The 57,671-nt window shown below is 33.0% G+C and carries 53 protein-coding genes, 2 tRNA genes and 1 CRISPR repeat array (1 of these 56 running past the window's edge); of the genes, 37 read left to right on the forward strand and 18 right to left on the reverse strand.

What is annotated here, in order from left to right:
• Positions 1-141: 141 nt before the first annotated feature.
• The 4 genes from BKH45_RS06185 to tgt all read right to left on the reverse strand — a co-directional run bounded on the left by BKH45_RS06185 (position 142) and on the right by tgt (position 6,326).
• Complete coding sequence (locus BKH45_RS06185) at positions 142-1,551, reverse strand: type IV pili methyl-accepting chemotaxis transducer N-terminal domain-containing protein (RefSeq protein ID WP_180675681.1); 1,410 nt, start codon at positions 1,549-1,551, stop codon at positions 142-144.
• Between the two features lie 7 nt (positions 1,552-1,558).
• Positions 1,559-2,224: a Crp/Fnr family transcriptional regulator gene (locus BKH45_RS06190; protein WP_095274622.1), complete on the reverse strand. Its 666-nt coding sequence runs from the start codon at positions 2,222-2,224 to the stop codon at positions 1,559-1,561.
• Between the two features lie 212 nt (positions 2,225-2,436).
• Positions 2,437-4,998, reverse strand: coding sequence for a bifunctional aconitate hydratase 2/2-methylisocitrate dehydratase (gene acnB / locus BKH45_RS06195; protein ID WP_095274623.1), 2,562 nt, complete (start codon positions 4,996-4,998; stop codon positions 2,437-2,439).
• Positions 4,999-5,195: 197 nt separating this feature from the next.
• A complete protein-coding gene (tgt, locus tag BKH45_RS06200; protein ID WP_095274624.1) occupies positions 5,196-6,326 on the reverse strand; it encodes a tRNA guanosine(34) transglycosylase Tgt in 1,131 nt (376 codons plus the stop codon).
• Positions 6,327-6,409: 83 nt separating this feature from the next.
• Between tgt and BKH45_RS06205 the strand changes: the two genes are divergently transcribed.
• Genes BKH45_RS06205 through bioV form a run of 6 tightly spaced genes read left to right on the forward strand, consistent with a single transcriptional unit; the run spans position 6,410 to position 13,916 of the window.
• Positions 6,410-7,837, forward strand: a complete 1,428-nt coding sequence (locus tag BKH45_RS06205; RefSeq protein WP_095274625.1) for a TrkA C-terminal domain-containing protein — start codon at positions 6,410-6,412, stop codon at positions 7,835-7,837.
• Between the two features lie 23 nt (positions 7,838-7,860).
• Positions 7,861-8,904 carry a 3-dehydroquinate synthase gene (aroB, locus tag BKH45_RS06210; protein ID WP_095274626.1) on the forward strand — a complete coding sequence of 348 codons (1,044 nt, stop codon included), beginning with the start codon at positions 7,861-7,863 and terminating at the stop codon, positions 8,902-8,904.
• Positions 8,905-8,906: 2 nt separating this feature from the next.
• Positions 8,907-10,490 carry a mechanosensitive ion channel domain-containing protein gene (locus BKH45_RS06215; protein WP_257874510.1) on the forward strand — a complete coding sequence of 528 codons (1,584 nt, stop codon included), beginning with the start codon at positions 8,907-8,909 and terminating at the stop codon, positions 10,488-10,490.
• A 1-nt stretch (position 10,491) separates the two neighbouring features.
• Positions 10,492-11,748: a tRNA (N(6)-L-threonylcarbamoyladenosine(37)-C(2))-methylthiotransferase MtaB gene (gene mtaB / locus BKH45_RS06220; protein WP_095274628.1), complete on the forward strand. Its 1,257-nt coding sequence runs from the start codon at positions 10,492-10,494 to the stop codon at positions 11,746-11,748.
• Between the two features lie 7 nt (positions 11,749-11,755).
• Positions 11,756-13,411 (forward strand): AAA family ATPase, encoded by a 1,656-nt coding sequence (locus tag BKH45_RS06225; RefSeq protein WP_095274684.1) that lies wholly within the window; start codon positions 11,756-11,758, stop codon positions 13,409-13,411.
• A complete protein-coding gene (gene bioV / locus BKH45_RS06230; protein ID WP_095274629.1) occupies positions 13,401-13,916 on the forward strand; it encodes a pimelyl-ACP methyl ester esterase BioV in 516 nt (171 codons plus the stop codon). Before BKH45_RS06225 ends, bioV begins: the two co-directional genes overlap by 11 nt.
• 38 nt (positions 13,917-13,954) lie before the next feature.
• Here the strand turns inward: bioV and BKH45_RS06235 are convergent, their stop codons facing one another.
• Positions 13,955-16,174: a TonB-dependent receptor gene (locus tag BKH45_RS06235; RefSeq protein ID WP_095274630.1), complete on the reverse strand. Its 2,220-nt coding sequence runs from the start codon at positions 16,172-16,174 to the stop codon at positions 13,955-13,957.
• A gap of 243 nt (positions 16,175-16,417) precedes the next feature.
• Here BKH45_RS06235 and BKH45_RS06240 point away from each other — a divergent pair, with 243 nt between their 5' ends.
• Together BKH45_RS06240 and BKH45_RS06245 are read left to right on the forward strand one after the other, a co-directional pair.
• Entirely contained in the window at positions 16,418-17,167 is a 750-nt protein-coding gene (locus BKH45_RS06240; protein ID WP_095274631.1) for a DUF4198 domain-containing protein, read from the forward strand.
• 97 nt (positions 17,168-17,264) lie between these two features.
• Positions 17,265-17,801 (forward strand): PepSY-associated TM helix domain-containing protein, encoded by a 537-nt coding sequence (locus BKH45_RS06245; RefSeq protein ID WP_095274632.1) that lies wholly within the window; start codon positions 17,265-17,267, stop codon positions 17,799-17,801.
• 325 nt (positions 17,802-18,126) lie between these two features.
• On the opposite strand, the gene BKH45_RS06250 is transcribed toward BKH45_RS06245, so the two are convergent.
• Complete coding sequence (locus BKH45_RS06250; protein WP_095274633.1) at positions 18,127-20,694, reverse strand: AAA family ATPase; 2,568 nt, start codon at positions 20,692-20,694, stop codon at positions 18,127-18,129.
• A 205-nt stretch (positions 20,695-20,899) separates the two neighbouring features.
• On the opposite strand from BKH45_RS06250, the gene BKH45_RS06255 reads away from it, so the two are divergent.
• The 7 genes from BKH45_RS06255 to BKH45_RS06285 all read left to right on the forward strand — a co-directional run bounded on the left by BKH45_RS06255 (position 20,900) and on the right by BKH45_RS06285 (position 25,865).
• Positions 20,900-22,255: a S41 family peptidase gene (locus BKH45_RS06255; RefSeq protein WP_095274634.1), complete on the forward strand. Its 1,356-nt coding sequence runs from the start codon at positions 20,900-20,902 to the stop codon at positions 22,253-22,255.
• Between the two features lie 9 nt (positions 22,256-22,264).
• Positions 22,265-22,975 carry a phosphoribosylaminoimidazolesuccinocarboxamide synthase gene (gene purC, locus BKH45_RS06260; protein ID WP_095274635.1) on the forward strand — a complete coding sequence of 237 codons (711 nt, stop codon included), beginning with the start codon at positions 22,265-22,267 and terminating at the stop codon, positions 22,973-22,975.
• 15 nt (positions 22,976-22,990) lie between these two features.
• Positions 22,991-23,236 carry a phosphoribosylformylglycinamidine synthase subunit PurS gene (gene purS, locus BKH45_RS06265; protein ID WP_095274636.1) on the forward strand — a complete coding sequence of 82 codons (246 nt, stop codon included), beginning with the start codon at positions 22,991-22,993 and terminating at the stop codon, positions 23,234-23,236.
• 1 nt (position 23,237) lies between these two features.
• Positions 23,238-23,897, forward strand: coding sequence for a phosphoribosylformylglycinamidine synthase subunit PurQ (gene purQ, locus BKH45_RS06270; RefSeq protein ID WP_095274637.1), 660 nt, complete (start codon positions 23,238-23,240; stop codon positions 23,895-23,897).
• Positions 23,897-25,000: an SH3 domain-containing protein gene (locus BKH45_RS06275; RefSeq protein ID WP_095274638.1), complete on the forward strand. Its 1,104-nt coding sequence runs from the start codon at positions 23,897-23,899 to the stop codon at positions 24,998-25,000. The genes purQ and BKH45_RS06275 overlap by 1 nt, the downstream gene beginning before the upstream one ends.
• Complete coding sequence (locus tag BKH45_RS06280) at positions 24,990-25,685, forward strand: lysophospholipid acyltransferase family protein (protein WP_095274639.1); 696 nt, start codon at positions 24,990-24,992, stop codon at positions 25,683-25,685. Before BKH45_RS06275 ends, BKH45_RS06280 begins: the two co-directional genes overlap by 11 nt.
• A gap of 104 nt (positions 25,686-25,789) precedes the next feature.
• Positions 25,790-25,865, forward strand: a tRNA-Ala gene (locus BKH45_RS06285).
• A 418-nt stretch (positions 25,866-26,283) separates the two neighbouring features.
• Here BKH45_RS06285 and BKH45_RS06290 read toward each other — a convergent pair.
• The 3 genes from BKH45_RS06290 to BKH45_RS08995 all read right to left on the reverse strand — a co-directional run bounded on the left by BKH45_RS06290 (position 26,284) and on the right by BKH45_RS08995 (position 27,340).
• Entirely contained in the window at positions 26,284-26,592 is a 309-nt protein-coding gene (locus BKH45_RS06290) for a hypothetical protein (protein WP_095274640.1), read from the reverse strand.
• Positions 26,593-26,727: 135 nt separating this feature from the next.
• Positions 26,728-26,958 (reverse strand): DNA methyltransferase, encoded by a 231-nt coding sequence (locus tag BKH45_RS08990; protein ID WP_219349994.1) that lies wholly within the window; start codon positions 26,956-26,958, stop codon positions 26,728-26,730.
• Between the two features lie 91 nt (positions 26,959-27,049).
• The gene (locus tag BKH45_RS08995; protein ID WP_219349992.1) at positions 27,050-27,340 is read right to left on the reverse strand and encodes a DNA methyltransferase; all 291 of its coding nucleotides are present in this window, start codon (positions 27,338-27,340) and stop codon (positions 27,050-27,052) included.
• A gap of 423 nt (positions 27,341-27,763) precedes the next feature.
• Here BKH45_RS08995 and BKH45_RS06300 point away from each other — a divergent pair, with 423 nt between their 5' ends.
• The gene (locus BKH45_RS06300; protein WP_095274641.1) at positions 27,764-29,413 is read left to right on the forward strand and encodes a phosphoethanolamine transferase; all 1,650 of its coding nucleotides are present in this window, start codon (positions 27,764-27,766) and stop codon (positions 29,411-29,413) included.
• 148 nt (positions 29,414-29,561) lie between these two features.
• Here BKH45_RS06300 and BKH45_RS06305 read toward each other — a convergent pair whose 3' ends face one another.
• The gene (locus BKH45_RS06305; protein ID WP_095274685.1) at positions 29,562-30,353 is read right to left on the reverse strand and encodes an ATP-binding protein; all 792 of its coding nucleotides are present in this window, start codon (positions 30,351-30,353) and stop codon (positions 29,562-29,564) included.
• 10 nt (positions 30,354-30,363) lie between these two features.
• Positions 30,364-31,710, reverse strand: coding sequence for an MFS transporter (locus BKH45_RS06310; RefSeq protein ID WP_095274642.1), 1,347 nt, complete (start codon positions 31,708-31,710; stop codon positions 30,364-30,366).
• Between the two features lie 99 nt (positions 31,711-31,809).
• Between BKH45_RS06310 and rdgB the strand changes: the two genes are divergently transcribed.
• Positions 31,810-32,451, forward strand: a complete 642-nt coding sequence (rdgB, locus tag BKH45_RS06315; RefSeq protein WP_095274643.1) for an RdgB/HAM1 family non-canonical purine NTP pyrophosphatase — start codon at positions 31,810-31,812, stop codon at positions 32,449-32,451.
• Between the two features lie 97 nt (positions 32,452-32,548).
• Here the strand turns inward: rdgB and BKH45_RS06320 are convergent, their stop codons facing one another.
• Together BKH45_RS06320 and BKH45_RS06325 are read right to left on the reverse strand one after the other, a co-directional pair.
• Entirely contained in the window at positions 32,549-33,940 is a 1,392-nt protein-coding gene (locus BKH45_RS06320; protein WP_095274644.1) for a methyl-accepting chemotaxis protein, read from the reverse strand.
• Complete coding sequence (locus tag BKH45_RS06325; RefSeq protein WP_095274645.1) at positions 33,940-34,437, reverse strand: PAS domain-containing protein; 498 nt, start codon at positions 34,435-34,437, stop codon at positions 33,940-33,942. The genes BKH45_RS06320 and BKH45_RS06325 overlap by 1 nt, the downstream gene beginning before the upstream one ends.
• 111 nt (positions 34,438-34,548) lie before the next feature.
• Between BKH45_RS06325 and truB the strand changes: the two genes are divergently transcribed.
• The 13 genes from truB to BKH45_RS06390 all read left to right on the forward strand — a co-directional run bounded on the left by truB (position 34,549) and on the right by BKH45_RS06390 (position 43,477).
• Entirely contained in the window at positions 34,549-35,397 is an 849-nt protein-coding gene (truB, locus tag BKH45_RS06330) for a tRNA pseudouridine(55) synthase TruB (protein WP_095274646.1), read from the forward strand.
• Complete coding sequence (locus tag BKH45_RS06335) at positions 35,372-35,602, forward strand: carbon storage regulator (protein WP_095274647.1); 231 nt, start codon at positions 35,372-35,374, stop codon at positions 35,600-35,602. Before truB ends, BKH45_RS06335 begins: the two co-directional genes overlap by 26 nt.
• Positions 35,603-35,613: 11 nt before the next feature.
• Positions 35,614-36,429, forward strand: a complete 816-nt coding sequence (locus tag BKH45_RS06340) for a 4-(cytidine 5'-diphospho)-2-C-methyl-D-erythritol kinase (protein ID WP_095274648.1) — start codon at positions 35,614-35,616, stop codon at positions 36,427-36,429.
• Positions 36,407-36,865, forward strand: a complete 459-nt coding sequence (smpB, locus tag BKH45_RS06345) for an SsrA-binding protein SmpB (RefSeq protein ID WP_095274649.1) — start codon at positions 36,407-36,409, stop codon at positions 36,863-36,865. The genes BKH45_RS06340 and smpB overlap by 23 nt, the downstream gene beginning before the upstream one ends.
• A gap of 2 nt (positions 36,866-36,867) precedes the next feature.
• Positions 36,868-37,329 (forward strand): TonB-system energizer ExbB, encoded by a 462-nt coding sequence (gene exbB / locus BKH45_RS06350; RefSeq protein WP_095274650.1) that lies wholly within the window; start codon positions 36,868-36,870, stop codon positions 37,327-37,329.
• 9 nt (positions 37,330-37,338) lie between these two features.
• Complete coding sequence (locus BKH45_RS06355; protein ID WP_095274651.1) at positions 37,339-37,737, forward strand: biopolymer transporter ExbD; 399 nt, start codon at positions 37,339-37,341, stop codon at positions 37,735-37,737.
• Positions 37,738-37,803: 66 nt separating this feature from the next.
• A complete protein-coding gene (rpmH, locus tag BKH45_RS06360) occupies positions 37,804-37,938 on the forward strand; it encodes a 50S ribosomal protein L34 (protein WP_095269548.1) in 135 nt (44 codons plus the stop codon).
• The gene (gene rnpA, locus BKH45_RS06365) at positions 37,939-38,361 is read left to right on the forward strand and encodes a ribonuclease P protein component (RefSeq protein ID WP_257874508.1); all 423 of its coding nucleotides are present in this window, start codon (positions 37,939-37,941) and stop codon (positions 38,359-38,361) included. It abuts the gene before it with no gap.
• Between the two features lie 13 nt (positions 38,362-38,374).
• Positions 38,375-38,713 carry a membrane protein insertion efficiency factor YidD gene (yidD, locus tag BKH45_RS06370; protein WP_257874509.1) on the forward strand — a complete coding sequence of 113 codons (339 nt, stop codon included), beginning with the start codon at positions 38,375-38,377 and terminating at the stop codon, positions 38,711-38,713.
• 10 nt (positions 38,714-38,723) lie between these two features.
• Positions 38,724-40,391, forward strand: a complete 1,668-nt coding sequence (gene yidC, locus BKH45_RS06375) for a membrane protein insertase YidC (RefSeq protein WP_095274652.1) — start codon at positions 38,724-38,726, stop codon at positions 40,389-40,391.
• A 9-nt stretch (positions 40,392-40,400) separates the two neighbouring features.
• On the forward strand, positions 40,401-41,222 hold the full coding sequence (locus tag BKH45_RS06380; protein WP_095274653.1) for a Jag N-terminal domain-containing protein: 822 nt from the start codon (positions 40,401-40,403) through the stop codon (positions 41,220-41,222).
• A complete protein-coding gene (gene mnmE / locus BKH45_RS06385) occupies positions 41,215-42,585 on the forward strand; it encodes a tRNA uridine-5-carboxymethylaminomethyl(34) synthesis GTPase MnmE (RefSeq protein WP_095274688.1) in 1,371 nt (456 codons plus the stop codon). Before BKH45_RS06380 ends, mnmE begins: the two co-directional genes overlap by 8 nt.
• 1 nt (position 42,586) lies before the next feature.
• Positions 42,587-43,477, forward strand: a complete 891-nt coding sequence (locus BKH45_RS06390) for a hypothetical protein (protein ID WP_143428390.1) — start codon at positions 42,587-42,589, stop codon at positions 43,475-43,477.
• A 126-nt stretch (positions 43,478-43,603) separates the two neighbouring features.
• Here BKH45_RS06390 and BKH45_RS06395 read toward each other — a convergent pair whose 3' ends face one another.
• The 5 genes from BKH45_RS06395 to gap form a co-directional block, all read right to left on the reverse strand.
• A complete protein-coding gene (locus BKH45_RS06395; protein ID WP_095274655.1) occupies positions 43,604-44,320 on the reverse strand; it encodes a TerC family protein in 717 nt (238 codons plus the stop codon).
• Positions 44,321-45,283: a magnesium/cobalt transporter CorA gene (gene corA / locus BKH45_RS06400; protein WP_095274656.1), complete on the reverse strand. Its 963-nt coding sequence runs from the start codon at positions 45,281-45,283 to the stop codon at positions 44,321-44,323. It abuts the gene before it with no gap.
• A gap of 122 nt (positions 45,284-45,405) precedes the next feature.
• Positions 45,406-46,617 (reverse strand): phosphoglycerate kinase, encoded by a 1,212-nt coding sequence (locus BKH45_RS06405; RefSeq protein ID WP_095274657.1) that lies wholly within the window; start codon positions 46,615-46,617, stop codon positions 45,406-45,408.
• Between the two features lie 64 nt (positions 46,618-46,681).
• The gene (locus BKH45_RS06410) at positions 46,682-47,953 is read right to left on the reverse strand and encodes a glucose-6-phosphate isomerase (RefSeq protein WP_095274658.1); all 1,272 of its coding nucleotides are present in this window, start codon (positions 47,951-47,953) and stop codon (positions 46,682-46,684) included.
• A gap of 9 nt (positions 47,954-47,962) precedes the next feature.
• Complete coding sequence (gap, locus tag BKH45_RS06415; protein ID WP_095274659.1) at positions 47,963-48,955, reverse strand: type I glyceraldehyde-3-phosphate dehydrogenase; 993 nt, start codon at positions 48,953-48,955, stop codon at positions 47,963-47,965.
• A gap of 180 nt (positions 48,956-49,135) precedes the next feature.
• On the opposite strand from gap, the gene BKH45_RS06420 reads away from it, so the two are divergent.
• The 7 genes from BKH45_RS06420 to BKH45_RS06455 all read left to right on the forward strand — a co-directional run.
• On the forward strand, positions 49,136-49,423 hold the full coding sequence (locus BKH45_RS06420; RefSeq protein WP_095274660.1) for an HU family DNA-binding protein: 288 nt from the start codon (positions 49,136-49,138) through the stop codon (positions 49,421-49,423).
• Between the two features lie 56 nt (positions 49,424-49,479).
• Positions 49,480-49,556 (forward strand) — tRNA-Arg (locus BKH45_RS06425).
• 613 nt (positions 49,557-50,169) lie between these two features.
• Positions 50,170-50,732: a CRISPR direct-repeat array (repeat unit 36 nt; unit sequence ATTTTAGCATAGAAGAATTTAAAAACTGCCTAAAAC).
• A 955-nt stretch (positions 50,733-51,687) separates the two neighbouring features.
• Positions 51,688-52,782 carry a hypothetical protein gene (locus BKH45_RS06435; RefSeq protein ID WP_095274662.1) on the forward strand — a complete coding sequence of 365 codons (1,095 nt, stop codon included), beginning with the start codon at positions 51,688-51,690 and terminating at the stop codon, positions 52,780-52,782.
• A complete protein-coding gene (locus tag BKH45_RS06440; RefSeq protein ID WP_095274663.1) occupies positions 52,769-53,158 on the forward strand; it encodes a diacylglycerol kinase in 390 nt (129 codons plus the stop codon). The genes BKH45_RS06435 and BKH45_RS06440 overlap by 14 nt, the downstream gene beginning before the upstream one ends.
• An 82-nt stretch (positions 53,159-53,240) precedes the next feature.
• A complete protein-coding gene (gyrA, locus tag BKH45_RS06445) occupies positions 53,241-55,721 on the forward strand; it encodes a DNA topoisomerase (ATP-hydrolyzing) subunit A (protein WP_180675683.1) in 2,481 nt (826 codons plus the stop codon).
• Positions 55,721-56,395, forward strand: a complete 675-nt coding sequence (locus BKH45_RS06450) for a hypothetical protein (RefSeq protein WP_095274665.1) — start codon at positions 55,721-55,723, stop codon at positions 56,393-56,395. Before gyrA ends, BKH45_RS06450 begins: the two co-directional genes overlap by 1 nt.
• Positions 56,392-57,671, forward strand: the 5' portion of a protein-coding gene (locus BKH45_RS06455; protein ID WP_095274666.1) for a sigma-54 dependent transcriptional regulator. The gene runs 43 nt beyond the window's last position; 1,280 of the gene's 1,323 nt are visible here — the first part of the coding sequence; the start codon lies at positions 56,392-56,394; the stop codon falls past the right edge of the window. The genes BKH45_RS06450 and BKH45_RS06455 overlap by 4 nt, the downstream gene beginning before the upstream one ends.

Genomic DNA, 57,671 nt, shown 5'->3' on the forward strand with positions numbered 1-57,671 from the left:
AAAAAATTCTGCCCTCAAGGATTTGAATTTATCTCAAACCCTGGCTAAGGTAAACCTCACTCAAAGCAGTGTGGGGAATATTACTTCAGCTTCAGGTAATGCCCAAGCTTTTTTGAAGATTGATAATGTTGAAGGGTAATTTCAAGCTTTTTTGTCTTTGGTATTGCTTTTAATCTCAGTATCTACACCGGTATTTTTACAATTTAGACAGTGAGTATAAATATAAATGGATTTATCAATAGAATCATTTAATTTCTCAAGTTTTTTAGTAATATTAATAAGTTCGTCGCCAGATTGGATGGCAATGTATTCACTCATTCCAATTTCTTTATAGATTTTTTCTTTATCTTCTTGGCTTAAGTCTTTTTCTTCCATATGCGCTTTGATTTCTGTGCTAATATTTGAGATTTCATTATGGATTTGTTCACCAAGTTTTTGAGCAAGAAGAGAGTTTTCTTTAGTTTTTTTAATACGTTGGATAAAATCATTGATATTTCTACTTGCTTGTGCAAGCTCTGTATCCTCATCAATTTTAATGGGCGGAGGATTGTCAATGCTGAGTTCCTTGGAATATTCCAGGAAGTTTTTAATTTGTTTTTTAGCCCAAAAAGCAGTAAATAAAAGCCCAAATATGACTACTAGAATCATTGCAACTGCGACATATTGAAAGACATGGAATATCAATTCTGTTTTTATGATAGCTTTGTCATAAATACTATAAATATTTTTAAGATTTTCTATGAGTTCTCCTCCATAATCATTAATCTTGTCCAAGGATGTATTGAGGACTTCTTGATTTGTTAAAACCTGATGGATATAGGAGGCGTATTCTTGCCAAAAATCATAATTTTGTTTGATGGCATTATATAAATGTTGGTTGGTTTTATAAATAGGGGAAGTGTAGAAATCTAAAATTACAGATTGATATGCCTCAAAAGATCTAAAAAATTCATTGTAAATTTCTTTTTCTTGAGTATTTGTATAAACGGTGAGTTGATAAGACATTCTTTGAGAAAGCATTCTTTGCTTACCTGCCAGATTGATTTGTGCTTGTGAAAATTTGGCTTTAAGCATTTCTTTAACAATATTATCACTCAGATCCAAGAGTTTTTTATTGTGTGCGGTAAGAAACTTTTTGGCAACAAATAAATTAGCTCCGGCAATTTGATAAGATCGGATATTGCTATTAAACATTTGCCATTGTGTGTGCAACTCATCAAATAGTCTTTTAGCATTTTTTTTATCTAGCCAAAAAAAGCTATCAATATTATCTTGATAATATAAAGCATTAAATTTTTCTTCAAATTTTTTCATTTCTTGATTAAGTTCATTAAAATCTTTACTATTTTTATAGTTACGTAAATATGTCTCTTTAAGTATGGTTTGAGAAAGACGTATTTGTTGGTTGAAACTATTGAGAATACCGCTTAAGGCAAGATTTTCTTTGTTAAGATAAATATTAGTAGTCATCACAATGAATACTACGATAAAAGTAGTCCCTGCAATTGCAGCAAGTCTGGAGGAAATGGGGTTTTTAAAAGCGAGTTTCATTTTATTCCTATATTTTGTAAATTTCTTGTAATCTATTTTTATCAATAATACAAACACTGCCGTTCTCATTGGTCTCTATAATGCCATCTGTTTTAAGTTTTTTGAGAATTCTGGAAAGTGTTTCAGGTTGGATATTAAGCCGATAGGCAACTTCTTGACGTTGTATAAAATTAAAACGATAGAGATTTTTATCTAGCATATAGGCAAGTTTTGCAATTGCATCAAAAACAATATCACGCATAATGATTTCATTAAGTACCGCATTTTTACAAACAATTTGCTGGGATAGATTTAAAAATAAATCATTATTTTGTTTGGCAAGATCTATAAGTTTTTTATAATCAATACTTAAAACTTCGCTATTTTCATAAACACAAGCATTACCAAAAGTTTCCAATTGGGTAAAACCAATATCATTGATAGCCAAAAAATCATCCTTATCTTCTTTAGAGGCATAGATACTATAGAGATATTTTTTATTACCAAAGCGATCGAATTTATAAATATTAATCGATCCGCTTAATAAAAACAAAACATGATCCAGTATATCTCCTTCATAAAATAAAATAAAATCTTTTGGATAGAATTTGATTTTACTAAAATTTTGCACAATGCCCAAAAGCGAATCATCAATATTTTTAAATAAAGAGAGAGTTTTTAGCTTTTGTATCAATGTAAAAACCTCTGGTGTGATTTTCTAAAAAAACTTGCAAACCCTCTAAAATCCTTGAACTTTGAAATTCCGGCTATCATAGTATAAAAATACAATTTCTGATTTTCCAAATCTTTTTGTTGTATCTTGAAAATATTACAAATTTCTAGCATTTTTCTTCTTTTAAATAGGAATTCTTAAAAGGCTATTAGATTTTTTGTTATTTATTAAGACTATAGGCTAAAATTTTCCATTAAATTAAAATTTAAATATTTATAAATATTTTCTTTTTTGTGATCAAGCTTTTGAGGGACTAATTTGAGGTATTCATCTGCGCTTGGAATTCTACCCAACAAAGCGCATACCGCACCAAGTTCAGCGCTTCCTAAATATACTTGCGCTCCTTTGCCCATACGATTATCAAAATTTCTTGTAGAAGTAGAAAATACAACAGCATTGTCTTTTACTCGTGCTTGATTCCCCATGCAGAGACTGCAGCCGGGGACTTCCATCCTTGCACCTGCAGCGCCAAATATTGAGAGATAACCTTCTTTTGTGAGTTGTTTTTCATCCATCTTTGTGGGGGGAGCTATCCATACTCTTGCGGGTGAAACACCTGTCCCTTTGATAATCTCTCCAAAAGCCCTAAAATGACCAATATTGGTCATACAACTTCCAATAAAGACTTCATCAATATTATGTGGTCTTTGGGGATTAAGAAGAATCTCACTTAGAGTAGCTACATCATCCGGATCATTAGGACAAGCTAAAATAGGCTCTTTTATATCTGCCAAATCAATTTCAATAATGGCAGCATATTGGGCATCTTTGTCAGGTTGAAGCAAAACAGGATTGTCAATCCATTGACGCATTTTATCTGCGCGACGCTTCAAGGTTGTAGCATTTTGATAGCCATCAGCAATCATTTTTTCTATCAGCTCAATATTGGATTGCAAATATTCAATAATGGGTTCTTTGTTAAGTAAAATACTACAAGCCCCGGCGCTTCTTTCTGCGCTTGCATCGCTAAGCTCAAATGCTTGCTCCACTTTAATATCTCCTAAGCCTTCAATTTCCAAAATCCGTCCATTAAAAATATTTTTCTTTCCTTTTTTTTCTACGGTAAGTAAGCCTTGTTTGATCGCATAATAAGGGATTGCATTGACCAAATCTCTAAGTGTGATCCCTGCATTTAGTTTGCCTTTGAAACGCACCAAAACAGATTCCGGCATATTCAGGGGCATTGAACCTGTTACAGCTCCAAAGGCTACAAGCCCGCTTCCTGCAGGGAAACTTATGCCAATAGGGAATCTGGTGTGGCTATCTCCTCCTGTGCCTAATGTATCCGGGAGACACATACGATTGATCCATGAATGGATAATGCCATCTTTTGGACGGAGTGCAACTCCTCCACGTGTGGTCATAAACTCAGGAAGGCTTGCTTGCAAACTAATATCAGCAGGTTTGGGATATGCAGCAGTATGGCAAAAACTTTGTAAAACAAAATCAGCATTAAAACTCAAACTTGCCAATTCTTTAACTTCATCCCTTGTCATGGCTCCTGTTGTGTCTTGACTTCCCACGGTGGTAACTATAGGTTCGCAATAAGTCCCTGCTCGTATTCCTGTTAAACCACAAGCTTTTCCTACGATTTTTTGTGCTAAGGTATAGCCTTTATGTGTGTCTTCCGGAATGACAGGTTTCCCAAAGACTTCAGATTCCCCCAGTCCTAAGAATTTTCTTGCTTTGTTAGTTAATCCTCTGCCGATAATAAGTGAAATACGACCGCCTGCTCGTATTTCATCAACAATAGTATTGGGTGTGAGGGTAAAGTTGCTGATTGTTTTGTTGTCTTTTTCAATGATGCCTTTGTAGGGATAGATTTTGATAATATCACCTTCTTTCATGTCTTTGACATCAGCGATAATAGGCAATGCCCCGCTGTCTTCGCAAGTATTGAAAAAAATCGGTGCAATCACCCCTCCAATCACTACCCCGCCGGTTTTTTTGTTGGGAACATAGGGGATTTCATGCCCAAAATGCCACATAATAGAGTTGCAAGCTGATTTTCTTGAGCTCCCTGTTCCAACCACATCTCCTACATAGGCTACAGGAATACCTTTGGATTTGATATTTTTAAGACGTTCTTCATAATTATCGATGCGGTTTTTAAGCATGGCTTTGGCATGTAAAGGAATATCACTCCTGCTAAAAGCATCGCTTGCCGGACTAAGATCATCCGTGTTGGTCTCTCCATCAATTTTTAACACGCACATTTCCATGGTTTCCGGGAGTGGAGGTCTGTTTAAAAACCACTGTGCATCCGCCCATGAGTGGATAATTTCTTTTGCAAAAAGATTCGTTTTGCTAAGGGCGGCAATTTCATCAAATCCTTCATATACAAGTAAAGTATATTTTAATGCTTCTGCGGAGGCTTTAGCAATAGCTTCATTGGTATGTTTAATCCCCTCAATGAGATATTTTACATTATACCCTCCAAGCATAGTGCCTAAATACTTGATAGCTTCTAGGGCAGAAATATCTTTACATATAACTTCTTCTTTGGCAATTTTGCCTAAAAATTCAGCTTTTACCTTCGCCCCTTCATCAACGCCCGGACTTACTCGCTCAATCAAGAGTTCTTTGGCAAAATCTCTGTCCTCTTTGCTTGCAGAAACATCTTTTAGAATTTCAATTATATTTTTTACTGCTTCTGCATTTAGGGGTAGTGGAGGGATACCCTCTTGTTCTCGGATATTTTGTGTTTGTTTGTAATCGCTAATAAAATTTTGCATTCTATCTCCTTCCAAAGAATTAATTCCTAATTTTAATTCCATATTTCTTTGACATGATAATCAATTTTTGCTTAACAATGATAATAAAAACCTCTAAGATTTTATTTTCTATAGAAGTTATTACTCTTCATTATTTTTGATAAAAATTTATAAAATTAATGAGATTTTAGCTTTTGGGATCTTGAGGAATAAATGTATTAAGCTTCACAATAGAGCCTATCGTAAAAATTTTTTTTGTAATCTTGAAATTTACCTTTGATAATTGCTTCTCTTGCTTGTTTTGTAAGTTGCAGATAATAATAGAGATTATGAATACTGCTAAGGCGGTGATAAGTTATTTCATTGCATCTAAAAAGATGATGTAAATAAGCTCTTGAATAATTTTTGCATGTATAGCAATCACAAGAGGTATCAATAGGGGTATCATCAAGCTTGTATCGGGAAGATTTAATGCTGATTTTTCCTTTTTGAGTAAAAAGAGTGGCATTTCTGGCATTTCTGGTGGGCATGACACAATCAAACATATCCACTCCTCTATCAATAGCTTCAATAATATTTTCAGGAGTGCCTACCCCCATTAAATATCTGGGTTTATCGGTGGGGAGACATTGAGTTGTCCATTCAATACTTTCATACATTTCTTGGGTTTTTTCCCCTACAGCTAATCCCCCAATCGCATATCCATCAAAATCTTCAAGTTCTCTTAAAGAATTGGCGCTTAAAATACGAAATTCTTTATCTACTCCTCCTTGGACAATTCCAAAAAGATGATTATTTTGGGCTAATCCGCGTTGTTTTTGATCTATATGGTATTGTAGGCTTGCTTTTGCCCATTGGGTGGTTTTTTCAATTGAAAGTTTGATACGTTCTTTGGGGGCAGGTAACCCCACCAAATCATCAAGTACCATCATAATATCGCTATTAATGGCATATTGCATATCGAGGACTTTTTGAGGAGTGAAGAAATGCTTACTTCCATCAATATGTGATTTAAAGGCAATTCCATCTTCGCATTTTTTCATGTTTTTGCTGAGACTAAAAGCTTGAAATCCCCCACTATCTGTTAAAATATTCCCTTCAAATCCCATAAAAGCATGGATTCCTCCAAGTTGTTTGATGGCTTTTTCTCCGACACGCAAATAAAGATGATAAGTATTAGCAAGAATGAGATTGGTTTGAAGAAGATTTTGAACATCTTGTGTGTCAAGCCCCTTGATACATGCTTGTGTGCCTACGGGCATAAAAATTGGTGTTTGGACATTAGAGTGAGCAAGTTTGAATGTAGTTGCTCTTGCCAGTTTATCTGTGGCATCAATTCTGAAATTCATATTTTAAACCTTTTGGTATAATGATAGACCTTATTTGATTCACAAGGGAAACTTAAAAAATATAAAATCTAAAAGGGGCATTTTTGAAAAAAATTGTTTTAATTGCTGATGGAATTGTAGCAAAAAAATTTTTGGAGACAGTGTTAGAAAAATATTTTAGCAACAATCTTTACATCGTTATTTTAAAAGATTCAAATTTTCTCCCTGATAAAATTCCCAGTACATTTAATTTCCAAGTTTTTGATCCAACATCTTCTTATAGGCTTCTAAATGCTATAGATAATGATATTAGTGATGTGTTTGTTGTTATGGAGAATCCAAAAGAACGTGAGATTGTCTATGAAATTATTAAAAGCAGGCATAAAGATATTCGGATTGTTTTGAGCGCTTATGAAGATGAAATTACATTGCCTAAAATTTTTGAAGACGATAAGGTTGTTTTGATTGATGAAGCAAAAACTATTGCCGGAAGATTGGTTGCGAGACTTCCAAATGTGCCTTTAATCCCGCAGGGTTTCGGTCTGGAGCAGGGTGAAGTAATGGAGATTGGAGTGCCCTTTGGGAGTGTATTTGCTTATCGTCATATCGGTTCTATCCAACAAAAAAATTACAAAATTGTAGGGCTTTATCGGAGTGGTGAATTTATACTAAGCAGTTATTCGATTGTTATCCAACCTACTGATGTTTTATTGGTTGCCGGAGATCCAAAAGTGCTTGATAATGTTTATCGTCAGATAAAAAGTGATATCGGTCAATTTCCTGCTCCTTTTGGAAAAGATATATATGTTTATGTAGATACCCTTTTACAATCAGAGAAATCTGTAATGCGTGATATCCAACAAGCTTTATATATTCATAGACATATTAGAAGTGATAAGCTTTTTATACGCGTTTTAAATCCTGCTAATTTTGAATTACTTAGAAAAATAAAATCCCTAGATGAAGCCGATGTGAATGTGTCTTTAGATTATCAAGGATCCAATTTTAGTCGCAAGCTTAAAGAAGATAGCCAAAAAAAGATTGGTTTAGTTGTAATTGGTAAAGAAATTTTTAGTTCTCGTCATCGTCGCAAAGCGTTATTTAAAATTACCACACCTGTGTTAAAAACATGCCCAAGAGGAATAGAATCCGTAAAAGAAAGCGTGGTTATTTTAAATGAAGAAATGAGTAAGGAGGAAAATATTTCATCAATTATTTTTGATATTTCTATTCAAATGAAATTAGAGATTATGTTGTATGATTTTGATCCTGATGGACATTATCAGACTCAAATTGCCCAAGATTATGAAAATCTTGCACGTATTTTTGACAAAAAAATCAAACTCAATCGTACCAATTCTAAAAATCCGATTTTATTTTTGAAAGAAACTAAGCAACCTGTATTGCATGTTTTGCCTTTTGAAGCATGCATTACAAGAACTCGATTTTTTTGGTTTGCTTCTACAAAAGTGGAAAAAATATCTTTTATGCTGGATAATAACCCACAGATTTTTATACCTATTACAGAATGAAATCATTCAATGAAAGTGAAAAAATGAAAACAATACTCCTTCGCACTCAAAATAAAGAATATCCTATTAAAATTGGTAACCTTGAAAATATTACTCACAAAGGAAAGGTGCTTGTAATAAGCAATCCAAAAGTTGCCGGATTGTATTTAGATAGGTTATTAAAACACATTCAAGCTGATGAAGTTTATGTAAGCATTATTCCGGATGGTGAAAATTATAAGACTTTAGAAACCCTTCAAGATATTCTTGAAGTTGCTTTTAGTTCCAGATTGGATAGAAAATCTTTGATGATAGCTTTAGGTGGGGGTGTAGTGAGTGATATGGTTGGATTTGCAAGTGGGATTTATCACAGAGGGATTGATTTTGTAAGTGTCCCTACAACCTTACTTGCTCAAATAGATGCATCAGTAGGAGGAAAAACAGGGGTTAATAATCAATTTGGAAAAAATCTTATAGGTGTTTTTCATCAACCCAGCGTGGTTTATATTTGTCCTGATTTTCTCTCAAGCTTGCCCCCCAGAGAGTTTAGAGCCGGTGTGGCAGAAATGATTAAAATGGCAGTTTGTTTTGATGAGGATTTGTTTGTTTTTTTGGAACAAAATAGCCTTGATAACCCCCACCATCTTCAAACTGCTATTGCTAAGTGTATTGAGATTAAAGCTAATGTTGTATCTATGGATGAGAGAGAAGAAGGGATTCGTGCAGCACTTAACTATGGACATACATTTGGACATGTTATTGAGAATGAAACTAATTATTCGCAGTTTTTGCATGGCGAGGCTGTGGCTATTGGAATGAAAATGGCAAACCAATTGGCTTTGAGTTTGGGATATTTAGATGAGAAAGAATTTCAGAGAATACATGCGCTTTTAGAAAAATATAGTTTGGATTTAAAATATAGTATTGAAGATATAGAGGCATTTTACGATAAGTTTTTTTTAGATAAAAAATCTCATCATCAAAAAATTAAATTTATTTTGCCCAATAGTATTGGCGATAAGATAATATGTGATAATATATTAAAAAAAGATATTTTAGAGATTCTGAAGAAATGGAGCAAGACTTGAGAATTGTTTTTTTAGTTGGCTTATTGGTCGGATTAATTTATGGGGCAAATAACATTGTTGCAGTCCAAAATTTAAAATCTGAAATTGAAAGTATTGATAAAAAAATTTTGTCAAACAATAGTATTTGGCTTAAAAAATATGATAATTTCGAAACCTATCACCGAATTTATGCTGAAATTGAAAGTATTAAAAAAGAACTCAAGAATTTAAAAAGTTCAAAAAATACAGATTTGCTTAAAATCAGCTCTCTTAATTCCAGATTAGAGACCCTGGAACGTCAAGAGGAATTGTTAGATGAATACAAAAACAATCCTTTTAAAGAACTTATTGAAAAACCTCAAATTATTGATATTCCTAATATTTCTAACCCATTTGCTATTATTGGAGGTATTTCTTTTATCAAAAATTTAGAGAATCAAAAAGCCCTTCTGAGAAAAAATCAAAAAAATCTTGAAGGGATTTTAAAAGATTTGGATCAAAAATATTTGCTTTTAAAAGAACTTTCTGTTTTAGAGAAGACAAAACAGACCACCCAAGAAATACAGCAAATCAGAACAAAGCGATTAGAGCTCCAAAGCGCTCAAAATATTCTCAATACAACAATGGATATTTATAATAAAGATGCCGATGATATTATCGCAAAATTGACTTTGCAAATTAAAGCACAGATATTTAAATTAATTGTTATTGGTTTGGCTATTGTTATTAGCATTGGTTTGGCTTTGGTATTAAAAGTATTTGTTAGACGCTATATTCATGATAATGAACGTGCTTACACAGCTAGTAAAATTATCAATTTTTTTAATATCAGTATTATTATTTTGATTTTGTTATTTGCATATTTGGAAAATGTAACTTATCTGGTTGCGGTACTTGGGTTTGCTTCAGCCGGATTGGCGATTGCCATGAAAGATTTGTTTATGAGCATTTTGGGTTGGTTTGTAATTGTAATTGGAGGGAGTGTGCATGTAGGGGATAGAATACGCGTCAGCAAGGAAGGAAATTCTTATGTGGGAGACGTACTGGATATTTCTATGCTACGTATTACTATGCATGAAGATGTAACACTAACGACATATTTAGAGAACAGACGTGCAGGACGAATTGTTTTTGTACCTAATAATTATATTTTTACAACGATGTTTGCTAATTATACTCATGGAGGGATGAAAACGGTTTGGGATGGGATAGATTTTAGCATTACTTTTGATTCTAATTATAAAAAAGCTTTGGCTATTGCCTCAGAAGTGGCAACAAAATATTCTAAAGGTTATACAGAAATTACTCGCAAACAAATGAACAAAATGAGGGATAAATATTCTTTAAGAAATGGCAACATAGAGCCTAAAACCTTTAGTCTCATTGAAGCAAATGGAATAAAAATCTCAGTTTGGTATCAAACAAATGCTTATTCTACACTCACGCTTCGGAGCACTATTTCAGCAGAAATTATCGATTCTCTTTTGCAAGAGCCTGATATTTTTATAGCTTATACAACAACTAAATTAGTCAAAGATGGAACAGATGGATTTGGAAATAAGCCAAGCAAGATCCAAAATATACCTTTAGATGATGAGAAAGATTAATATGCAAAAAGTATTTTTTAAGACTTTTGGATGCCGCACAAATCTTTTTGATACACAAGTCATGCGTGAAAATATCAAGAATTTTGAATGTGTGGATCATGAGGATTGCGCAGATATTATTGTTGTAAATTCTTGCACAGTAACTAATGGCGCAGATAGTGGAGTGAGGAGCTATGTTAATAGATTATATATGCAGGGTAAAAAGGTTTATTTTACAGGGTGTGGGGTAAAAACACAGGGGAAAAATCTTTTTGAAAAAGATATGACATTTGGAGTATTTGGACATAGTCTTAAAGAAAAAATTGATGATTTTTTGCAGCAAGAAAATAAATTTTTTTATGATGATGACTTAGATGGTTTGCATTTAGATACAACCCTTGTGAGTGAATTTGTAGGAAAATCCAGGGCATTTATCAAGATCCAAGAGGGTTGTGATTTTGCTTGTAGTTATTGCGTGATTCCTCTTGTGCGTGGAAAAGCCAGGAGCATGGAAGAAAAAAAGATTTTAGAACAAATTTCAATGCTTGGGCAATCCGGAATTTCTGAAGTAGTGCTTACCGGGACAAATGTAGGTAGTTATGGTAAAGATAAGGGGAGTAATATTGCTAAACTTATCAAAGCAATTATGAATATTGATGGTATTAGGCGTATCCGCATAGGTAGTCTGGAGCCCAGCCAAATTGAGGCAGAATTTCTAGAGCTTTTAGACCAAGATATTTTGGAAAGACATCTTCATATCGCGTTGCAATATACAGAGGATTCTATGCTTATGAAGATGAATCGGAAAAATCGTTTTGAGAGTGATTATTTGCTTTTGGAAAAAATCGCCAAAAAAGGCTTTGCCTTAGGGAGTGATTTTATTGTGGGACATCCCGGTGAAGATGAGAGCATTTGGGATCGGGCATTAGAAAATATAAAATCCTTGCCTCTTACCCATATCCATCCTTTTATTTATAGCCTTAGGGATAATACCCCCTCAGCCTCTATGAAACCTCCTGTAAATGGAGCTATTGCTAAAGAAAGATTGCAGCAATTAAATGCTTTGATAAAATCAAAAAATCTTGCTTTTAGAAAAAAATTAAAAGAACAAAAAAAGACTTTGCATATTTTAGTTGAGAATACTCAAAATAGTATCTATAACGGGCTAGATCAATATTTTAATAAAATAAAAATCCATACCTGCACACCTTTGGAATCAAAATGGTTAGAAGTTGAGAATTATCAGGTATTAGATGAGGTAAATTGTGTTGAAATCTAAGAATTTAATGATTGGGATTGTGGGCTTATTGGTTGTGATTGTTTTAGTGGTATTTATGTTGTTTAAAGACAACTCAGTATTAATCAGCGCTGAGAGTTTTGAAAATATTTTAAAATCTCAATCCTTAAAAAATGCAAGAATAGATGATTATTATATTTATTTTGATGCTAATCAAAAATCTTTTAAGGTACTTCGAGCCGGCATTGATCTTTCGGAATTAAAAAATATTCCTATTAGAATGAAGACGCATATGGATTTTTCAGAAATTTTTTCGGATATTGGAATGATGATTTTAGCGCTTATTGGGATTGCTGTAATTTTGAGGGCATTGAATTTGATGAGCAAAAAAACATCTCAAAACAATACTTCAAAACCTCTGATGGAAACACATTTATTTCAAGAAAATACCCAAAAAAATGACGCCTTTATCCTGCCTGTACCTATTAATTCTTCAGTGAAATTTCAAGATGTCGCGGGTATCAAAGAGGTCAAAGAAGAATTAGTTGAAATGATTGATTATCTTAAAAATCCCAAAAAATACCAAGATTTAGGAATTTCTTTGCCCAAAGGTGTTTTGCTTATTGGACCTCCGGGAGTGGGGAAAACTATGATTGCCAAAGCAGTAGCAGGAGAAGCAGGTGTGCCATTTTTTTATCAAAGCGGGAGCAGTTTTGTCCAAATCTATGTAGGCATGGGTGCTAAGCGTGTCCGTGAGCTTTTTGCAAAAGCAAAAGCAAAAGCGCCTTCAATCGTTTTTATTGATGAAATTGATGCAGTTGGCAAGGCAAGAGGAGGTAATCGTAATGATGAAAGAGAAGCTACCCTCAATCAATTGCTTACAGAAATGGATGGTTTTGAGGATAGTGGGGGCGTGATTGTCATAGGGGCAACAAATAAAATGGAAATCATTGATGAAGCCTTGCTTAGAAGTGGGAGATTTGACAGAAGGATCTATGTAGAACTTCCTGATTTGGATGAGAGAATACAAATCCTTGAAGTTTATCTCCGTCATAAAAAATATGATTTTAATCTTTTAGAAGTATCTAAAATGTGCGTGGGATTTAGTGGTGCAAGTATTGCCTCTCTCATCAATGAAAGCGCTTTGAATGCCCTCAAAAGAGGCAGTGATATTATTCAGTTAAGAGATATTATTGATGTGAAAGATAAAGTTATTTTAGGCAAAAAGAAAATTCTTAGTTTTGATGAACAAGAAAAAAATATTCTTTCTGTTTACCAATCAGCTAAGGCTATTAGCGCATATTGGTTTGATATTGATTTTGATAAGGTTACATTAATATCGGATTTTTTACTTGATAGGGATAAAGAGGTGGTGGGCAAAAGTGAAATGACCAATAAAATCAAGGTTTATTTAAGTGGGATTATTGCCTTAGAACTCATCTTTGATGAAAAATATACCTATGCCAAAGAAGACATAAAAAAGGCAATAAAAATTGCTAAGGATATGTGTGAAGAATATGGTATGGCTAAACGACTTATTACAAATGACGCTGATGTTTCAGAGATTTTGAATCTTGCTTATAATGAACAAAAAGATTTTTTGAATAATTCAAAAGAAATTATTCTTACTCTTTCAAAAAAATTGCTTGAAAAAGAAAAACTCAATAAAAATACCATTAGAGAAATGATGCAAGATGTTCTTTAGCGGGTTTTGCTTCCATCATGAGGAAGTCCTTTTTAAGAGGTTTTTACCTAAGGGGATTTATGATTTGAGTGGGTTTAGTTATGGAGCGCAAAAAGCTTTTGATGAAGCTTATAGGCGTATTTGTGAAGGTAAAAGAGTGCAAAGACTTGCCTTATTTTCTCCGGCATTTTTTGAAGATAAAACTCAAGCTTATAAACGACTCCAAATTTTGGCATTTAATAGGGATTCTGATAGTTATATACAGGCTTTTTTGCATTCTATAGGATTATCTCAAGGAATGCAAAAATACATCCAAAAAGGAGAAATATCTGAACTTGAAGCTTTGCTTTATTATGTTTGGGATAAAAAAAAGCTTGAAAAAATCAAAGATAAAGGTATCAAGCTTGAAGTATATTTAGGGGGAGAGGATGAGATTATCAACCCTTTAGCAGCGCGTGATTTTTTTGCTCCTTATGGGGTAGTTTATTTTATCAAATCATCCAATCACTTGTTAACCCCCATTTGAGCATGATAAAACAGACAATTTATTTCTAAAAATATTCATTAAAATTCCATATTCAGGCTTAAAAAATATCTCCTACCTTCATGGACATAGTTATAGTTATTGACTTGTGTTGTATTGCTATTTTGAGGGACGTTAAACCAATCAGAAAATTTTTGATTCAAAAGATTATAAATTCCAAAATGTAATTTTATACTGGAGTTAAGTTGATAATGTCCTCCTATGTGCATTAAAAAATAGCTATTAAAAAATGGTTTGAGCGCAGGGTAGGCTTTTTTGAGTTCTTCATAGCTAAAAACACCATAATCTGATGTAAGTAGCCAGCCTGGAGCTGATTTTGGCTGATGGGCATAAAATTCCCCTCTTATATACAGACCCAATATATCTGTAAAAAGATAATTAAGAGAGCCATTGAGATTGTGAGCGGGGATATTTAACAAAGGCTTCCCTTTGTTTTTGCCTTTTGTCTGATCTGTTTTGGTAAAAGCATAGTTGAGATTAAGACCTAATGTGCCTATTTTTATATCAATGGGATAAATTTCAAAAGTAACTTCTCCTCCATAAGCAATAGCTTCATCAATGTTGATGGGGTAGAAACAATTTGTAATCCCTTGAGATCTAAATCCATCTGTGCTGCAGATTTTATGACTGCCAACGGGAATAGCTTCTCCAAGCCCAACTTTTGCCCCTTCTTTGCCATCAATAATCTTATCGCTAAATTTATTATAAAAAGCACCCAGGTTTATGTTGGTATAAGGGGTTTCCCAAAGGGCATTTATTTCAAAGTTTAGAGAGTTTTCAGGTTTGAGATTTGGATTGCCATGAAGAATTCGTGTAAGAGAACTTGTGCCACTCATTCCATTGGGTCCATCAATAAGTTGCGCTGCTGTTGGGACTTTGTATCCTGTAGAAAAGCCTCCTTTGAAAGTGAGACTTTCAAGAGCATTATAAACAAGATAGGCTCTTGGAGAAGTATTAAATCCAAAGGCAAAGTTATAATTTTCTAAAATCCCAAGTGTCAAGATAAGATTATCTAAAATACTCAATTCATTTTCTGCAAAAAGACTGATATTGTTTTGGTAAATAAGTCGTGATTGGATACTTTGTTCCAGTATGCCATCACTCATGGAAGAAAACCAATATTCTCCTCCAATGACCAGTTGGCTTGAATTTAGTGGGAGTATTAATTTTGTATTCCCCAGCACATCATCTCCTCGCAGCCCTCTGTCTTTGGTAACTCCATTTTTTACATAAGTTCTTCCATTATAGACAGTAGAATTGTATTGGATTGAAGTATTGCTTTGACCAAAGGTATAATCTCCCAAGTGGGTGAGGATATAATTATTCCTGCTAAAAGTCTGAGGAGCAGAGGCATAAGGTTTTTTACCAGGATATTTATTTTGCCAATATTGCACCCTGTCATAATCAAAATAAATATAGTTTTCTTTAGCAGGAGAATAAGAAATTCTTCCTCCAATATTGTAGATGTTAGATTCCATACCTCCAACAATCATGGTTTTGCCGATTTCTTTTGGGGGACCTTGCGGGGTAGGGATAATGCTTAGATTATTAGCAGATACATAAGCGCGATAAGATTCAAATCCTCTGAGAGACAATCCCCATTTTTTGGCATTGTCTAGGGGACCTGATGTATAAAAACCTCCGGTATAAAGATTGCCAAAAGCTTTATCTTCTTGTAGTGTGCCGGAAAAATTGAAACTACTTGTCCATGATTTAAAATTTCTTTTGGTAATGATATTTACTACTCCTCCAATGGCATCACTTCCGTAGAGTGTGCTCATAGGACCTTTAATTACTTCAATACGTTCAATCGCAGCTGCCGGAGGCATAAAAGAGGAAAAAATACTATCATTGGCATTAGGGAAGGCAGCCGGGGTAACATTTTGTCTTTTCCCATCTACAAGGATGAGAGTATATTGTGCAGGCATTCCACGTATGGATATGTTGTAGCCTGTAGGACCGGTAATCTCTTCATTAGTGCTAATGCCCGCAATATTAGAGATCGCTTCTCCAAGATCCCTATAGGGCTTGTCTTGAAGTTGTTGAGCGCTGATACTGGAGATAGAAGCAGGGGCATCTCTGATATCTTGGGCAAAACCGCTTGCAGAAACAACAGATTTTTTCAAAATGTAGCTTTTTTCGGATGTGAGATTTGATTCTAGAGGGTATAACAAACTAAAAGGGAATAATAAGCCCATCATCAAAAATTTTTTATTTATTTTTGTCATTAAAATATTCATGCTCAATCCTTATATTGATTATTCTTGATTAAGAGTCAATATAAAATATATAATATTAATTCTTATAATTAATTTAATTTTTATTGAATAGATTTAAAATTTTTTATGAGTATTTCATCAATTATTTCATTAAAAATATCGCATGATTTATCCTATTGACAAAGATGTATTCTTTTGAGTAAGATTTGATTAATAATAGTAATAATAGCTATTATTAAATTAATAAAAATAAAGGAATTTATAATGAAAAAAATTTCAATAATAATGTTTTTGGCAGTGTTGGGCATTTCAAGTGTTTATGCTCATGGCATTTGGACTGCAATGAGATCAGATATGATTGAGATTGTCTATGGAGAGGGTCCTTGGGATAATCGTTTTGATGCCCAAACGCTTCAACAAGTAAAAGGTTATGATGAAAATCAAAAAGAAAGAAAAGTAAGCACTCAAGTGAATGAGACTTTTGTATCCCTTGTTCCTGATGACTCCGTACAGGTTATTACAGCATATGCAATGGCATATTTTTCCCAAGATGCCAATGGAAACTATGTCAAAAAACCTAAAAATGAAGTTCCCGGAGTAAAAAATTCAATGTTTGCCAAACAATATAACGTTAGTTATATCAACCAACAAAAAATGCTTAAGAAACAAAAAGCAATGATTCTTATCAAAAAACCCAAAGCTAATAAGGCTATTGAACTTGAAATACTTCCTCAGGTTGATCCTAGGAGTCTCAAGCAAGGAGATGAGTTGAAAGTTTTGGTTCTCAAAAATGGGAAGCCTTTTGGAAATGCTGTTGTTGTTCCGGATGTTATTGGCGATGTCCATCATGAAATCAAAACAGACAAAAATGGTTATGCAACTTTTAAAATTAGAAATACAGGGTTAAATGTAATTGCAACTTGGAGTATTGAATCTTCAAAAGATACCATAAAATCAGATAAAGATACTATATTTAGCACATTATCATTTACTTTATTTGATAAAAATAAATAAATTGCAGATATCAAAGATATTGAAGTTTTTGATGTTGGATATTTAAAATTTTTAAATACAATCCAGGTTCAAATAATTTATTTTATAAGGGCTTGTGATGAAAAAAAATTATCAAAAAATTCATATATATTTAAGTATATTTTTCTTACCTTTTGCTTTGTTGTATGCAGTTACAGGAATTCTTTATCTGACACATTATAGCGGGGGCAAGGATCTTAGTACTTACAAAGTGGATTTTGAAAAACAGCTCACCAAAGAAGAATTAGCAGATTTTGGCTTGAAATTCTTGCATGAAAAGAATATTAAATTTAGAAATATGGATGTGAGTTTTGCAAAAAATAGAATTCAGATAGGCTTAATGGCTAATTATGCCCGAATTTCACAATCTGATGGAAAAATAAAAATTGATGTATATAAAGGAAATATTATTCGGTATTTAATGTCTTTGCATTTTGGGCAAGGTAAATGGTATTTTGATGTTTTAGGTATTGCTTTTGGAGCTGCTTTGGCGATATTTTATTTGACGGGAATTTTAATGGTCAAACACCATTCCAAACATAAAAAACCTCTTTGGATATCGTTTTTTCTAGGACTGGGGGTGGTTATTGTTGTGGGTTATCTCAATGGTGCTTAAGTAAAATCTAAAATTCTCCATACGGAGTAAGGTTTTAATGAGAAATATATGCTCTTTCATATCGGATAAGAGTGATGGTATTTTTATAAAATTTGCCATATAAATCAAGGTATAGACTTTTACATTTTAAAATCATGATTCTTGGTTTTTGTAATATTTTACAAAATAAACTCTATTTTTTATATGAGATTTCATGGTGTTTATTTGATAATACTTAGAGTTTGAGTTGTTAATTGATAGATTATAAAGTTTATATCATCTTGATATTATCTTACTCTGAGAGTGGTTTAGTTTGCAAATAATATTTGCAAACTAAACCATAAAATCAGCTAATTTGAGGAAAAATTTCATTATCTTTGAGATCAAAAAGCACTTTATTACCTTCTGCAACCTTACCTTCCAAAATAAGTTCAGCCAATCTGTCTTCTACTTCTTCATACAAGGCTCTTTTGAGTGGTCTGGCTCCATAGACAGGATCAAAACCTGCTTTGGCAATAAATTCTTTGGCTTGTGGGGTTAGTTGCAAGGAAATATTTTTTTCGATGACTTTTTTTGCAATGCCCTCAAACATAATATCTACAATTTTTACAATACCCTCAATATCCAATGGATTGAAGATGATAATGTCATCCAGACGATTTAGAAATTCAGGTTTGAAGTATTTTTTAAGCGCTTCATTAACAGCTTTTTCTTTTTCGTCATTGATTTCTATAATTTTATCGCTAGCTATGTTGCTTGTAAGAATAATGATTGTATTTCTAAAATCAACAGTTACTCCTTTGTTGTCAGTCAAACGTCCATCATCAAGAACTTGCAAAAGAATATTAAATACATCCGGATGAGCTTTTTCTATTTCATCAAACAATACAACCGAGTAAGGTTTTCTTCTGACTGCTTCAGTAAGTTGTCCTCCTTCTTCATACCCTACATATCCGGGAGGAGCACCTACAAGTCTGCTGGCAGCGTGTTTTTCCATATATTCACTCATATCTATACGGATAAGATTTTTATCTGTATCAAATAAGAATTGCGCAAGTGATTTGGCGCTTTGGGTTTTGCCCACACCTGTAGGTCCTAGAAACAAGAAGCTTCCAATAGGACGATTGGCTTCGCTAAGACCTGCCTTATTCCTTTTGATGACTCTTGAAATTGCCTTAAGCGCCTTGTCTTGTCCTACCACACTTTTTCTAAGCTCATCTTCAACGCCCAAAATTCTATCTTTTTCGCTTTGGAGCATTTTTTTTACAGGGATTTGTGTCCATCGACTAATAATATTAGCAATACTCTCTTCTGTTACGGCATTTTTAAGCAATGTCCCGCTTGCTTGCATTTTATCCCATTTTTCATTCAATCCCTTTTCTTTGATTTCTTGATCGGGGATTTTACTATAATCGATTTCAGCAGCTTTGTTGTAATTTCCTTCCCTCTTTGCAAGTTCGGATTCTCTTTTGAGGGAGTCAATATTGCTTTTGGTTTGGGCAATTTCTTTGAATACATTTTTTTCATTTTCAAATTGCGCTTCAAGGCGGTTTCTTTCTTCATTGCTATTGCTGAGTTCTTTATCTATTTCTTCAAGCCTTGTTTTGTTAGTATCTTTTTTTTCCATATTGAGGGCTTGTTTTTCAACTTCTAATGTTTGAATTTGTCTTTTGATACGAGATAATTCGGTGGGTTCAGATTCTATTTGCATTTTTAATTCTGCTGCACCTTCATCGATGAGATCTATTGCTTTATCCGGCAAGAAACGATCAGTGATATAACGATTGCTTAATTTTGCTGCTGCTACCAACGCTGAATCTGTAATATTGACATTATGGTGTGCTTCAAGTTTTTCTTTGATCCCACGTAAAATCTGAAGTGCTTCATTTACTGTAGGCTCATTGAGATTAATGGGTTGGAATCTTCTTGTAAGGGCAGCATCTTTTTCAAAATATTTACGATATTCTTTGAGTGTCGTAGCTCCTATTGTGTGGAGTTCTCCTCTTGCAAGAGCGGGTTTAAGAATATTGGCTGCATCCATGCTGCCTTCGCTAGCGCCTGCTCCTACAATTGTGTGAATTTCATCAATAAAAAGAATAATATTTCCGGCTTTTTTGACTTCCTCAATGACTTTTTTAAGTCTTTCTTCAAATTCTCCTCGATATTTTGCCCCTGCTACAAGGGCACTCATATCAAGTGCAATAACACGTTTATTTTGTAAAGAAATAGGGACTTCTTTTTTGATAATTCGTTGTGCCAGACCTTCTACAGCAGCTGTTTTACCTACACCGGGTTCTCCCAGTAAAATAGGGTTGTTTTTGGTTTTTCTGATGAGAATTTGCATCATTCTAGAGATTTCCTCATCTCTGCCAATTACAGGATCAAGGGTATTTTCCAGAGCTTTTTTTGTGAGATCTATCCCGAATTTTTCAAGAGATTCCAGATTGGAATCATCGTTTTCATTTTGAATTTTTGTCCCTCCACGGATAACTTCCAAAGTTTTTTTAAGTTCGGTCAAATCCAAATATTTTCTAAAAACTTGAGTAAAAATTTCTGTTTTAATATTGGCGATAATAAAAGTATCTAAAGCAATATATTTATCGCCATTTTTGGTAGCTAAACCTTCAGCTTGATTGAGATTATCTTGAAGATTTTTGCTTATCGTAATATTTTCTTTGGTAATATTTGAACTTTTTGGCAACTTATCTGCCAGACTTTTGACTTCTAATTCGATGGCAATTTTATCAATATTCATTTTATGTAGAGCTTGATTGAGAATAGATTGAGTATTGCTTAACATTGCCCATATTAAATGGATTGTATCTACTTCTTGATTTTTACCATGGAGTGCTAAGGAAACAGCTTGATCGAGAGTTTCTTTAAGTTGATGGGTCATTTTTTCAAATATATTCATTGAAAACTCCTTTTTTGGAAACAAGATTTATATTGGTAGTATTATATAAGTTTAGTCTAATAATGTCAAGTTATTTTATTCATTTATGCTAAGACTATTTTGATAAAATGAATAGTAATAAGATAGATAATAATTTATTTGTTTAATATGATAAAATTTTAGGTAGAATTTAGCTTTAAAAATAATCCATGTAGGCAGGCAAGGAATGAATAAATATCTGATTTCGGGTGTATTGGTATCATTTTTGAGTGTATCTTTAGTGTTTAATGGACTTTCTGCTAAGGAAGATCAAGGAAATGCCACAACACAACAACAAAGAATAGAGGCTTATAATAAGCTTACAAAAATTATCAATACGATTGAGGCTTATTATGTTGATGATATAAGCATTAACGATATTGTAAATAAGGCTATTGAGGGTTTATTATCTAATTTGGATGCGCATTCGGCATATTTGACAGAAAAAAAATTCAAAGATTTGAGGGCACAAACTGATGGCGAATTTGGTGGGCTTGGAATTACAATTGGCATGAAAGATGGAGCTTTGACGATTATTGCTCCATTAGATGATACCCCGGCTCAAAAACAAGGTCTTAAAAGTGGTGATGTGATTTTAAAGATTAATGATGAAAGCACTTTAAATATGAGTATTGATGATGCTGTGAATATCATGCGAGGTAAGCCAAAAACTTCTGTAAAACTTACTGTAGTCAGAAAAGGTGAAGCCAAGCCTTTAGAATTTACTATAGTTCGGGATATTATTAAGGTTAAATCAGTCCATGCAAGAAAAATAGAAGGGACAAAGTTTTTATATATCAGGGTTAATTCGTTTGATAAAAATGTTACACATAGCGTTGTAAATGAATTGAAAAAAGATCCCGATGTCCAAGGGATTGTTTTGGATTTGAGAAATAACCCCGGTGGGCTGCTCAATCAGGCAGTTGATTTATCGGATTTGTTTATCAAAAGCGGTGTGATTGTCTCTCAAAAAGGCAAAATTAAAGAAGAAAATATGGAATACAAAGCCAATGGAAAAGCCCCTTATCCTAATTTGCCTATTGTTGTTTTGGTAAATGGAGGGACTGCGAGTGCGAGTGAAATTGTTTCAGGAGCTTTGCAAGATCATAAGCGTGCTTTAATTGTAGGTGAAGATACTTTTGGAAAAGGGAGTGTTCAAGTTGTGCTTCCTATTGATAAAACAGAGGCAATTAAATTAACTACTGCAAAATATTACCTTCCAAGCGGCAGGACAATCCAAGCTGTTGGCATTAAGCCTGATATTCTTGTGCATCCGGGTGTAGTGCCTCAAAATGAGAGTAGTTTTGAAATCAAAGAAGCAGATTTGAGAAATCATCTTGAGAATGAGCTTCAAAAAGTAGATAAAAAAACTGAGAATAAAAACCCCGATAGCAAAAAAGCAGAAAATAAAAAAACTGAGAATAAAAAAACAGAAGAACAAAAGCTTATCACCCAAAAAGATATCAACAATGATATTCAATTAAAATCCGGAATTGATATATTAAAGACTTGGAATATCATCAGATCGGCAAATAAAAAATAAGGTAGCAATATGAATAAAGTAAGAATGCTTTATGAAGGTAAGGGTAAAAAGCTTTACAGCACATATGAAGAAGGTGTTTTGATAGCTGAATTTAAAGATGACTTAACTGCTTTTAATGCTGAAAAAAAAGGAAATGAGAGAGGTAAGGGGGAATTAAATTGTAAAATTAGTTCTTTTTTATTTGAAATACTTGAAAAACAGGGCATCAAAACTCATTATCTCAAAAGACTTGATGCTCAAAATATTTTGTGTAAAAAAGTAGAAATTATCCCTATTGAAGTAGTTACAAGAAATATTGCCACAGGTTCAATTTCAAAACGTTTAGGCATTCAAGAAGGCAGTGTTTTTCCCTTTGGAGTTGTGGAGTTTTATTATAAAGATGATGCTTTAGGTGATCCAATTATCAATGATGAGCACTGTAAAATATTAGGTATTACAGATAAACAAGAGGATTTGGAGTTTTTAAAATCCCAAGCAAGAAAAATAAATGCAATTTTAAAAGATTTTTTTGATACTAAAAATTTGAAACTGGTTGATTTCAAACTTGAATTTGGTAGAGATGATAAAGGAGAAATTATTCTTGCCGATGAAATTAGCCCTGATAGTTGTAGGTTTTGGGATAAAACTACAAATGAGAAATTAGATAAAGATAGATTTAGACAGGACTTAGGAAATATAAAACTTGCCTATGAGGAAGTTTTAAGACGAATAGTGTCTTAATTAAGGGAGAGGCAGATGGTTGTAGAAATTAGCGTAACATTAAAAGAGGGTGTTTTAGATCCTCAGGCAAAGGCTATTGATCATGCTTTGAAATCTTTGGGATTTTTGGATATAAAAAATGTTTCTTTGGGCAAAAAAATTATCCTTGAATTTGATCATCATAATAAACAGCAAGCTCTTTTGGAAGCTCAAAAAATGTCAGAGGAGCTTTTGGCAAATACAGTTATAGAAGATTATTTTATTCATGTCAGGGAAAAATAAAATGGTATCTATCTTGCAATTTCCCGGTACAAATTGCGAAAGAGACATGCTTTATGCTTATAGTGAAATCTTAGGTGCCCAAAGTGCAATTGTTTGGCACAAAAACGAAGAACTACCTCAAAATACAAAACTTGTAGTCATACCCGGTGGATTTAGCTATGGAGATTATCTCAGAAGTGGGGCAATTGCTCGATTTTCGCCTATTATGAAAAGCGTGGTAAATTATGCTCAAAATGGAGGGATTGTTTTGGGAATTTGCAATGGTTTTCAGATTTTGACAGAATCAAGGCTTTTGCCCGGAGTCTTGAAACGCAATGACGGATTGTCTTTTGTCTCAAAAAAACAAAATCTTAAGGTTGTCTGCAATGACAATAAGTTTTTAGCTTCTTATGACTTAAATCAAGTTATTTCTATGCCTATTGCCCATGCTGATGGGAATTATTATGTTGATAAAGAAACTTTAGAATTTATGGAAAAAAATCATCAAATTTTACTTCAATATGTTGATAATCCCAATGGATCATTATCTTCAATCGCAGGAATATGTAATAAAGAAAAAAATGTTTTTGGTCTAATGCCTCACCCTGAACGTGCTATAGAATCTATTCTTGGAAGCAGCGATGGTTTAGAAATGTTGCGTTCATTGCTTTGGGAAGTTTGATGAAAAAGATTTTATATCTATTTTTTTGTTTGTATTTATTGGGCATTTTGAATATTGTCTGTGCGCAAGATGATTCTAGCCAAAATCGAGCAAAAATTATTTATATCAAAATTCCTGATTCTCAAGTATTTAATAAACCTGTTTATATTGGCGAGAGTATTCAAGTTACTTATAGCCTTCTTTTGTTCTCAAATGCGAGATTTGTGGGGACAGAGTTTGTTGGAGGGATTGACACTCATAAATTAGTTTTGAAAAACCCCGATACAAAGTGGAAACTCACAAGTGATGGTTCTTATAAGGCTATCTATGAATACAAGATTAAATCTCTTGATGCTTCAATCCCACCCCTAAAGGTAATGGCGATTTCAAGCGATGGGGATTATAGTGATTCTTCCATTGCTCCGGCAATTAATTTGAATGTCATTGATTTGTATCAAAATCAAAAATATGCAGGCGTAGTTGCCAGCGAGTTTGATATTCTTGGATACAAAACAAAAACCTATGATAATCTCAATAATATTTTAGTTTTTGAAGCAGAAGCAAGGCAGTCAAATTTGGAAGATTTGAAGCTTCCTGATATTGTCAAACAAGGATTTGAGAGTATTCATGTTGGAGATGAGTCTTCTGATGGAATTTATTATTGTATCATCCCCAAGAATGTCCAAAATATTTCTTTTGAGTATTTTTCTTTAAAAGACAACCGCTTCAAAGATGTTACTTTGCCTATTATTGCAAGTGATGATACTATCAGCACTCAAGATGATATAAAACCAAAAAATAATTTTCTTTTGTTTTCAAATTTAGTTACTGTTGGATTCATGATAGTATTTTTGATTCTCTATTTTTTACTTGGAAGGAAAAGGATTTTCTTAATTATTTTTGGATTATTTTTAATTTATTTACTTTGGAATATTTTTTCCAGGCATGAGGCGGTTTTGCTTGCGAATAAGCATATTCGTATTTTGCCTACTTATAATTCAACTATATTAGAAACTACAAAATCAAATATGGAAGTTGAAGTAATTGGCAAACATGATCAATATTATAAAATTGTTACTAATGATGATAAAGTAGGATGGGTAAATAAAAATGATGTTAAATAAATTAAAGGGCATTTATGCTAGCTTAGTGATAGCTGCCGGTTTAGCTGTGATTATTTTTTTTATTTTTTGGACAAAAAAAAATCATAACGGAAGATTTTTTAGGAAGTGGTGTCGGTTTTTTTTTCCATTATGCAGGATAAAAATAGAAAAGATCGGAGATTTTGATAGAAGCGCAACATTGATTGTCATGAATCATCAGAGTTATAGTGATATTATTTGTTTAGAGGGTTTTCATCCTGATAATATTTGTTGGGTAGCCAAAAAAGAATTAGGAGAGATTCCTTTTTATGGCTATGCTTTGAGGGGACCTGAAATGATACTTATAGACAGAGAGGACAAAAAAGGTTTGACTTTTTTATTTAAAGAAGCAAAAAAAAGGCTCGATCAACATAGGCCCTTGATTATATTTCCTGAGGGCACAAGAAGCAAGGGAGGTGAAAAATTTTTACCCTTTAAGCTTGGAGCTAAAATTTTAGCAGAGAAATTTAATCTCAAAATCCAGCCTATTGTGCTTGTCAATACAAGAAAGATTTATAGCTCTCAACCATTAGAGTCAGCAAGCAATGTTGCCAGAATGGTTATTATGGACACTTTTATGCCCGAAAATGGAAGCAATTGGTATGAGCGTTTAGAATCTCAAATGCAGGAAGTTTATCTTAAGCACTACAAGGAACTTAATTCTTAGTTGAATTTTATTTTATTTATAGTAAAATAAAGACATAGAGTCTCATCATAAACAAAAAAGTGGGTGTGTCTCAAAATTCATTTATAGACGAAACAGCAACTCAAGGGGTGTTAGCTCAGTTGGGAGAGCGCGACGCTGGCAGCGTCGAGGTCAGCGGTTCGATCCCGCTACACTCCACCATTATAACTTTTCTTTTCATCTTCGTTCATAGTATATTATCTTTCACTCATACCCATTAGCTTCGTCATATACGATATTTCTTTGTCCTTTTTTCTATATTGGTGTATAAAATTTTTTTGGGGTTACACTTTTAATATGGGTTTATTAAAAAATAACTCTCTAGCTTTTATTGTTATTTCTCAAATCTTATCTCCTGTTGTTAAAAATCATTACCCTAAAATTACAGATGAAAAATTTTAGGAGAATTATTAAGATGTATAGATGCTTATTCTAACTCCTTGTTAATAAGAACAGTTTTTGGCATTTTGTTGCTTTAATCCCTTTGCTTTCAGGGAATCTTTGTAGACTCAAATGGAGTTTTATTGGTGAGTATTTTAAATGAAGTTAAGACTTTCATTTATTAGGGAGAGTGGGTTTTTCATTCTGTAAAAAATTCTAAAAAACCAATGATGGGAGAGTCTTTGAATAAAGCCTTAAAAAATATGGGTTTTAGTGATGAACAAACAAAATTTTTATATTTATTAGGATCGTTGTAAAAATCAGATTCATAAAAATATGTCATGGAATAAATTGCACAGATATTTGCCAGGTTTCTTCTTGTTTTGGAATCTCCATAGATTGCCCCCATCTTAGAATCAAGATAACGCAACAATAGGCTGTGATCAAATATATTTTGATAATTATTTAAAAAATCGTCTTTTAAAATTTGTTTTATGAAATTTTTCATTGGAATTTCTAATAATAAATTTTATCCGGCAAATGATATTGCTTTATTTTTGGCATTATATTTTTTGAATTAATAATATTACATCTTTTATAGCCAATTTCGCAATATTGTGGATTTAACTCAATTCCAATGCCATTATCTCTTCAAATCATTTGCAACTTTGATTGTAGTAAAACTTCCGCTAAAAGGATCTGATACTATGTCATTAATATTGCCGGAAGCCTTTATTATTCGTTCTAATAACTTTTCCGGTTTTTGTGTTGGGTGATTTTGGTATTCTTTCATTCTGAAGCGAACTTTTGTAAAATTCCATACATTGCCCGGAACCTTTTGAGTATTATATAGTTGGGGTGTTTTTTCGATAATCTATCAGTTTTCTTTTAGCCCCTAGTTTTTGCTTCTATCATTATTTCATCCGCATTAAAAGTATAGCTATTCTTACTGCTTTTATTAATCATTAAAATTGGTTCATATAAAGAGCCAAATATTTTTTAGATTGGACGCTTGAACTATCATAACTCCAAATAATTCTTGAGAGAACATTGTAATTTTCACTTACAAAAACATCTAAAAATGGTATAAATTGTGTAGCGGTCATAAAATACATCGTTCCATTGTCTTTTAAAATCCGCATACACTCATTTATCCATGTTTTACACCAATTAATATAATCTTTTGTGCAATTCCATTTGTCTCTGTTATTGCCAAAATTTTTATCAATATTATAAGGAGGATCAGCAAAAATCAAAGCAATAGACTTATCTTTTATAAACTTTAATTTTTTTATATAACGAAGAGATAGGGTGGTTTGAATTTAAATCCAATATTCCCAAACTTTGTTTTTATGATTCTTTGTAATATTTTGAAACAAAAAGTTTTGGAAGTTCATGAAGTCAATGATTGGGTTGGTTTTTAAGCTAAGTGTTGAATATCAAATATTAATAATTTAGTCGGTATTTGCCTTGATTGTTTTGCTTATTAATTATTATTAATATCAAAAATGAAGTAGTCATCATTTTTGATAAATTTATATTTCATCATTTGAATACCTCTTTTTTTCAATAAATCTCTAAAATATCTAATTGCAATAAATTATTATTCTCATTAAGAAATTCATTAAATTTATGATAATATTTTTATTTTAATTTTTAATAGATTTTAGGAGAATAATTTGATTTTGGATAAGAGATTTTATATTTTTATTTTGATAAATATTATTGTTGAACTCTTTACCCCTTTTATCAAAGTAAGTAATTACACTCGAGTAGTGCTTTATAGCTTTATTTTTATATTAGCAATATATTTTTTATTAGATTTTATAAAATCCAATAAATTAAGGCATATTTTTAAAAATATTATCACGTTGTGTTGTATGGTTGTGGGTTTTATAGATTTATTTTGTATTTTTAATTTCAATACATCTATTTCAGTAGGTATCGCGGATGTGTTTATTTCTACTCAAAAAAATGAGGCAATAAATTTTTTGAGATTTTATTTTGAAATGCCAAATAATATTATTTTGCTTGTAGTGTATGTTGTTATTTGCACCCTATTTTTTCTAATAAAAAAGGATTTTATTTTAAAAATAAATAAAAAGTTTGTAGGAATTTTTTTGGCTATCGTCATTGTTGTTTTAGCAGGATTGACCATTAGAGATTATATAAAAAGCAACACTTATGTAAAACGCGGTCTTCATACAATTGAAAAATTTGCTCAATTGGTTAATGTTACTAATATAATCTATTCTTTGGGTGTTGCTATGCATAATCAGAATAATTATAAGCAAGTTATGCAAACAAGTTTTGAGATCCCACAAGGATATATATTGGCAAATGATGCCAATATTCCTAATATTGTTGTTCTTATAGGAGAGAGTGCTTCAAAAGATTTCATGCATATTTATGGTTATGGTTTAGAGAATACGCCCAACCTGAACAGGGCTTTAGAAGATGGCAATTTATTTGTATTCAATAATGTAATAGCTCCGGCAGCAAACACAGCCAGTGTATTTGAGACAATATTAAACTTTAGTGATTATGAAAATAAAGAAGTGCCTTGGTATAACCAAATGAATGTTTTGGATATTATGAAAATGGCAGGGTATAAGACTTTATGGTTTTCTAATCAAGAAAGGGTAAGCGTTTGGGGAAGTGCGCCTACAGCTTTATCAACTCGAGCAGATTCTTCGTTTTGGACACAATTAGGAAATAATTTTCTTAATGAATATGATGAAAAATTAATCTCTTTATATCAAAATCATAAACATAATTTGAGTGATAAAAATTTCATTATTTTTCACTTGATGGGCTCTCATTTACCTTATGGGATTAGATTTCCGGGTTCTTATGGCAAATTCAAACCCGGTGATATTGATTCTAAAAATTTACATATAGTCCATAAAAATGCTCTCAAAATACTCAGTGATTATGCCAATTCTATATTATATACAGATGATGTTCTCAATGAGATTTTCAATCTTTTTAAAAATACAGATTCGATTATTTTTTATTTTAGCGATCATGCCCAAGATATTTTTCAGAGTGGGAATACTGTTGGGCATAAATGCGATAATTATGGCGTAGAAATACCTTTTATGATTTTTGTAACTGATGAATTTAAGAAAAATCATCCGGATAAAATCAATCTGATAAAAAATGCTCTCAATAAACCCTTTATGAATGATGATTTTATTCAGTCTTTTTTGCCATTAATAGGTATTAAGACAAAAGATAGCATTGAATCTAAAAATATTTTCAGTCCTCATTTTGATACAAAGCGAAAAAGGATTTATTGTGGGAATATGGATTATGATAAACAATAAGCATTTCTTTATTGCCGGATTTATTTATCTTTAAGATAAGAATTTTGCAAAATAAAATGCTATTTTGGGTAATAACTTTGAATTTTTGTTTTTAAAGGAATGATTTTAAGGAACCTGGGTTTTGGGCAATTCCTTAAAATCTTGTAAATTAAATGTTAAAATAGTTTTTGTCGCTAAAGCTTTGGGCATGGAGATTGCAAAAGGCATTTTTGAGAGAATGAAAAAAATCAGGATTTGATTTTTCTAAACCGCAGAGAAAATTTTTAGTTGTAACTCTTGCGATAGGAGGTTTGTCTGAATCAGGTTGCTTGGCAGGGCAATTGCAATCAGGAGCTGTAGGAATATTTTGAGATTGAACGAAATCAATGCTTTGCCTCTCTCGTATGTGTATAAGAGGACGAATTACATGAAGTCCATTTTCTGCTTGATAGATAGGCGACATACTGCGCAACATTCCATTGTAAGTAAGATTCATAAAAAAACTCTCAGCCGCATCATCAAGATGATGAGCAATAGCGACTTTATTATAACCCATCTCAAGTGCTTTAGCATAAAGAGCCCCGCGTCGCATTCGTGAGCAAAAACTACAATAAGAGCTTCCTGTGCGGCGTTTTTGTTTGATTGTATCAGCAATGTTTGTATGGTAAATCTCATGAGGGATACCTTGTTTTTGGCAAATTTGTGTAAGCCAATCAAATTGTTCTCCAAGTCCATAATGGATTGTGATGGCTTGAAATTCGAAATCAAAAGGCGCATGACGTTTCATTCTCTCTAAAATACATGCCAACAAGATAGAGTCTTTACCCCCGCTTAACCCTAATAAAACCTTATCTCCTTCTTTGATGAGTCCATATTGTGCATTAGTCCTGCCTACAGTATTGAGAATTTTTTTACTGATTTGGTATTTTTGTGTTTGAGAATCTAAAAGTATTTTATCCATATTTTGACCTTTATAATTGTTGTTTAAATTTTTCACATTTTTCCATTATTTGGGATTGTGTATAGGTTTTAGCATTGTATTTAACAATAATGATTTTCTCAGATTCATTCACATACCATTCTATAATACCCTCTGTTTGCGTGAGGGTTTTAAATTTTTGTTTGTCATAAAGCTTTAGGGGCAGATAAATATTTTTTTGTTTAGCAGGGTTGCTCAATAAGACTAAAATGATTATCCAAACAACACAAATACAAGCAATCAAAATAGCAAGTTCTTCAATACCCATGCTGTGATAGAGTATCCCCCCTGCAGTTCCTCCTACAAAAGATCCTATATAGCCATAAGTGGTAAAAATCCCCAATGCAGCACCTCTTTGGTGAGCTTTTGCATATTTGCTTGCAAGAGATTGCATGATAGGTTCTAGTGTTGCAAATCCTATAAAAAAGATCATAATCCCGGCAATAAAAAGCCAGACCATAGGAGAAGCCTTGTGAATATCGGAAATACCAATACATAAATAAGCGACTAAAAACATAGCTACTCCATAAAGCATGACAACTTTTGCTTTGCCATATTTTTCTGCAATAATACTTGCAGGAGCCATAGCAATTACACCAATAATAGCCCCGGGTGCATAAATTTTATAAAGACTTTCCTCACTCCAGCCAAATTCATTTACAATCACCAAAGGAATAATTACAAAAATTAAAGTCATCAATGTTTTCTCTAAGAAAGAACTGATGTTGATAATCCAAAGATTTTTATCTTGAAGAGTCCCTTTCCATTGAGGTTTTCCCTCAAAAGAATAGGTGATTTTTGGTGTGTTGGGGACTTTGGTATAAAGAAGTATCATAGAGCAAAAAGTAAGGAATGCAGTAATGCCAAATAAGATATTAACACCAAAATTTGCCCCAATAACAGGTCCTGCAATCATTGCAAGTGTAAAACTTGCAAAAATTCCTCCACCCATTATTGCCATCGCTTTGGTGCGCTGCTCCTCGCGGACAAGATCACTTACTTGTGCGCTAACTACACCTCCTACTGCGCCAGCTCCTTGAATAAGCCTGCCAATTACCAGAAGCTCAATATTATGTGCCATAGCACAAATAATAGAGCCTATCATAAATATAAAAAGCCCTATCATGACAATTTTCTTGCGATCATAGCGATCGCTTGCAATCCCAAAGGGGGTTTGAAAAATCACTTGTGTAAGGTAAGCTCCCCCTACAGCTAGTCCCAACATTAATGGAGAGGCATTGAAACTTGTAGCATATAAAGAAATCACAGGCAAGACAATAAATAATCCTAAAAATCTAAGGACGATAATTCCGGTGAGTGGAAGAGTAGCTTTTATCATTGTTTGAAACCTTTTTAGGATTTTAGGAGGTAAGTTTTTTGGTATGATTATAACTCAAAAGTTTATTTTTTTGGAATTTTTAAGAATGAGTGAGAAAAAATGTCTATTCAAAAAGTAAAAATCTTAATCGCAAGTGGAAATGAGGGAAAAATTAGAGAAATCCAAGATATTTTTGAAGAATATGAGGTCATAAGTGATATAAAAGCATATGAAAATCTTCATATTCAAGAAAATGGCAATAGCTTTGAAGAAAATGCTTTGATTAAAGCAAAAAGTTTTTATGCCACCCTTAAAGAGCAAGCCCATAATCTTATTGTAATGGCTGATGATAGTGGGTTGTGTGTAGATATGTTAGAGGGGGAACCCGGTATTTATAGCGCCAGATATGCCAACCTCGATGCAAATCTTGATACAAATGCTTCTGATAGCGCAAATTTGGCTTATCTGATTAAAAAATTACACCAAAAATCATTGCATACTTCAGATGCAAAGTTTGTGGCTTGTATAGCCATAGTGGGAAAAATCAGGGGAAAATATGTCGAGCATATTGTGAGAGGAGAGCTTAAGGGGAGCGTCATAGACATTATAAGGGGTGATCATGGGTTCGGGTATGATCCTATTTTTGTGCCTTTGGGTTATGCATGCAGTCTTGGAGAATTGAATCCTGATGAAAAAAACAAAATTTCTCATCGCCATAATGCCCTGCATGAGCTTAAGATATTTTTAAATAATAATTTTTGATTATTATTTATTTGAAAATCTATTTTTTATAGGTTTCAGAAAAATTTTGTATCAAAATCTAAAATGAAGCTGTTTTTATCACTAAATCACTAAGCCCTTAATCATTGGTTTCAAGTTTGTCCAGTAATTTTTTACTTTGTGTTTCCAGAGCTTGGATATCTATGAGAATATTTTTAGCTATTTGAGGAGTAATTTCGCCTGTGATAGCGCAAATGGCACTTTTAGAATGTTTGTTTATTTGTGTTTTGAGTATTTCAAACTCTTCTTGGGGAATGAAATGATTAAGGATAGTTTTTGTGTCTTGGTTATCAAAAAGTGCTGAAATAGGATTTTTATTGAAATCTTGTGTTTGATGTTGATTATTAAGACTCAAATAAAGATGAGATTTATAAAGAATATGATCGAGCTTGGCAATACTCAGTATTAAATATTTTGATAGATCAATAAACATGAGTGAAAGTTTAATGCTATTTTGTTCCATGTTGTCAAAAACAACATTAAAATCTGTGATTTTTTCTTGAGAAGTGCTTGCAATTTCATAGACTTCTTGAGTGCTAAGCTCAATAGCATTGACTTCTTGTTGCATAGTTTGGATAGCTATAGAGATTTCATCAGTAGCTTTGTGTGTTTTTTCGGCAAGTTTTCTGATTTCATCAGCCACCACAGCAAATCCCCTTCCATGTTCGCCCGCTTTAGCTGCTTCTATGCTGGCATTGAGTGCCAATAAATTGGTTTGGGTAGCAATATCAATGATAAGTTCTATGACATTACCTATATCTTGGGATTTTTGAGCAAAACTTGAAATAGATGCATTGCTTTGATCCATGAGTTGCATAAGATTATTAATAGATTCTGTAATGGAACTGACATCATTTTTGCTTTGATTAGATAGAGTTTTGATGGTTTGAATACTTTGATGGACGCCTTGCATGAGATGGATATTTTTTTCCAGTTCTTTAGATATTTTTGTTAAGTCATTGTTTTGATTGGTTAGACTTATATCCATCAGTGATTTTGAGAGGGCATTTTTGATATTTTCTTTATGATTTTTTTCAATATTTTCAAGCACAGCATTCATACTCTCGATATTGTAAGCAAAAGTCCCTTTGAGTCCTTCTTGGATACCTTTTCGATAAAATTCATTTTTGGAAGAAGATTCAATAGAAGTTTTTATCTCGCGTAAAAATGCCTCAAGATGATCGGTTAAATCATTGATATTGTCTGCAATAGTAACTAATTCTTTAGGACCTCCGGCATTAATGATGCGACTTTCAAAATTTCCTTCTTTTAGATTTTGTGAGACTTGAAGAATTTGAGAGATGATTTTTTGGGCGAAATTATTTTCAGATATTTGGATAAAAACAAAAATCATTAAAATTACAAAAACCCCATCAAGAGCAAAATTTTCAAGTCCAAATGGGTTGAGGAAATGATTGAGAAGAATCCCGATAAAACAAAACAACACAAGGATAAAAATTTTTAGATTCATTAAATATCCTTTTGCAAATCAAATATGATTTGATTATAGGGTTTGTTAAATTTTTTGGATAATTCCTCAAGCATTTTGAGACCCCCCTCCATACCTTGAGATTTTTCTGTTTCAAGCATTTGGGCATAAATATCTATCATCATTGTGATTGCTTTGGGATTAGGTTTTCTGCGGACAGAATAATAACCAATGATTTGATTATTGACATCAAAACTGGGAGTAATATTGGCAAAAACCCAATAGAAATTCCCTTCTTTGTTTCTATTTTTGACGAATGCAAAAATTTCTTTTTTGTTTTGGATATAATCCCATAAAAGTTTGAAGACACTTCTTGGCATATCAGGATGCCGAATAATATTGTGCGGTTTGTGAATAAGTTCATATTCTTGAAATTTTGCATAATGCAGAAAATCTTTATTGCAATAAGTAATTTTGCCCTTCAAATCTGTTTTTGAAGTAATAAGGGTATCAGGAGTTAGGATAAGCTCTTCTTCCAAAACGATTCCTTTTTATTAACGATAATTTCAAAAAAAATAGGCTTTATTATATGAAAATATAAATAATATAAAACTTATAAAAAATAATTAAAATTTAAGGATGGCAATACTTTGGAAGCCTTGATCGCAGTCTATAAACCTTCCCAGATTTCTTGTAATTTTTTCTTACATAAACTCAAACATACTTATGGGGTTAAAAAAGCAGGTTATTCAGGGACGCTTGATCCTTTTGCACGCGGAAGCTTGATTGTAGGGTTTGGAAGTTATACAAAACTTTTTCCTTATATATCAAAAAGCCCTAAAGTTTATAAAGCAACTTTATGGTTAGGAGCAAAAAGTCCAAGTTTAGATACAGAAAATGTGTTTTATGTCAAAAAAGTCGATCATGTTGAGGAAAATAAAATACGAAATATTTTAGATTCTCTTAAGGGTGAGATTGTCTATACACCTCCTATATATAGTGCCAAAAAAATTCAAGGAAAAAGGGCTTATGAGCTTGCAAGATTGGGCATGGAAGTGAAGCTTAGTCAAGTTAAAATGCAGGTTTTTGATATAGAATTATTGCAGTATTGCCATCCTTATATTAGCTTTTGTGCAAGTGTCAGTGAGGGGGCTTATATTCGCAGCATTGGTGAGATGATAGCTAAGGCTTTGGGAGTAGATGGGGTGCTTTGCTCTTTAGAGAGGGTGCGGGAGGGAAAATTTCAAGCCAAAGTAGGTAAAATAGAAAATATTAATCCTTTAAGTGTGCTTGATTATCCCATAATTTCTGATTTCTCTGATGAGATAAGGGAAAATTTATGGTTAGGAAGGAAATTTTTGTTAAAAAATCAAAGATCAGGTATCTATATAGCCAATTTTGAGGATTTTTTCTCTATAATTGAAGTTTTAGAAGACAAGAGTATCAAGTATTTATTAAATAGGATGAATAAAAATGTTAATTTTATCAAGAAAACCTGATGAGAGTATTGTAATTGGCGATAATATTATTGTCAAAATCATATCTGTTGATAGAGGGAGCGTGAAGTTAGGTTTCCAAGCCCCGCCCAATACTTTGATACTTCGAAGTGAGTTGCGAGAAGCTATAACTTCAGAAAATAAAAAAGCCTCTATAGGTGTTGATAACCATACCCTTGATAGTATTGGTAAGCATATTAAGCATTAAAAAGGCCAAGATTGATATTTGAAGTATTTCCAAAAGTAAATATTTTTTTAAAAATTATAGGATCTAAGGGATCATACCATCAAATTTCTTCACGTTTTGTTTTGACAAAAGGAGAATTAAAGGATATTGTTGAGATAAAAAATGCCCCTAAATTTTCTCTTAAGGGTAATTTTGGTTGTCAAAAAGAACAAAATTTAATTTATAAAGTCATTTTGGAACTCAAAAATTATTTAGATACCAATAAAAAAGATACTTCTATGCTTGAATGCCTTGATATTGAAGTGCAAAAAGGTATTCCAAAAGGTGCGGGATTGGGTGGAGGAAGCGCAGATGCAGGGGTGTGTCTTAGCAAAATAAATGAATTTTTTAATTTAGCCCTGACACAAACGCAACTCCGCGCTATAGGTATGAAGGTTGGAGCAGATGTAAGTTTTTTTGTGAGTGGTTATGAAAGTGCGAATGTTTCAGGAATTGGGGAAGTATTGCAAAAATATGATGAGAAAGCATGTGAGTTAAAAATTTTTACGCCAAATATACCTTGTGATACTAAAATCGTTTATGAAAGATATGATATTTGTCAAAACTATTTATCTAACCATATGGATGTGATGGATATAAAAAATTTGGAAAAAACACAAAGTAAGCAAATTTTATTACTTCATAAACGTGAAAATCTAAATGACTTGCTAATGCCTGCCTTAAAAGCGTATCCAAAACTTGCTAAAATTGAAAAAGAACTTGGAGATGAATGGTTTTTTAGTGGGAGTGGGAGTAGCTTTTTTTGTCTGAAGGAAAAAAGGGAAGTTGATGTTTGTAGCAAAAAATAAAAAAGCTTTTTTTGATTATGAGATTTTAGAAAGCGTAGAGGCGGGTATTTCTCTGCAGGGATCGGAAGTAAAAGCATTGCGAAGTGGGAGAGTAAATCTTAAAGATAGTTTTGTTAAAATTGTGCGAAATGAAGCATTTGTATTTGGTATGCACATTTCTTATTTGGGCACGACAAACCCTTATTACAAGCCTAATGAAAGGCGTGATAGAAAACTACTTTTACATCGCAGGCAAATTGATAAATTATTTGGACAAGTAAGTATGCAAGGGCTTAGCATTGTCCCTTTAAGAATTTATTTCAATCAAAGAAACAAAGTAAAGCTTGAAATTGCTTTGGTTAAAGGAAAAAATCTTCATGATAAACGCGAAAGCATTAAGAAAAAAATACTTGATAGGGAAGCTGAGGCGAGTTTGAAAAATTATTATAAGGGTTAGAGATGAAAGAATGGCTTGATTATGGTATTTTGGGATTCTTGGGATTTTTATCTGTTATCGTAATTGCAATAGGGATTGAGAGAGTTTGGTTTTATGCAACAGTGCGAGTAGATGATTATGCTGATAAACGCGAACTTGAGTTGGATCTCCATAAGCGATTAACTTTAATTGCAACAATAGGATCAAATGCTCCCTATGTAGGTCTTTTGGGAACAGTTGCGGGGATTATGATTACATTTGTTGATATTGGATCTACTTCTTTTGTAGATACTAAAGCAATTATGATAGGGCTTGCCTTGGCACTCAAAGCCACAGCAATGGGTCTCATTGTAGCAATCCCTTCTATTGTGATCTATAATATGCTTGTGCGAAAGAGTGAAATTATTATTACAAAATGGGATATTTATCATAATCCCCCTGTTGCAACTAAAGCTATTCCTAAGCGTTTAGATATTGATTCTTAAGGGTATAAAATGAAAAAAATGGATTCTATGAATCTTGTTCCTTTTATTGATATTATGCTTGTGCTTTTGGTTATTGTTTTAACTACGGCATCTTTTGTTTCCACTTCTAAATTGCCTATTAATATTCCAAAAGTTGATGAAAATTCTTCTCAAGCTCAAAAAGTTTTAGATAAAAAACAAGTACATATTGCTATTAATAATCATGGCAAATATTATCTCGATAATAAAGAAGTCAGTTTTGATACTTTAAAAAATAAAATAAATTCATATCCTAAAGACACTCCGGTAGTGCTGGAAGGAGATAAAGACAGCGATTTAGACAGTTTTGTCAAAATAGTAGATCTGCTCCAAAAAAACGATCTCAAAGAAATCTATATTTTAGTCGAAGATAAAAATCAAACCAAGTAATCTAGAAGTTTTTATTAAGTAAAAATCCATTATAATACAAGCTTTATTTTATACTAAGGGATATTAATGAAGCGAACATATCAACCGCATAATACGCCAAGAAAACGCACACATGGTTTTCGCCTAAGAATGAAAACTAAAAATGGCAGGAAAGTTATCAATGCCAGAAGAGCCAAAGGAAGAAGAAGACTTGCAGTCTAAATGGATTTAAATTGTGTGGGTTCTCTAAAGAATAAAAAAGAATTTGATTTTGTATATAAAAGAGGCATCAAAAGATATGCAAAAAATTTTACTCTTTATTTAATAGAATTAGGGGAGGGTAGATTTTTGTTTCAAGACAGACTATCGGCTTGCAATAATTTTTTATTGGGGCTTAGTATTTCAAAAAAGGTGGGCAAGGCTGTTAAGCGTAATCTTATAAAACGAAGAGTAAGATTTTTGTGCAAGAGTCATTTCCAAAAACTTGAAAATTATGCAATGATTTTCGTAGCAAAGGATGGGATTACTCAGCTTTCTTATGAAGAGTTAGAGCGAGATTTCTTAAAATGTTTGAGGATCCCTCTTTCTTCCGGTTTGTCATCTTTGCGAACAAAACCATATAAAAAGCGTTTTTACAACAGCTAAAAATGGAGGCATTATGAGTATATTTCGTTTGGGGGTTGTTTATATGGTGGAAAAATTAGTTTTTTTCTACCAAAAATTTATTTCTCCTCTTTTGCCCGGTAGCTGCAGGTATTATCCTACGTGCTCAGAATATGCTTTGTGGTGCATTCGTTTTGAGTCTCCATTATGTGCATTTTTGAAAATTTGCTTGAGGGTTTTAAAATGTAATCAATTTTTTGTCGGAGGGATTGATTATCCTATTGGTCACAGAGCTTTGGAAGTTAGATTTTCATCACCTCAAAAAATACTTTTTTGGCTAGTGCCTTTAGCACACACATCAAAATCAAAATTTTATATTATCAAATCACTATAGAGGAGCATTATTGAAACAGAATAATAATTTACGGATTATTTTAGCGGTTGCATTTTCATTTTTATTTATTGTGATTTATGGTTATTTCCAAAAACCTTCCCAAGAAAATATTCCCTTGCCTGCTGAACAAATACAAAAAGCACAAGATACTTCTAAACAATCTCTATCCCAATCCCAAAATTCTATTTCCACATCAACTTCTGCGCAAGAAAATGATGGTTTTGATGCTAATAATATAATTGCCGGGGTTATAACTAAAGACACAGAAATTACAATTGATTCATTGGGGCGAATTTCTCAAATCTATCTCAAAGATAAAAAATTTACTGCCCCTAAGCAAGAGGGATTTTTTGATCATATCAAAAGACTTTTTGGTTTTGCAAGCAAACCTCAAGAGATTATTAGTAAACTCCCGCTTTTAGGTAAGGATGCCCTCAAACCTTTGGAAATTAGATTCTCAGATGTAGAGATTAATAATCAAGCTTTCAGTACCTCCTATCAGCCTTCTACAAAATATCTTAATATCGAAAATTCTCCGCAAACAATTACTTTGACTCAAACATTAAAGGGAATTTTAATTAAAAAAATAATTACTTTTTATCCTAATCTTAAATATGATGTTAAAATTGAATTGAACCATAAAAATTTGTCTTATTTTGTTACCAATGGTTCCAGACCTGTGGCTGATGCAGATGGATATGCTTTTCATGGTGTGTTACTTGAGAATGCTGAGGGCAAGATTGAAAAAGTTGAGGATAAAAAAGCAGATAGTTTTCAAGAATTTGCAGGGGCAAAATTTATTGCCAGTGTAGATAGATATTATACATCTTTATTTTTTACCCAATCCCCCAAAGGTTTTGATGCTATCATTGATGCACAAGAAGGCACAAAAGATCCGTTGCCTTTTATTAAGTATAGCGGGGATGCAGAATTTGAAGGTTATATAGGACCTAAAAATTATCAAGAACTCAAACAAATTTATCCTATTCTTACAGATGTGGTTGAATATGGAATTATCACCTTTTTTGCCAGGCCGGTATTTTTGCTGCTTCAATTTCTTCACCATTATATTGGAAATTGGGGTTGGGCGATTATTTTACTTACTTTAATTGTGCGTATTATTCTTTATCCATTGAGTTATAAGGGAATGGTAAGTATGCAAAAACTTAAAGATATTGCCCCTAAAATGAAAGAAATTCAGGAAAAATACAAAGGTGATCCTCAAAAAATTCAGGCGCAAATGATGCAATTGTATAAAAAACATGGAGCCAATCCTTTGGGTGGGTGTTTGCCTTTGATTCTCCAAATTCCAGTATTCTTCGCTATCTATCGTGTGCTTTATAACGCTGTTGAGCTTAAGAGTGCAGGGTGGATTTTATGGATTCATGACTTATCGGTTATGGATCCTTATTTTGTTTTGCCAATTTTAATGGGTATTTCAATGTATTTGCATCAGGTTTTGACGCCCAATACAATTGCAGATCCCACACAGGCTAAGATTTTTAAGCTTTTGCCTGTGGTATTTACATTGTTCTTAATCACTTTCCCCGCCGGGCTTGTGCTTTATTGGACGGTAAATAATATATTTTCGATTATTCAGCAGCTTCTTATCAATCGAATGCTTGATAGGAAAAAAGCTTTAGAAATTGAAGAGCATAAACACCAACATCACCAATGAGAGTAAGAAATGAGAAAAATTGTTGCCAAAACTTTGCAAGAAGCTATTACGCAGGCATCTTTAGAGTTAGGCTGTTCGGTTACTGAACTTGATTATGAAATTGTCCAAGCGCCTTCAAAAGGGTTTTTGGGTATAGGCAAAAAAGAGGCTGTGATTGTAGCAACAATCACCAAAAATACAGAAGAAAAAAAATCTTCTCATCAAATATCACCGCCTCCAAAATTAACAACGCAGACCAACTCATCTAAGACATCTATACAGAATCTCCAAAAGCATGATATAACACATCCAAATCATTTATATTCTGATGGATTTGAAATTCAAAGTCATGAGATTGAAGAGAACTTTTTTAAAGAAATTCAAGATCCTAATGGAGTAATCCAAGAAATTGAGACTGAACTGAAGGCATTATTTATGACAATGCCCTATAAGATTGATACAATTAATGTCAGCGTATATGATTCTCAAACGCTTTTGATTTTATTAGATGGTCAAGATTCTGCTTTGATGATTGGAGAAAAAGGATATAGATACAAGGCGTTGTCTTATTTGCTTTTTAACTGGATTCATCCTAAGTATGGTTATAATATTCGATTAGAAATTGCACATTTTTTAAAAAATCAAGAAGAAGCTATGGAAATTTATCTTCAAGGTATTATTGCAACAATAAAAGAAAGTGGTAAGGCACAAACAAAGCCATTAGATGGGATATTAGCCTACATAGCCTTAAAAAGATTACGTGAAATTTTTCCAAATAAATATGTATCTTTTCGAATAAATTCTTTGGATGAACGCTATATTATTATAAGTGATTTTATTAAAAATGAATGAAAAACGAACCATTGTTGCTGTTTCTACACCTATAGGTAAGGGAGCAATGGCGATTGTAAGAATGAGTGGAGAGGAAGCATTAAGAATTACTTTAGAGATTAGCCACAAAAAAGAATTTTCACCCCGATATGCTACACTTTCATCAATATATAATTCTTCTAATGAATTGATTGATGAAGCTATTATTATTTATTTCAAAGCACCATATAGTTATACACGAGAAGATGTGTGCGAAATACAATGCCATGGTGGGGCAATGAGTGCAAGGATGATTGTAGAGACATGCTTGCATAAGGGTGCTCATCTTGCACTTCCGGGTGAGTTTAGCAAAAGAGCCTTATTGAATGGACGCATTGATTTTTCTCAAGTTAATGCAATTTCTAAAATCATAGATGCCAAGAGTGAAAAAATTCTTAAAGTGCTTGCCAAGCAACTTAAAGGTGAGTTGGGAATTTTTGTGGATCAATGCAGAGAAGCTTTGGTAAGAATGCTTAGCTACAGTGAAGTTATGATTGATTATAGCGAAGAAGATATCCCCTCTAATATAGTAGCAAATACTTTGAACCAAATTGAAGAAATGCAAAATCGATTAAAATATATTTATGAATTTTCAAAAATGCGTCAAGGCATGATTGAAGGGTATCGTTTAAGTATTGTTGGGAGACCTAATGTTGGCAAAAGTTCAATATTAAATGCTATTTTACTTTATGATCGAGCTATTATTAGTCCCATAGCAGGCACAACACGAGATACAATCGAAGAAAGTATTCATGTTGATGGTCATACAATACGTATTGTTGATACCGCCGGTATTCGCCAAACTCAAGATATGATTGAGTCATTAGGGATTCAAAAAAGTATCAATTCTATAGAAGAGAGCGATATTGTATTGGTTGTTTTTGATGCTTCTGAAGAAATTACACAAGAAGATAAAGAAATTCTGAAACTCATTAATACCTATAAGGATAAACATTGTGTTATTATTTTGAACAAAAGTGATTTGCCCGCTAAAATGAGTTTTTCTGTTTTAGAATCTTTGATAACAATTCCTTACCAAAGTATTGTTATTAGCACCAAAGATTCTCAAGATTGCACTTTGAGACTTAAAAATATTTTTTCTTCTATTATCTCTGAAGATGAAGTTGGTGATGAGATGCTTTTGACTTCTGTTTTTCAGATTGAATCATTTAAAAAAGCTATTGACGCGCTCCAAAAAGCTGCCTGTGTTTTTGAGAACTTGGAATTAGAACTTTTTTCATATAATATTAAAGATGCAATTGAAGCTATAAGCGCAGTTACAAGACCTTATGATATATCAGAAATGTTTGACAAAATGTTTGGTGAATTTTGCTTGGGAAAATAGATTGCTCAAATTTCCTTCCCCATTACAAGAGTATATTTGGCGAGGAAGAAAATTTTATATCAAGCGTGATGACTTAATTCACCCCTTATTTAATGGTAATAAAGCTCGTAAATTTGAAGGATTATTGAATCTGGATATGAAAATTTTGGTGAGTTATGGAGGCAATCAATCTAATGGGTTAGCCACTCTTTCTTATATTGCCAAAATCAAGGGATGTCAATTTTTTTATGTTACTCCTGTGCTTAGTTCATTTTTAGAACAATTTCCACAAGGAAATTTAGCTTTGGCAAGAGAGAATGGAGTTTTGTTTGAATATTTGACATCCAAAGAGCATGTGAATGTGAATATGCTCCAAAAAAGAGCACTTGAAATTTCTAAGTCATTAGGAGATGGTGTGCAATTTATCCCACAAGGAGGGGCATGTGAGATTGCAAGAGTAGGTATTCAAAGATTAGCCTTAGAGCTTAAAACTCAGATGGCATCGTTGAAAAATCCAATTATTTTTTATGTTTCAGGCACCGGAGCAAGTTCGGGTTATCTTTCAGAATTGATTCCTAATGTATTTACAACTCCAAGTGCAGGGAATGAAGAATATTTAAAAAGCTTATTTGTAGCTATGGGCATCGCCGAGCATCCCCATGTGTTGTCTATACATAAAAAAATTCCTTTTGCTAAACCTGATGACAGGCTTTGGGAAGTTTATACAGAATGGTTGGACTTAGGTATTGAATTTGATTTGATATATGATTGTTTGGGTTGGTTGTGTATTATGGAGCATTTGCATGATTTTACAGACAATGAGATTGTTTTTATTCATTCCGGTGGCACAAATGGAAACTTGACACAAAAAGAGCGCTATTACAGACAAGCCGGGAAGGTATCTTATAAATAATTTTATACTTAATATAAAAATAAAATTATTATCAATAAGTCTCAATAATGATATTAAAGTTTGCGATATAAAGCTATTTAGATTTTATTTTAAAATAACTTAGGGTGTTAAAATGCTTTAAAAGATCTATTTTTTAGATTTTTTATTCATATAAATATTAATAGATTCAACTACAAGAGAAAAAACCATTGCAAAATAAATATACCCTTTAGGTATGTGAAAATCTAATCCATCAGCTATTAATGCAATACCTATCATGATTAAAAAAGCAAGAGCCAGGGTTTTTATAGTAGGGTTATTATCCACAAAATTTGAGATGCTTTTAGAAGCTATCATCATAATAAGAACTGCAAGTATAATAGCAATGATCATAACCATGAGATGATCTGCCATTCCTACTGCAGTAATAACAGAATCAAGCGAAAAAATAATATCCAAAATTGCAATTTGAATAAGAGCAGGGAAGAACCCTAAATTTTTTTTTGGACTAAATTCTTCTTGGGTGGTATGGTTGATTTGAGAGTGAATTTCATGAGTGCTTTTATAAATAAGAAAGAGCCCTCCTAAGATAAGAATAATATCTCGTCCTGAAATTTCATTTCCTAAAATATTTACAAGAGGTTGGGTAAGTTTCATAATCCAAAAAAGCGATGCAAGCAAGGCAATACGCGTAAACATTGCTAACCCTAATCCTAAGATTCTTGCCTTGTCTCTTTGGTGATGGGGGAGTTTGCCAACAAGAATGGCAATAAAAATAATATTATCAATCCCAAGCACAATTTCAAGTAACGTAAGGGTTGTTAATGCAGCCCAGGCATTAGGGTTATACAACCATTCAAACATTTATAGCCAACCTTTTTTCTTGAAGTAAATTACCGGAAGAATTGTTGAAATAATCATGATGATGATTGCAAAAGGATAACCAAATTCCCAAGTAAGTTCAGGCATATGTTTAAAATTCATTCCATAAATTGTGCCAATCAGAGTAGGAGGCATCATTGCCATAGTAGCTACTGTAAAAACTTTAATAATTTTATTTTGTTCGACATTAATTTGGCTGGTAAATAGGCTTTGAATATTGTCAAGAACATTCATATTAACTGTGGTAAATTCTACAAGCGAATTGATATCTTTAAGGGCAATGGTAAGGTTCTTTTTCACATCCATATCTACTTTGTCGCTTTTGAGCAATGCAGTAATGGCACGGCGTTTGTCAAAAAGTGAATCGCGCAATGCCATATTGAGTTCTTGAAGGGAAGAAAGATTAGCTAAAATAGCATCATGATCAAGATTATTTTCGTTAAAAACTACATTTCTCCTAAGTTGGCTAGTCTCTTTTCCTGCGCTTTCGAGCATGTCAGCATCTTTTTCTACACGTACTTCAAAAATCTTACTGATCAGATCAAATCCATCTCCAAAGTTTTTTGGGCTTGCTAAAACACGTTGTTGGATTTCATCAAAAATTCTAAATTCATTATAACGAATAGTAAAAAGAATACCTTTGTAGAGGATAAAGGTAACTGTTTGATTGTGAAGTTCAAGCTGTGAGTTTCGCATCAAAAAATAAGTGTTGATTGTAATGCTTGCGCTATCTTCCCAATACCTTGCACTTTGTTCGATTTCCTCACGTTCTTCTTTGGTGGGAATATCAAGCATATAGGTTTTGGCTATATAAGAGACTTCAGAATTGCTAGGGTGGAGAAGATCAATCCAAAGAATTATCCCTTCATCCAGATTAATATTCTCGGTGCTTTGGAAACTTTCCCTAGTTACAAGATGTTTTTTTTTCATAAATACATTCATCATATCGCAACCTTTGTGAAAATAAAAACTTTGAGACTATGGATTTGTAGAATCTGTATTGAAGGCAAACTCTGAAAATCCATAGCCCTAACGACGCAGTATGTCCAATGAGTACTCCTTTATTGTTATTTTTTATCCAAAACTTCAAATGCAGGAAGGATTTTACCCTCTAGAAGTTCCAGAGATGCTCCCCCGCCTGTAGAAATGAAACTCATATTGTCTCTTTCTCCGGCCTTATCAATAGCATCAGCAGTATCTCCTCCGCCAATGAGGGAGAAAGCATAGGTGTCTGAAATCGCATGGGCTATATTGAATGTCCCTCTGGAAAATTGAGAAATTTCATAAATACCTAGCGGTCCATTCCAAATAATAGTTTGGCTAGAATGAATAACTTCTGTAAAAAGTTTAGTGCTTGCCGGTCCCATATCTACTGCCATATGTCCTTCGGGTACATCTTGAGACGGGGTGATTTTGATATTTTTGTGTTCTTTAATATCATCAGTGCTTACTACATCTACAGGCAAGTAGATTTTGACATTTTTTGTTTTGGCAAGTTCAATAATTTTGAGGGCATCTTGAATCAAGGTATCTTCGGTCATAGATTTTTGCATATTATAACCGATTGCTTTGAGAAAAGTATTGCTCATTGCTCCACCAATAATGATTTTGTCTATGACATCTAAAATATTAGAAAGTAATTCAAGCTTTGAGCTTACTTTGCTTCCTCCGACGATGAGTAAGACAGGTTTAAGAGGATTTGCCAAAGCTTTGGCAAAAGAGTCGATCTCTTTTTTGAGTAAAAGTCCGGCAACTTTTTCTTTGGTAAATGCTGCTATTCCATAAGTGCTTGCATGGGCACGATGACTTGTTCCAAAAGCATCACTTACATAAACATCACAAAGTTGTGCAAGTTTTTGACTTAAATCTTTAGAATTTTTTTCTTCACCTTCGTAAAAACGAATATTTTCAAGTAAGATGACACTGCCTTTGGGGAGAGTGCTTTGGAGTATTTGTGCAGATTCAATACTATCAGCAAAAGCAATATCTTTGCCCAAAAGACGCTCTAGTCGTTTCAAAATATGTTTGAGTGAAAATTCAGGACTTTTTCCTTTTGGACGTCCAAGATGGCTTACAAGAATAATGGATTGTGGGTTATTGTCAATGCAATAATTAATTGTAGGCAATGCTTCCCGAATTCTTGTGTCATCAGAGATATTAAAATCATTATCCATAGGGACATTAAAATCTACACGAATAAGAATTTTTTTGTTTTCAATATCAATATCACGAATACTTTTTGTTTGTTGCATTAAGGTGATGCTGGCTACTTGTAGCATATGGACTCCTTTTGCGAAATGAACTAAGTTGTAATTTTATCAGATTTAAACTTTTGATAATATTTTAAAACATTTCTCGCAAACGAATTTTCCCAAATTCTACACCGGGCTGATCATAAGAGTTGATATTGAAAATTCCCCCCACGCAAGAAGTGAGAAGTTCAAAATAAATAATAAGTTTTCCCAGACTTTTTTCACATAGCTCGTCAATTTCAATATGATCTGTGGGGATGCCTTCATTTTGTATTGTTTCCATAGTGGCAATTTGTTGGAGATTGAGAAGTTTAGAAAATGATGTGTTATTAACAAAATCTGTAGATTCTAAATATTTAAAACTAAGATTGGGGATTTTTGGTTCAATATATTTGGCACGGTTGATACTGATAAAAGTTACTGTTTTGTCCATCAAACCTTGTGTGATAAGCTGTAAGAATGAATGCTGATCAATGCTGCCAATAAGACCAATAGGGGTAAGCCCAACTTTTTTCCCATATATGTCTAATTTGCCTAAGGATTCTCCCCATAGCTGCACATACCAAAAATTAAAATCTTTGAATGCACTTGAATATGAAAATAAAATATTAATATGGAATCGATCGCGATTTTTGGCTAAAAAAATAGCTTTTTTAAGTAAATGTTCTTCTTTGCGTTCAAAAAACCTTTCTTCAAATTCTGCAGCCCCTTTTAAAAATTCACTTGCATTATACCCCAATAGCATGAGTGGAAAAATCCCCACAGAACTAAGCACGGAAAATCTTCCACCAATATTTTTGGCAATTGTAAGGACAGAAATTTCTTGTTCTTTGGCAAAAAGATGTAATGGTGAATCTTCATCTGTAATGAGGACAAGGTGAGATTTCTTTTGTGGTGTATCTAATAAGTGATATTTATTAATTACATATTTCATTAGAGATGAAGTTTCAATTGTTGTCCCGGATTTGGAAATAATAATAAAAAGTGAGTCGGAAGTTTGGATATTTAAAAGAGACTTTTGTATCTCAATAGGATCAGTGTGTTCTAAAAAAGTCAGAGAAATATTCTTGCGTGAAGGCAAATGAGAGAGAATGCTATCAATAGCTTTTAATCCTAAAGAACTTCCTCCAATGCCAATAATAAGAATATTTTTAATATTTTCTAAAAATTTTTCATTTTCTTGAATATATTTTTGAGAGTCTTTTAGGGCTTTATCTTCAAAGGGTAATTCATAATAACCGCTTTTTTGGTTTTTTCGCTCTAAAGAAATAATATCAAAAACACTATCAAGTGCCTTTTTACTTGGATGAGAGAGGTGCTTGAGTTCAGGATTTTTATCAAAGTATTGATTGAAACTTAACATTATTTAACTCTAATGATTCAAAACCCACACACTCATATCTACAAGCCTATGACTATATCCCATTTCATTATCATACCATGCGAGAACTTTTGCACTTTTATCTCCAAGCACGAGTGTTTTATCAGGTACGAAAATAGCGCTATAGGGTGAACCAATAAAATCACTGGAAACACATTTATCATTATCTACAAGAATAAGCCCTTTCATTGTATTTTCTTGCGCTATAAGAAAAGCTTCGTTGATAGATTCTTTGGTTACTTGGAGAGAAACATTGATGCTTAAATCTATTAAGCTTACATCAGGGGTAGGGACACGAATAGCAAATCCATTGAGTTTGCCTTCAAGTTCAGGTATCACCAATCCTATGGCTTTGGCTGCTCCTGTGGTAGTGGGTATGAGATTGAGTGCAGCAGCCCTTGCACGTCTTATATCTTTATGCTTGACATCTAGAATATTTTGATCGTTGGTGTAGCTATGGATTGTAGTCATCAAAGCATTTTGGATTCCAAAACAATCATGCAAAACCTTAACAATTGGAGCAAGGCAATTGGTGGTGCAAGAAGCATTTGAAATAATTTTTTCACCCTTATAATGAGTGTGATTAACTCCATAGACAAAAGTAGGGGTATTGTCCGCGGGCGCAGAGATAATAACTTTTTGTATATTGTTTTTTAGATGAAGGGAAGATTTTTCTAATGAATTGAATTTGCCTGTGCATTCAATCACTCCTGTTGCGCCATATTTTGAGAAGTCTAGATTAGATGGGTCTCTATCAGAGAGGATTTTGACATTTTTATTATTCCCGATGCGAAGGGTATTTTCATCAATTTTTTGGGCATCATAACCTCGATGTACAGAGTCATAACGGATAAGATGAAGTAAGGTGTCAATGTCTGTAGTGGTATTAAGCGCAACAAGCTCTATATCTTCTCTAGTGCCAATGATCCTGCTTGTGCAAAGTCCAATTCTACCGGTTCCATTGATCGCCACTTTTATTGCCATTATAAAATCCTTATTTTTTAGAATCTTTTGAGATATTCTATATTAAAATGTCTTAAAAAGTCGAAAAATACATAAAATTTTTGAAAAATCCCCTAAAATACTTGATTTTAAAAAAAAATATATGTAGAATAGCCACGTTTTGAATAAAAACACAAATATCCTAAAATATGGAGGTTTATTATGAATAAGGCAGAGTTTGTAGACTTTGTAAAAGATGCCGGCGAGTATACAACCAAGAAGGAAGCTGAAACTGCAGTAAATGCTTTTGTTGGCGCAGTAGAAAAAGCTCTTTCAAAAAAACAAAGCGTTGAACTTGTTGGTTTTGGAAAATTTGAGACTGCACTCCAAAAAGGTAAAACAGGAAAGGTTCCTGGCAGCAACAAAACTTATAAAACAGTTGATAAAATGGTTCCAAAATTCAAACCCGGCAAAGGTCTTAAAGATCTCGTCGCAAAAGCAAAAAAATAAGTTTTTACCGCATTTTGGGCTTTTTCAGGCTTGAGATGCGGTTTTTTATTGCATTTGTCCCCGTAGCTCAGCAGGATAGAGCGTATGATTCCTAATCATAAGGTCACAGGTTCAAATCCCGTCGAGGACACCATTATAGCATTTTATATTTTCTTTATTTGATGGTATATGATATTCCCAACCATAGTTTATTAGTTTCATTCTGTAATGTTTTTGTCATTTTTTTATAATTTTTGTTTATTTTATGAAGCATATTGTATTTCACACTTATGATCTGTGATGTCCTATAAATTATAGTTATAAAACTGCTAGATTTTGTTGATTTTACAACCAATTAGTTTGTAAAATTTGGAAAATAAATTTAATAATTTTATTTAAATATAATTAAAATTTTATTTTATTGATAATACAAATTTCTCAAATACCAAGATTCGAATTGATTTTATAAGATTTTTTGCATTGTGGGTTATTAGACTAAATGTGGATATTTACCGGATATTTGTTAGAGAAAAATTTGCTAAAAATATTGATTTATTTTTGAAAGTTGTTTTAAAAGGCTTGAAGATAATGAAAAATATTTATTATTTTAGGGTTTTTCGGAGATTGTAACTCCACATGGAACCCTATAACCATTTATTCTAGGCAGTTTTTAAATTCTTCTTCTAAAGATTGGTATTATAGCATATTTTCTATGCTTTTTGACCTTTTTTCTCCCAAATTTAATTTAGGGAATAAAAACAAGGTCTATTTTAGCATAGAAGAATTTAAAAACTGCCTAAAACCCCCCGATAAGCTTTAAACAGCAACATCCTATTTTAGCATAGAAGAATTTAAAAACTGCCTAAAACGAATTTACAGCATATCAATCACGTGATATTATTTTAGCATAGAAGAATTTAAAAACTGCCTAAAACTCGATTTCATTTTCTTTCATTGCATGTTTGATTTTAGCATAGAAGAATTTAAAAACTGCCTAAAACTTAAAACATGATGAAATCATATCACGTTTTATTTTAGCATAGAAGAATTTAAAAACTGCCTAAAACGCTTTTAGGATTAACAGAAAGACATATTTAATTTTAGCATAGAAGAATTTAAAAACTGCCTAAAACGGGATATTCTTGAAACTTTTTAAAATTTCTATTTTAGCATAGAAGAATTTAAAAACTGCCTAAAACTTTAAAGCGATGGATTTGAATTTGATTAAATTTTAGCATAGAAGAATTTAAAAACTGCCTAAAACACTAAAGTCTTCATGGGTTATCAAGGTAGGATTTTAGCATAGAAGAATTTAAAAACTGCTTATAAACTCAAATTTACTACAATTAACGTGAATGTATATAAGCATCACATGATCGTTGATTTTTATTTTTTGTATTCTCAGTTTCCAAAATCATTAATTTACGAATTTTTAATCTGAAAAATACTTTTAAAGAAATGAGACAAATCTGTGTCAATTACAACCGGGAGAGACAATGAAAAATATAAGAAAAATTACTTTTCAAAACTACCTATATCACAATGGTTGCCATTTAATGTTATCATGTGGCAACTAAAAGCAAGAACAAGCATGTTATATCAAAATATAAAACACTCATTTTAAAGCAAAATAAGGAAAATTTGATGAACATAATTTATTTAAAAAACTTAACTTTATCCCATTAGTTACTCTGAGATTTTGAAGGCATGAAAACAAGATTTAAGAAAGAGAGCATGCATAAAAGATCAAATAAACACTATTGGGGAACCAACGCACAGTGAAAATGAGAATGAAGAAAATTAGCGAATGGACATACTCAAAACTCAACATAACAGTATTTTCCCATTGGTCAGCAAAAAGAATATAAAAATAAGGCAAAAAAAAAGAATAAATTTAATCAAATAATGCATTACTAATAAACATGTGAGGGTGAAGGGATAAACAAGAATAGTAAAAATGGTAATAAGTCCAATTTAAGGATCTGCCAGAACAAATCAATGCACAAGGCTACTCCTTGCCGGATGTTATCAGAGGTAAAGAAAGTTTATGTCTCAGGAGTCCAAGTCTTAGCCGCCAGGACTCAGAGGGGAAATTATATTTTGAAGTTGGGGAAAAGTAGAAAATGTTTATCAAACAAGGAGAAAAATGAGAAAAAAGAAATTAGTGCAAATATTGCAACAAATATAAATACTACGCTAGATTTTAGAAAGATTTTTGATTCTCTAAAGGGAGGTTTATTTCTCATTCTGCTATAATCTTGGAAATTTTATAAGGATATTTTATTATGTTTAGTAAAAAATTTATGATAAGCTTATTGATTTTGGGAGCTTTGGTAATTGTTGCATTATTGGGTATTGGGTATAAATTAAGTTCTAAAATCAGGGTAGAATTACAAAATACGCTTAATGATCAGCTTGAAAGTCTTGTGCAAGCTTATGCTCCGGAAAATATACCTTTGTGGGTTACTTATGATCCTTTTGTGTGTACAGGCATGAGTGCTTATCAATGTGTGAGCAAACATATAGCATTTCTTGATGGGAATCATCAAGAGATTTTTAAACTCAATGATCTGACTTTGAAAATTGATGATATAGGGACAAGCTCAATTCAAGTTTCTATCAAATCTCCTAAAATCTCTCTTGAAGGTCTTGATAAAGAAATAATCAAAGAACAAAATACTGAAATATTTGATCTCTATGAAGCGTTTAAACCCATTGCTTTTGAATGTAGTGAAAAAAATCAAATTATTGATAAAAAAGAAGGCGAAATTAGTAGTCAAAACCAATGCATTATTCAGGCAAAAGGCATGCAATATGGCTATAACCTTGAAGGCAGGAGTAAAAGTGAGAAATTTAGCAATAAAACAATTTTAAATTCAATGATTTATTTTTATTCTAAGTTAGGATCTTTGAAAAAAATTAGCGAAGATATTGATAATTTTAGTTTCGCTATAGATAAAATGTCTTTTGCCTTAATGAATGGAACATCAGACAATCTTAAGAATGTTTTGTATCCTTTGTTGCAAGCAGCCTATCAAAAGGATAATCCAAAAACTCCTTTTGATGATAATATTTATAAACAAAGTATTGAGAATCTAAAGGGATTGGTAGGATTTGGTTTGGCGATGACCGGTATGCTTGGAGGCCCCTATCAAGACACTTTGTTAAATTCCCTCAATGGATTAGAATCCATGGCTATCAATGAGGCTTCAGGGGTGAGAATTTCTTTAATGCCCAAGCAATCTCCGGCAGTGTATTTTCGTATTCATCCAAATCTTATTTTAAATATCAATCAAGTCGGGACACAGCAAAGAATTTTTGCTAAGATTTTTAATTATTATGACTTGTTAGCCCAAACAATTCCCAATGCAGCCAAATAGAAATAACAAAAAAGGCAAAAAAGGATTAAAAAGGGTTTGGAATGCCTTTTTTTATTCCAAGGATGGTCTCCTGGCAGCATGGAAAGATGAGGCAGCTTTTAGGCAGATTTTTGTATTAGCTTTGGCGTGTATTTTGCTTGCATTTTTTATGGGTAACTCATGGGCGGAATATATACTTTTGATTTTGCCCTGCGTAATTTCAATTATTGCAGAACTTATCAATACCGCTATTGAAAATACAATTGATTTTGTTAGTCTCCAATCTCATCCTTTGGCAAAAAAAGCCAAAGATATAGGGAGCGCAATTCAATTTGTAGCACTCATTTTCTGGATAGGGGTGTGGGGAAGCTTTATATGGTGTCATTATATTTCTTAAATTTTAGATAACAAAGCGCTGAAAGCACCTTTAAGCAAAAATAAGTTAAAATAATAAAGAAGTAATTAGAAATATTGGAGTAATGATGGATAATTTATTGGACAATACAAGCGTAGTAGATGTAAAAATTGATGATTCTATCAAGGAGAGTTATCTTGATTATTCAATGAGTGTAATTATTGGACGCGCACTTCCTGATGCCAAAGATGGCTTAAAACCTGTTCATCGAAGAATTTTGTATGCGATGAGTGAATTGGGTTTGACTTCAAGAGTGGCTTATAAAAAAAGTGCAAGAATTGTAGGGGATGTAATTGGTAAATATCATCCTCATGGAGATACTGCAGTATATGATGCGCTTGTTAGAATGGCACAAGATTTTTCAATGAGACTTGAGCTTGTTGATGGGCAGGGAAATTTTGGTTCTATTGATGGAGATAACGCTGCAGCAATGCGGTACACTGAAGCAAGAATGACCCAAGCAAGCGAAGAAATTCTCAAAGATATTGATAAAGATACTGTTGATTTTGTCCCTAATTATGATGATACTCTTAAAGAACCCGATGTTTTGCCCAGTAGGATTCCCAATCTTTTAGTAAATGGTTCTAGTGGTATTGCAGTAGGCATGGCCACTTCTATCCCTCCCCACCGAATAGATGAGATTATCGATGCATTAATTTGTGTGATCGATACTCCAAATGCCCCATTAGAGGAGCTTATGGGGTTTGTTCAGGGTCCTGATTTTCCTACAGCAGGGATTATTTATGGTAAGCAAGGAATTGTAGATGCTTACCGCACAGGTCGAGGTAGGATTAGAGTGCGAGCAAAAGTGCATATAGAAAAAACAAAGACCAAAGATGTGATTGTTATTGATGAGCTTCCCTATCAGACAAATAAAGCAAAGCTTGTGGAGCAAATTAGCGATCTTGTCAAAGAAAAAGTTATTGAAGGTATTTCAGAGGTTAGAGATGAGTCTGATCGTGAAGGGATACGTGTGGTTATAGAGTTAAAAAAAGAGGCAATGAGTGAAATTGTATTAAACCATCTTTACAAATCTACAACGATGGAATCTACTTTTGGAATCATACTTTTGGCTATTAACAATAAAGAACCCAAAATATTCAATCTTTCCGAGTTGCTTAATTTGTTTATATCTCATCGCAAAACTGTTGTTATTCGCAGAACGATTTTTGAACTTGAAAAAGCTAAAGCAAGGGCGCATATTTTAGAAGGACTCAAAATTGCCCTAGATCATATTGAAGAAGTCATTAAGCTTATTAGATCCAGCAAAGATGGTGAGGAAGCCAAGAATGGATTGATAGAAAAATTTGGTTTAAGCGAGCTCCAAAGCAAGGCAATTTTGGAAATGAGACTTCAGAGACTAACAGGGTTAGAACGCGATAAAATAGAACAAGAATATGCTGATTTATTAGCGTTAATTGAGAGACTCAATGCAATTTTGAAAAGCGAAGAAGAGCTTAAAAATATCATCAAAAATGAACTTCTTGAGATTAAAGAAAAGTTTAGCTCTCCTAGAAAAACGCAAATTGAAGAAGATTATGATGCCATTGATATTGAAGATTTGATTCCTAATGAACCTGTTGTGGTTACAATGAGTCATCGAGGGTATGTTAAACGTGTACAGCTAAAAACTTATGAGAAACAAAATCGTGGCGGTAAGGGAAAAATATCAGGCAATACACATGATGATGATTTTATCGAATCCTTTTTTGTAGCCAATACGCATGATACTATTATGTTTGTAACCAATAAAGGACAGCTTTATTGGCTTAAGGTTTATAAAATTCCGGAAGCAGGGAGAACTGCCATTGGTAAAGCAGTAGTTAATCTCATTAATCTCCAATCGGATGAAAAAATTATGGCAACTATTACAACAACAGATTTTAATGAAGATAAATCTTTGGTATTTTTTACAAAAAACGGCATTGTCAAGCGAAGCAATCTCAGCGAATACAGCAATATTCGAAGTGTAGGTGTGCGCGCAATCAATTTGGATCAAGGAGATGAGCTTGTAAGCGCAAAAATCATTGATACAGAAGTCAAAGAACTTTTCATTGCTACATATCAAGGAATGTGCATACGATTTGGTATTGATGATATTCGTGAGATCGGGAGGGTAAGTCGAGGGGTTACAGGGATACGATTCAAAGCAAATGAAGATTATGTAATCGCAGCAACTACTATTAGCGCAGATACAGATAAACTTCTTACTGTAAGCGAACAAGGAATTGGCAAACAAACATTAGCAGGAGCCTATCGTTTGCAAAGTCGTGGAGGTAAGGGTGTGATTGCTATGAAGCTTACAACAAAAACCGGCAAGCTTGTAAGCGTAGTAAATGTAAATGATGAAGATATGGATTTGATGGTGCTTACAACAAGTGGTAAAATGATACGCGTGGCTATAGAGGCTATTCGCGAAGCAGGTAGAAATACAAGTGGGGTGAAAATCATCAATGTCGCAGGCGAAAAGGTTGCTTATGTAAGTCGTTGTCCTAAGGAAGACATAGAGGAAGAAGATCATGATGAGGGTGGTTTAGAAATCTAGTGATAAAAAATCTGGTTGGTTTAATAGTGGGGATAATTTTAGTGGGAGAAGCTTATGATATGCAGACTTGGAAAAGCAATCCTCCCCAACTTTTGCCAAATGCTTTTCTTGATTTGCCTCTTATAAATAATATGCCGGAGGGAACAGAGCCCTTTAATCCTCCTTTTTTACCTTCTCATCAAACTCATCAAAGTTTCTTTTTAAAACCTTTGGCAGGTATTTTACCTCAAGTGATTCCTGAGCAATTGCCACTCCCGGATCCTTTGATGCCTGATATAGTTTCCATACCCAAAAAGAAAGAATTTTTAATTTCTTATCAATTATATGTTAAAAATGGCATCGCGCAAGGGGAACGCTATAGCATTTCAAAACCTATAAAAAGTCGAGTCAAAAGCGGTAGGTATGTATTTGATTATCAGTGTAGGATTGATACTTATATTGGAGATTTTATAGGCGATGATAGTATGGATGAAGCCCCGGAAATTATTTTAAGAGCTAAAAAAGATGCGGTGTTAGAGTGTCTCTATAAGAGTGGGGTAAAAATTCGTGATGATGGTTTGATGAGTGATTCACAAATGATGAGTAAAAGCATGCTTACTCTTCCTGCTAGAGCTGTTGAAGCTTATCTTGATAATAGTTTTTTGATACTGGAAGTCTGGAAGGAGAAAAAATGAAGATTGCTATTGTTGAAGATGATATTAATATGCGTAAAAGTTTAGAATTGTTTTTTAACGATAATCAAGATCTGGAAATTGTTAGTTTTAAAAATCCAAAAGATGCCCTAAAAAGTCTGGATGATAGTTTTGAGTTAATCATTACAGATATTAATATGCCTCAAATGGATGGATTGGAGTTTCTAAAAGTGCTTGATGGACGCTATGAGGCGATTGTAATTACCGGCAATGCTACATTGAATAAGGCTATTGATTCTATTCGATTGGGGGTAAAAGATTTTTTCCAAAAACCTTTTAAACCTGAACTTTTGCTTGAAGCTATTTATCGAACAAAAAAATTTATAGAATTTCAAAAAACCCATCAAGAAACCAATCTAAAATCTCCTCAAAAAAAGGCTTTGAAGCAAAAACATCACTTTATTGCCACATCAGCAGCATTGCATGAAGTTCAAAAGATAGCTCAAAAAGTTGCTCTTACAGATGCAAGCGTGCTTTTGCTTGGGCAGAGTGGAGTAGGGAAGGAAGTTTTTGCAAATTTTATTCATCAAAATTCTCCACGCCATCTTGCTCCTTTTATTGCTATTAATATGGCAGCTATTCCGGATCATTTATTAGAATCTGAGCTTTTTGGGTATGAAAAAGGTGCTTTTACGGATGCAACCACTTCCAAAGCCGGACTTTTTGAAGTAGCCAATGGGGGGAGTGTGTTTTTAGATGAAATTGGTGAAATGCCTTTAGGATTGCAGAGTAAATTGTTGCGTGCTATTCAAGAAAAAGAAATTACACGCTTAGGAGGTGCTAAAAGCATCAAAATTGATGTAAGATTTATTTCTGCAACCAATGCCCATATACAAAAAAAAGTTCAAAATGGTGAGTTTAGAGAGGATTTGTTTTTTAGACTTCAAACAGTCCCTATTTATATTCCCCCACTCCAAGAAAGAAAAGAGGAAATTCTTCCGCTTGCACAATGGAAACTCGAAAGTGTGTTAAAACAATATGGTTTTGCTCCTAAGGTTTTTTCAGAGGATGCAAAAAATAAAATGCTTTCTTATGAATGGTATGGGAATATTAGAGAATTGCTTTCTGTAGTTGAACGTGCAACAATACTCAGCGAAGGAAAATTTATTGAAGAAAAAGACTTATTTTTAGAAAGCAGGAATTCTAAAGAGAATACTTCTAAAATTGCCGATCTTGAAAGTGAGCTTATTAGGGAAGTTTGCAGCGATTGCAGGGGAGATCTGGAAAGGAGTGCAGAAGTGCTTGGTATGAAATTAGA

The organism is Helicobacter sp. 11S03491-1 (assembly GCF_002272835.1).
Taxonomy (GTDB): domain Bacteria; phylum Campylobacterota; class Campylobacteria; order Campylobacterales; family Helicobacteraceae; genus Helicobacter_J.

What these genes read in the sequence shown, in the direction of transcription:
- BKH45_RS06185 (WP_180675681.1), bottom strand. Translation starts at nt 1,551, where the DNA reads ATGAAACTCGCTTTTAAAAACCCCATTTCCTCCAGACTTGCTGCAATT.
- acnB (WP_095274623.1), bottom strand. Translation starts at nt 4,998, where the DNA reads ATGCAAAATTTTATTAGCGATTACAAACAAACACAAAATATCCGAGAA.
- tgt (WP_095274624.1), bottom strand. Translation starts at nt 6,326, where the DNA reads ATGAATTTCAGAATTGATGCCACAGATAAACTGGCAAGAGCAACTACA.
- aroB (WP_095274626.1), top strand. Translation starts at nt 7,861, where the DNA reads ATGAAAACAATACTCCTTCGCACTCAAAATAAAGAATATCCTATTAAA.
- mtaB (WP_095274628.1), top strand. Translation starts at nt 10,492, where the DNA reads ATGCAAAAAGTATTTTTTAAGACTTTTGGATGCCGCACAAATCTTTTT.
- BKH45_RS06225 (WP_095274684.1), top strand. Translation starts at nt 11,756, where the DNA reads ATGATTGGGATTGTGGGCTTATTGGTTGTGATTGTTTTAGTGGTATTT.
- bioV (WP_095274629.1), top strand. Translation starts at nt 13,401, where the DNA reads ATGTTCTTTAGCGGGTTTTGCTTCCATCATGAGGAAGTCCTTTTTAAG.
- BKH45_RS06235 (WP_095274630.1), bottom strand. Translation starts at nt 16,174, where the DNA reads ATGAATATTTTAATGACAAAAATAAATAAAAAATTTTTGATGATGGGC.
- BKH45_RS06240 (WP_095274631.1), top strand. Translation starts at nt 16,418, where the DNA reads ATGAAAAAAATTTCAATAATAATGTTTTTGGCAGTGTTGGGCATTTCA.
- BKH45_RS06245 (WP_095274632.1), top strand. Translation starts at nt 17,265, where the DNA reads ATGAAAAAAAATTATCAAAAAATTCATATATATTTAAGTATATTTTTC.
- BKH45_RS06250 (WP_095274633.1), bottom strand. Translation starts at nt 20,694, where the DNA reads ATGAATATATTTGAAAAAATGACCCATCAACTTAAAGAAACTCTCGAT.
- BKH45_RS06255 (WP_095274634.1), top strand. Translation starts at nt 20,900, where the DNA reads ATGAATAAATATCTGATTTCGGGTGTATTGGTATCATTTTTGAGTGTA.
- purC (WP_095274635.1), top strand. Translation starts at nt 22,265, where the DNA reads ATGAATAAAGTAAGAATGCTTTATGAAGGTAAGGGTAAAAAGCTTTAC.
- purS (WP_095274636.1), top strand. Translation starts at nt 22,991, where the DNA reads ATGGTTGTAGAAATTAGCGTAACATTAAAAGAGGGTGTTTTAGATCCT.
- purQ (WP_095274637.1), top strand. Translation starts at nt 23,238, where the DNA reads ATGGTATCTATCTTGCAATTTCCCGGTACAAATTGCGAAAGAGACATG.
- BKH45_RS06275 (WP_095274638.1), top strand. Translation starts at nt 23,897, where the DNA reads ATGAAAAAGATTTTATATCTATTTTTTTGTTTGTATTTATTGGGCATT.
- BKH45_RS06280 (WP_095274639.1), top strand. Translation starts at nt 24,990, where the DNA reads ATGTTAAATAAATTAAAGGGCATTTATGCTAGCTTAGTGATAGCTGCC.
- BKH45_RS06290 (WP_095274640.1), bottom strand. Translation starts at nt 26,592, where the DNA reads ATGAAAAATTTCATAAAACAAATTTTAAAAGACGATTTTTTAAATAAT.
- BKH45_RS06305 (WP_095274685.1), bottom strand. Translation starts at nt 30,353, where the DNA reads ATGGATAAAATACTTTTAGATTCTCAAACACAAAAATACCAAATCAGT.
- BKH45_RS06310 (WP_095274642.1), bottom strand. Translation starts at nt 31,710, where the DNA reads ATGATAAAAGCTACTCTTCCACTCACCGGAATTATCGTCCTTAGATTT.
- rdgB (WP_095274643.1), top strand. Translation starts at nt 31,810, where the DNA reads ATGTCTATTCAAAAAGTAAAAATCTTAATCGCAAGTGGAAATGAGGGA.
- BKH45_RS06320 (WP_095274644.1), bottom strand. Translation starts at nt 33,940, where the DNA reads ATGAATCTAAAAATTTTTATCCTTGTGTTGTTTTGTTTTATCGGGATT.
- BKH45_RS06335 (WP_095274647.1), top strand. Translation starts at nt 35,372, where the DNA reads ATGTTAATTTTATCAAGAAAACCTGATGAGAGTATTGTAATTGGCGAT.
- exbB (WP_095274650.1), top strand. Translation starts at nt 36,868, where the DNA reads ATGAAAGAATGGCTTGATTATGGTATTTTGGGATTCTTGGGATTTTTA.
- BKH45_RS06355 (WP_095274651.1), top strand. Translation starts at nt 37,339, where the DNA reads ATGAAAAAAATGGATTCTATGAATCTTGTTCCTTTTATTGATATTATG.
- rpmH (WP_095269548.1), top strand. Translation starts at nt 37,804, where the DNA reads ATGAAGCGAACATATCAACCGCATAATACGCCAAGAAAACGCACACAT.
- rnpA (WP_257874508.1), top strand. Translation starts at nt 37,939, where the DNA reads ATGGATTTAAATTGTGTGGGTTCTCTAAAGAATAAAAAAGAATTTGAT.
- yidD (WP_257874509.1), top strand. Translation starts at nt 38,375, where the DNA reads ATGAGTATATTTCGTTTGGGGGTTGTTTATATGGTGGAAAAATTAGTT.
- BKH45_RS06380 (WP_095274653.1), top strand. Translation starts at nt 40,401, where the DNA reads ATGAGAAAAATTGTTGCCAAAACTTTGCAAGAAGCTATTACGCAGGCA.
- mnmE (WP_095274688.1), top strand. Translation starts at nt 41,215, where the DNA reads ATGAATGAAAAACGAACCATTGTTGCTGTTTCTACACCTATAGGTAAG.
- BKH45_RS06395 (WP_095274655.1), bottom strand. Translation starts at nt 44,320, where the DNA reads ATGTTTGAATGGTTGTATAACCCTAATGCCTGGGCTGCATTAACAACC.
- corA (WP_095274656.1), bottom strand. Translation starts at nt 45,283, where the DNA reads ATGATGAATGTATTTATGAAAAAAAAACATCTTGTAACTAGGGAAAGT.
- BKH45_RS06405 (WP_095274657.1), bottom strand. Translation starts at nt 46,617, where the DNA reads ATGCTACAAGTAGCCAGCATCACCTTAATGCAACAAACAAAAAGTATT.
- BKH45_RS06410 (WP_095274658.1), bottom strand. Translation starts at nt 47,953, where the DNA reads ATGTTAAGTTTCAATCAATACTTTGATAAAAATCCTGAACTCAAGCAC.
- gap (WP_095274659.1), bottom strand. Translation starts at nt 48,955, where the DNA reads ATGGCAATAAAAGTGGCGATCAATGGAACCGGTAGAATTGGACTTTGC.
- BKH45_RS06420 (WP_095274660.1), top strand. Translation starts at nt 49,136, where the DNA reads ATGAATAAGGCAGAGTTTGTAGACTTTGTAAAAGATGCCGGCGAGTAT.
- BKH45_RS06435 (WP_095274662.1), top strand. Translation starts at nt 51,688, where the DNA reads ATGTTTAGTAAAAAATTTATGATAAGCTTATTGATTTTGGGAGCTTTG.
- BKH45_RS06440 (WP_095274663.1), top strand. Translation starts at nt 52,769, where the DNA reads ATGCAGCCAAATAGAAATAACAAAAAAGGCAAAAAAGGATTAAAAAGG.
- gyrA (WP_180675683.1), top strand. Translation starts at nt 53,241, where the DNA reads ATGATGGATAATTTATTGGACAATACAAGCGTAGTAGATGTAAAAATT.